General features: G+C 69.9%; 43 protein-coding genes, 2 tRNA genes and 2 pseudogenes. 38 read left to right on the top strand and 9 right to left on the bottom strand.

Annotated elements, in window-relative coordinates; all coding sequences use genetic code 11:
* A partial coding sequence (locus FJ108_06905) for a thiolase family protein (GenBank protein ID MBM4335625.1) occupies positions 1-777 on the top strand: 777 nt, incomplete at its 5' end.
* Entirely contained in the window at positions 777-1,619 is an 843-nt protein-coding gene (locus FJ108_06900; GenBank protein ID MBM4335624.1) for a 3-hydroxybutyryl-CoA dehydrogenase, read from the top strand. The genes FJ108_06905 and FJ108_06900, both read left to right, overlap by 1 nt.
* A 40-nt stretch (positions 1,620-1,659) precedes the next feature.
* Here the strand turns inward: FJ108_06900 and FJ108_06895 are convergent, their stop codons facing one another.
* Both FJ108_06895 and FJ108_06890 read right to left on the bottom strand, forming a co-directional pair.
* The gene (locus tag FJ108_06895) at positions 1,660-2,124 is read right to left on the bottom strand and encodes a cupin domain-containing protein (GenBank protein ID MBM4335623.1); all 465 of its coding nucleotides are present in this window, start codon (positions 2,122-2,124) and stop codon (positions 1,660-1,662) included.
* Positions 2,121-3,452, bottom strand: coding sequence for an MFS transporter (locus tag FJ108_06890; GenBank protein ID MBM4335622.1), 1,332 nt, complete (start codon positions 3,450-3,452; stop codon positions 2,121-2,123). The genes FJ108_06895 and FJ108_06890 overlap by 4 nt, the downstream gene beginning before the upstream one ends.
* 21 nt (positions 3,453-3,473) lie before the next feature.
* Between FJ108_06890 and FJ108_06885 the strand changes: the two genes are divergently transcribed.
* From FJ108_06885 to FJ108_06795, 19 genes and pseudogenes are all read left to right on the top strand, one after another.
* A complete protein-coding gene (locus tag FJ108_06885; GenBank protein MBM4335621.1) occupies positions 3,474-6,914 on the top strand; it encodes a methylmalonyl-CoA mutase in 3,441 nt (1,146 codons plus the stop codon).
* 14 nt (positions 6,915-6,928) lie between these two features.
* Entirely contained in the window at positions 6,929-9,082 is a 2,154-nt protein-coding gene (scpA, locus tag FJ108_06880; protein ID MBM4335620.1) for a methylmalonyl-CoA mutase, read from the top strand.
* Positions 9,079-10,077, top strand: coding sequence for a methylmalonyl Co-A mutase-associated GTPase MeaB (gene meaB, locus FJ108_06875; GenBank protein MBM4335619.1), 999 nt, complete (start codon positions 9,079-9,081; stop codon positions 10,075-10,077). The genes scpA and meaB overlap by 4 nt, the downstream gene beginning before the upstream one ends.
* A 66-nt stretch (positions 10,078-10,143) precedes the next feature.
* A complete protein-coding gene (locus tag FJ108_06870) occupies positions 10,144-10,812 on the top strand; it encodes a hypothetical protein (protein MBM4335618.1) in 669 nt (222 codons plus the stop codon).
* Between the two features lie 94 nt (positions 10,813-10,906).
* Complete coding sequence (locus FJ108_06865) at positions 10,907-12,172, top strand: bifunctional 3,4-dihydroxy-2-butanone-4-phosphate synthase/GTP cyclohydrolase II (protein MBM4335617.1); 1,266 nt, start codon at positions 10,907-10,909, stop codon at positions 12,170-12,172.
* Positions 12,173-12,176: 4 nt separating this feature from the next.
* On the top strand, positions 12,177-12,758 hold the full coding sequence (locus tag FJ108_06860; GenBank protein MBM4335616.1) for a PadR family transcriptional regulator: 582 nt from the start codon (positions 12,177-12,179) through the stop codon (positions 12,756-12,758).
* 17 nt (positions 12,759-12,775) lie between these two features.
* Complete coding sequence (locus FJ108_06855; protein ID MBM4335615.1) at positions 12,776-13,774, top strand: MoxR family ATPase; 999 nt, start codon at positions 12,776-12,778, stop codon at positions 13,772-13,774.
* 1 nt (position 13,775) lies between these two features.
* Positions 13,776-15,185 (top strand): VWA domain-containing protein, encoded by a 1,410-nt coding sequence (locus FJ108_06850; protein MBM4335614.1) that lies wholly within the window; start codon positions 13,776-13,778, stop codon positions 15,183-15,185.
* Positions 15,186-15,486: 301 nt separating this feature from the next.
* Positions 15,487-16,908 (top strand): tRNA (N6-isopentenyl adenosine(37)-C2)-methylthiotransferase MiaB, encoded by a 1,422-nt coding sequence (miaB, locus tag FJ108_06845; GenBank protein ID MBM4335613.1) that lies wholly within the window; start codon positions 15,487-15,489, stop codon positions 16,906-16,908.
* A 111-nt stretch (positions 16,909-17,019) separates the two neighbouring features.
* A complete protein-coding gene (locus tag FJ108_06840) occupies positions 17,020-18,816 on the top strand; it encodes a diguanylate cyclase (GenBank protein MBM4335612.1) in 1,797 nt (598 codons plus the stop codon).
* Positions 18,809-20,362, top strand: coding sequence for a DUF4388 domain-containing protein (locus FJ108_06835; protein ID MBM4335611.1), 1,554 nt, complete (start codon positions 18,809-18,811; stop codon positions 20,360-20,362). Before FJ108_06840 ends, FJ108_06835 begins: the two co-directional genes overlap by 8 nt.
* The gene (locus FJ108_06830) at positions 20,359-20,796 is read left to right on the top strand and encodes a cyclic nucleotide-binding domain-containing protein (GenBank protein ID MBM4335610.1); all 438 of its coding nucleotides are present in this window, start codon (positions 20,359-20,361) and stop codon (positions 20,794-20,796) included. Before FJ108_06835 ends, FJ108_06830 begins: the two co-directional genes overlap by 4 nt.
* Before the next feature lie 55 nt (positions 20,797-20,851).
* Positions 20,852-22,339: an IMP dehydrogenase gene (gene guaB / locus FJ108_06825; GenBank protein ID MBM4335609.1), complete on the top strand. Its 1,488-nt coding sequence runs from the start codon at positions 20,852-20,854 to the stop codon at positions 22,337-22,339.
* The gene (guaA, locus tag FJ108_06820; protein ID MBM4335608.1) at positions 22,336-23,901 is read left to right on the top strand and encodes a glutamine-hydrolyzing GMP synthase; all 1,566 of its coding nucleotides are present in this window, start codon (positions 22,336-22,338) and stop codon (positions 23,899-23,901) included. Before guaB ends, guaA begins: the two co-directional genes overlap by 4 nt.
* A 39-nt stretch (positions 23,902-23,940) precedes the next feature.
* Positions 23,941-27,423 carry a DNA polymerase III subunit alpha gene (gene dnaE / locus FJ108_06815; protein ID MBM4335607.1) on the top strand — a complete coding sequence of 1,161 codons (3,483 nt, stop codon included), beginning with the start codon at positions 23,941-23,943 and terminating at the stop codon, positions 27,421-27,423.
* The gene (locus tag FJ108_06810; protein ID MBM4335606.1) at positions 27,408-28,622 is read left to right on the top strand and encodes a hypothetical protein; all 1,215 of its coding nucleotides are present in this window, start codon (positions 27,408-27,410) and stop codon (positions 28,620-28,622) included. Before dnaE ends, FJ108_06810 begins: the two co-directional genes overlap by 16 nt.
* 20 nt (positions 28,623-28,642) lie before the next feature.
* Positions 28,643-28,717 (top strand) — tRNA-Val (locus FJ108_06805).
* A gap of 34 nt (positions 28,718-28,751) precedes the next feature.
* Positions 28,752-30,689, top strand: a complete 1,938-nt coding sequence (gene thrS / locus FJ108_06800; protein ID MBM4335605.1) for a threonine--tRNA ligase — start codon at positions 28,752-28,754, stop codon at positions 30,687-30,689.
* Positions 30,676-31,215, top strand: a pseudogene (locus FJ108_06795) (translation initiation factor IF-3). Before thrS ends, FJ108_06795 begins: the two are co-directional and overlap by 14 nt.
* An 83-nt stretch (positions 31,216-31,298) precedes the next feature.
* Here the strand turns inward: FJ108_06795 and FJ108_06790 are convergent.
* A pseudogene (locus FJ108_06790) lies at positions 31,299-31,409 on the bottom strand (base plate wedge protein).
* An 11-nt stretch (positions 31,410-31,420) separates the two neighbouring features.
* On the opposite strand from FJ108_06790, the gene rpmI reads away from it, so the two are divergent.
* The 9 genes from rpmI to FJ108_06745 all read left to right on the top strand — a co-directional run bounded on the left by rpmI (position 31,421) and on the right by FJ108_06745 (position 41,952).
* Positions 31,421-31,618, top strand: coding sequence for a 50S ribosomal protein L35 (gene rpmI / locus FJ108_06785; GenBank protein ID MBM4335604.1), 198 nt, complete (start codon positions 31,421-31,423; stop codon positions 31,616-31,618).
* Between the two features lie 13 nt (positions 31,619-31,631).
* Positions 31,632-31,982, top strand: a complete 351-nt coding sequence (gene rplT / locus FJ108_06780) for a 50S ribosomal protein L20 (GenBank protein ID MBM4335603.1) — start codon at positions 31,632-31,634, stop codon at positions 31,980-31,982.
* Between the two features lie 14 nt (positions 31,983-31,996).
* Complete coding sequence (gene pheS, locus FJ108_06775) at positions 31,997-32,989, top strand: phenylalanine--tRNA ligase subunit alpha (GenBank protein MBM4335602.1); 993 nt, start codon at positions 31,997-31,999, stop codon at positions 32,987-32,989.
* Complete coding sequence (locus FJ108_06770) at positions 32,986-35,391, top strand: phenylalanine--tRNA ligase subunit beta (protein MBM4335601.1); 2,406 nt, start codon at positions 32,986-32,988, stop codon at positions 35,389-35,391. The genes pheS and FJ108_06770 overlap by 4 nt, the downstream gene beginning before the upstream one ends.
* Positions 35,392-35,415: 24 nt before the next feature.
* The gene (locus tag FJ108_06765) at positions 35,416-35,733 is read left to right on the top strand and encodes an integration host factor subunit alpha (protein ID MBM4335600.1); all 318 of its coding nucleotides are present in this window, start codon (positions 35,416-35,418) and stop codon (positions 35,731-35,733) included.
* A 30-nt stretch (positions 35,734-35,763) separates the two neighbouring features.
* The gene (locus FJ108_06760) at positions 35,764-36,129 is read left to right on the top strand and encodes a MerR family transcriptional regulator (GenBank protein MBM4335599.1); all 366 of its coding nucleotides are present in this window, start codon (positions 35,764-35,766) and stop codon (positions 36,127-36,129) included.
* 393 nt (positions 36,130-36,522) lie between these two features.
* A complete protein-coding gene (locus FJ108_06755) occupies positions 36,523-38,991 on the top strand; it encodes a hypothetical protein (GenBank protein ID MBM4335598.1) in 2,469 nt (822 codons plus the stop codon).
* Complete coding sequence (locus FJ108_06750) at positions 38,991-41,255, top strand: carboxypeptidase regulatory-like domain-containing protein (GenBank protein ID MBM4335597.1); 2,265 nt, start codon at positions 38,991-38,993, stop codon at positions 41,253-41,255. Before FJ108_06755 ends, FJ108_06750 begins: the two co-directional genes overlap by 1 nt.
* The gene (locus tag FJ108_06745) at positions 41,140-41,952 is read left to right on the top strand and encodes a peptidyl-prolyl cis-trans isomerase (protein ID MBM4335596.1); all 813 of its coding nucleotides are present in this window, start codon (positions 41,140-41,142) and stop codon (positions 41,950-41,952) included. The genes FJ108_06750 and FJ108_06745 overlap by 116 nt, the downstream gene beginning before the upstream one ends.
* Before the next feature lie 238 nt (positions 41,953-42,190).
* On the opposite strand, the gene FJ108_06740 is transcribed toward FJ108_06745, so the two are convergent.
* Positions 42,191-43,042: a glucose 1-dehydrogenase gene (locus FJ108_06740; protein MBM4335595.1), complete on the bottom strand. Its 852-nt coding sequence runs from the start codon at positions 43,040-43,042 to the stop codon at positions 42,191-42,193.
* Here FJ108_06740 and FJ108_06735 point away from each other — a divergent pair.
* Complete coding sequence (locus FJ108_06735) at positions 42,909-44,087, top strand: hypothetical protein (protein ID MBM4335594.1); 1,179 nt, start codon at positions 42,909-42,911, stop codon at positions 44,085-44,087. The genes FJ108_06740 and FJ108_06735 overlap by 134 nt on opposite strands.
* Here FJ108_06735 and FJ108_06730 read toward each other — a convergent pair.
* A tRNA-Pro gene (locus FJ108_06730) sits at positions 44,066-44,142 on the bottom strand. The genes FJ108_06735 and FJ108_06730 overlap by 22 nt on opposite strands.
* A 76-nt stretch (positions 44,143-44,218) precedes the next feature.
* Here FJ108_06730 and FJ108_06725 point away from each other — a divergent pair.
* The 4 genes from FJ108_06725 to FJ108_06710 all read left to right on the top strand — a co-directional run bounded on the left by FJ108_06725 (position 44,219) and on the right by FJ108_06710 (position 48,026).
* Positions 44,219-44,833 carry a DedA family protein gene (locus FJ108_06725; protein ID MBM4335593.1) on the top strand — a complete coding sequence of 205 codons (615 nt, stop codon included), beginning with the start codon at positions 44,219-44,221 and terminating at the stop codon, positions 44,831-44,833.
* Between the two features lie 22 nt (positions 44,834-44,855).
* On the top strand, positions 44,856-45,590 hold the full coding sequence (locus tag FJ108_06720; GenBank protein MBM4335592.1) for a M23 family metallopeptidase: 735 nt from the start codon (positions 44,856-44,858) through the stop codon (positions 45,588-45,590).
* Positions 45,587-46,123 carry an adenine phosphoribosyltransferase gene (locus FJ108_06715; protein ID MBM4335591.1) on the top strand — a complete coding sequence of 179 codons (537 nt, stop codon included), beginning with the start codon at positions 45,587-45,589 and terminating at the stop codon, positions 46,121-46,123. Before FJ108_06720 ends, FJ108_06715 begins: the two co-directional genes overlap by 4 nt.
* 100 nt (positions 46,124-46,223) lie before the next feature.
* Complete coding sequence (locus tag FJ108_06710; protein ID MBM4335590.1) at positions 46,224-48,026, top strand: EAL domain-containing protein; 1,803 nt, start codon at positions 46,224-46,226, stop codon at positions 48,024-48,026.
* Positions 48,027-48,030: 4 nt separating this feature from the next.
* On the opposite strand, the gene FJ108_06705 is transcribed toward FJ108_06710, so the two are convergent.
* Together FJ108_06705 and FJ108_06700 are read right to left on the bottom strand one after the other, a co-directional pair.
* Complete coding sequence (locus tag FJ108_06705; GenBank protein MBM4335589.1) at positions 48,031-49,461, bottom strand: Gfo/Idh/MocA family oxidoreductase; 1,431 nt, start codon at positions 49,459-49,461, stop codon at positions 48,031-48,033.
* Positions 49,311-49,934: a lysoplasmalogenase gene (locus FJ108_06700; GenBank protein ID MBM4335588.1), complete on the bottom strand. Its 624-nt coding sequence runs from the start codon at positions 49,932-49,934 to the stop codon at positions 49,311-49,313. The genes FJ108_06705 and FJ108_06700 overlap by 151 nt, the downstream gene beginning before the upstream one ends.
* A gap of 24 nt (positions 49,935-49,958) precedes the next feature.
* On the opposite strand from FJ108_06700, the gene FJ108_06695 reads away from it, so the two are divergent.
* From FJ108_06695 to FJ108_06685, 3 genes are all read left to right on the top strand, one after another.
* On the top strand, positions 49,959-50,627 hold the full coding sequence (locus FJ108_06695; GenBank protein MBM4335587.1) for a glutathione S-transferase: 669 nt from the start codon (positions 49,959-49,961) through the stop codon (positions 50,625-50,627).
* A 96-nt stretch (positions 50,628-50,723) separates the two neighbouring features.
* Complete coding sequence (locus FJ108_06690) at positions 50,724-51,626, top strand: hypothetical protein (protein MBM4335586.1); 903 nt, start codon at positions 50,724-50,726, stop codon at positions 51,624-51,626.
* Between the two features lie 39 nt (positions 51,627-51,665).
* Positions 51,666-52,367, top strand: a complete 702-nt coding sequence (locus tag FJ108_06685; GenBank protein MBM4335585.1) for a hypothetical protein — start codon at positions 51,666-51,668, stop codon at positions 52,365-52,367.
* Here the strand turns inward: FJ108_06685 and FJ108_06680 are convergent.
* The gene (locus tag FJ108_06680; protein ID MBM4335584.1) at positions 52,364-53,665 is read right to left on the bottom strand and encodes an MFS transporter; all 1,302 of its coding nucleotides are present in this window, start codon (positions 53,663-53,665) and stop codon (positions 52,364-52,366) included. The genes FJ108_06685 and FJ108_06680 overlap by 4 nt on opposite strands.
* A 3-nt stretch (positions 53,666-53,668) precedes the next feature.
* On the bottom strand, positions 53,669-56,273 hold a 2,605-nt coding region (locus tag FJ108_06675; protein MBM4335583.1), incomplete at its 5' end, for an efflux RND transporter permease subunit.

The following is a 56,273-nucleotide window of genomic DNA, read 5'->3' as shown; positions in this document are numbered from 1 at the left end:
GGGGGCAACGGCCAGATCATCGACACGATGATCCACGACGGCCTCTGGGACCCGTACAAGAACTTCCACATGGGAAACTGCGGCGACATGGTCGCGGCCAAGTACGGCTTCAGCCGAGAGGACCAGGACGCGTTCGCCGCCGAGTCGTACCGCCGCGCGCGCGCCGCGCAGGCGAGCGGCAAGTTCAAGGCAGAGATCGTGCCGGTCGAGATCGCGGGAAAGAAGGGCTCGGTCGTCGTCGACCAGGACGAGGAGCCCGGCCGCGGCGACCCGTCGAAGTTCGCCGGCCTTCGCGCGGCTTTCTCGAAGGATGGAACCGTCACCGCGGCGAACGCCTCGTCGATCAACGACGGAGCGGCCGCGCTGGTCGTGACGAGCGCGGAGAAGGCGATCGAGCTCGGCCTGCCCAAGCTCGCGCGAATCGTCGCCGACGCGACCGCGGCGGTGGAGCCGGAGTGGTTCACGATCGCGCCGGTTCACGCGCTCGCGAAGCTCTACGCGAAAACGGGCACGAAGCCTGGCGACTGGGATCTCTACGAGATCAACGAGGCCTTCTCGGGCGTGACGATGGCGGCGGTGAAGGAGCACGGGATCGACCCGGAGACCGTGAACGTGCACGGCGGCGCGGTCGCGCTCGGACACCCGATCGGCTGCTCGGGCGCGCGCGTGCTGGTGACGCTCCTGCACGCGCTCCGCGACCGAGGCAAGCGGCGCGGCATAGCGACGCTCTGCATCGGCGGCGGCGAAGCGGTGGCGCTCGCGGTGGAGCTGATCTGATGAAGACCCTGGGCGTTCTCGGAACCGGAACGATGGGTGCGGGTCTGGCGCAGGTCGCGGCGCAGTCGGGCTTCTCGGTGCTGTTCTGGAATCGCAAGCAGGCCTCGGTCGACAAGGGCCTGGCGGCGATCAAGAAGGGCTTCGGGAGGCTGCTCGCCAAGGAGAAGATCTCGCAAGCCGACCACGACGCGGCGCTCGGCCGCGTCCGCGGCATCTCGGCGCTCGAGGATCTGAAGGCCGCCGACATCCTGCTCGAGGCGGTGCCCGAGGATCTCGACACCAAGCGCGAGCTGTACGAGAAGCTGCACGCGCTCTGCAACGAAGAGGTGATCTTCGCCACGAACACATCGTCGCTCTCCGTGACCGCGCTCTCGGCGCTCTCGGGCCGGCCGACGAAGTTCGTGGGCATGCACTTCTTCAATCCGGTTCCGGCGATGAAGCTGGTCGAGATCGTGCGCGGTCTCGAGACCAGCGATGCGACCGCGCAGGCCGTCACCGATCTCGCGGAGCGGCTCGACAAGGTGCCCGTTCCGGTGCGCGACATGCCGGGCTTCGTGGTGAACCGCGTGATCATGCCGATGATCAACGAGGCCGCCACCGCGCTACAGCAGGGCGTGGCGGACGCGCGCTCGATCGACGAGTGCATGAAGCTGGGTTGCAACCACCCGATGGGTCCGCTGGCGCTCGCGGATCTGGTCGGATTGGACGTCGTCTGGGCGATCCTCGACTCGCTGCACCGCGAGTTCGGCCAGTCCCACCACAAGCCCTGCCTCGAGATCACCAAGCGCGTCGAGGCGGGTCACCTGGGCACGAAGACCGGACGCGGCTTCTACACATACTGACGACGCGCGACATCGCGGGCAGTCCGGCCGGCCTGGCCGCTCAGTCGACCGGCACGCGGTCGCGGCCGTCGAAGGCCGGCGCGTAGATGGCGTAGGCCAACGCCGGCGCGCCGGACGCGTTGCGGAACGCGTGCGGCATTCCGCGCGGCACGTACAGGATCGACCCTTCGCCGACTGGCCGCTCCTCGTCGCCGAGCCGCATGGCGCCGTGCCCGCGCAGCATCACGACGAACAGGTCGTGCCGATCGTGGCGGTGCGGGATCTCGCGGTCGACGATCCAGACCGCGTGGTGGCTCGAGTGTTCGTCGCGTCCGATCTCGCTCACCTGGAAGTCCTTGCCCGGTGCGAGCGGGTAGCGGCTGGCGAGCGCCTCGAGCGGGAGCGTGAGTCGCCCGGTCGCGAACACCGCATCGAGCGCGGGCGCGGCGGGCTCGGCCGGCGCGGCGAGCGCGCTTGCGGCGATCGCGACGCTGCAGAGGGCCATTCGAGCTCGCGGGGCTCTCATCGTGAATCTCCTCCAGCGCTGATCTCCTCGAGCTCGCGGCGCGCGGTCTCGGGCAGGAGCAGAACGGCGAGCGCGGCGAACGCCGTCGCCAGCGAGACCAGGGGGATCACCACGCCCTGATCGCCGAGCCAGTCCATTCCGCGCGCGTAGGCGAAGAGCCCTGCGGCGACTCCGAGCGTCTCGAGCAGCGCGAGGCTCCCGCCGCCGGTGCCCCGAAGCGCGGTCGGGAAGAGCTCGGTCGCGAGCGCGCGCGTCGTGACCGAGCTCGCCATCGACAGGAACACCATCGCGGTCCAGGGCAGCGCCACGAGCGACGCCGGACCTGCGTAGAAGCCGAACGCGCAGAGCGGGAAGAGCACGAGCACGACGGCGGCGATCGCGCGTCTGCCGATGCGATCGCCGAGCCGGCCCGCAACCGGGTTTCCGACGATGCCGAACGCGCCAAACGAGATCGACAGCGCCGCGAACGTGCCGGGCGTCCAGCCGCGCTCGGTCTGCAGGAACTCGGAGATGAACTGGAACGCGACTCCGGTCCCGGCTGCAGAGAGCCCTCCGAGCAGCCCGAGCGCGAGCGCTCGCCGGGGGTGAAGTCGGTACAGCTCCGCGATCGGTGCGAAGGCGGCCGAGATCGCCTCGCCGACGCCGCGCGAAGCGACCAGCCCCTGGCTGTGCTCGTTCCAGCGCTTCGTCTCCACGATCCCGCGCCGCAGCGCCGGGAAGAGCAGGAGCGGCACGAGGCCGATCATGTACAGCGCGCGCCAGCCGAACGGAAGCGAGTCCACGAACGCGTAGACCAAGGCGCCAGCGCCGAAGCCGATCGCCGACACGCCGCCGAGCATGCCGATGCCCCAGCCGCGGTTCTCGGCCGGGAACTCCTCGGTCACGACGACGAACGTCACGACCGAGGCCGTCACGATGAACGTGCGCGTCAGGACCTGGAACAGCACGAACTGCAGGGCCGATTGGGAGAGCGCGGTGAGCCCCGAGCCGAGGCTCATTCCGACGACGCAGACCAGGAGAAGGCGCCGGCGGCCGAGGCGATCCGCGAGTGGCACCAGGAAGAACGCGGGCAGGGCGCCGAATCGCGTCGCTCCGGTGAAGTCGCCGAGCCCCGCCTTCGAGAGCCCGAAGCTCGCGCCGATCTGCGGCAGCGCATTGCCGAGCAACGACAGGTCGAAGTTCTCGAAGAACATCGCGAAGGTCAGAAAGCCGAGCAGGCGCAGCTGCGCGGGCGAGATGCCGTGGGGAATTCCGCCGAGGAAGGGAGGAATCCACCAGGGGTTCTCGCGTGGCGACCGATACGAGGGCGAGCCTGCGGAATCGTCCATTCGCGCGGCATACTACGTGAAATGAGTTCGCTGCCCCGCACCCCGGCTCGGAACGCCGCGCCGGACACCGAGCGCGGTCCCGTCCGCGCGGTCACCGCTGCGGCCCTGTTCGACGGGCACGACGCGTCGATCAACATCATGCGCCGGCTCCTGCAGGCGCAGGGCGCCGAGGTGATCCACCTGGGGCACGACCGCTCGGTGGACGACGTCGTCTGCGCCGCGCTTCAGGAGGACGCGGATCTGATCGCGGTCTCGTCCTACCAGGGCGGTCACCTCGAGTTCTTCCGCTACCTGATCGATCGCCTGCGCGAGGCGGGCGCCGGACACATCCGCGTCTACGGCGGCGGCGGCGGCGTGATCTCGCCCGACGAGGTGCGGCAGCTGCACGCGTTCGGCGTCACGCGCATCTTCCGGCCCGAGGACGGGCAGCGGATCGGGCTGGCCGGGATGATCGCGCAGGTGCTCGAGCCGGGCTTCTCTCGTCCGGAGCCGCGTCCGGAAGAGGAGCTGGCGCGGCTCGGCGTCGAGTCGACCACGGCGGTGGCGCGGCTGATGAGCTTCTTCGAGGCGCACGGCGGCGCGAACGAAGCGTCGCTCGATCCGTTGCGGCAGCGCCTCGCCGCGCGCAGGCGGGGCGCCGCAGCGCCGGTGATCGGCTTCACCGGAACCGGCGGCGCTGGAAAGTCGACCCTCCTCGACGAGCTGGTGCGCCGCTTCCAGCGCGCATATCCGCAGAAGAGCGTCGGAGTGATCTCCGTCGATCCGACCCGCCGCTCGAGCGGTGGAGCCCTGCTGGGAGACCGGCTGCGGATGAACGCGATCCGACCGCCGGGAGTCTTCGTGCGCTCGTTCGCGACGCGCCGTGCTCATCTCGCGGTCTCGTCGGCCGTATCCGATGGCGTGCGCGTGCTTCAGGCCGCGAACTTCGATCTGATCCTGGTCGAGACGGCCGGGATCGGCCAGAGCGATTCCGAGATCGTCGACCTGGTCGACCTCTCCGTCTACGTGATGACGCCGGAGTACGGCGCGCCATCGCAGCTCGAGAAGATCGACATGCTCGAGCTCGCCGACGCGATCGTGCTGAACAAGTTCGACCGGCGAGGCGGCGAGGACGCGCTTCGCGACGTGCGCAAGCAGTGGCGCAGGAACCATCCCGAGGCGCAGCGCGCGGATGACCGCGTGCCGGTGTTTCCGACCATCGCGAGCCGCTGGAGCGATGGCGGAACCGACCGCTTCTTCGCGGACCTGATCGCGCAGGTCGGCGAGCGCGGGTTCGAGGGCTTCGCGCAGGCGGAGCGACTGCCCGCCGTGCTGCCGAAGACCGCCCCGCTCGTGCCGGCCGGGCGTAGCCGATATCTGGCCGAGATCGCCGAGTCCGTTCGCGCGCATCGCGTGCGCGCCGACGCCGATGCGCAGCGGGCGCGAGCCGCGTGCGGACTCCGCGAAGCTCTGCGCGCGCTCGGGGACGAGGTGCCGGAGATGGCGCAGCCATTCCCCGCGGAGGCGCTCGCCGACGGCGCGGGTCCGGTCGAGCGCGTGCTGCTGCGTCGCCGCTACGACGAGCTGCTCCGCGCGCTCTCCGAGCCCGCCCGGCGCGAGCTCGCGGGCTGGCCGGAGCTTCGCGCGCGCTATCTCGACGAGAGCCAGAGCTACGAAGTTCGCGGCCGCGCGATCGTCGCTGCGAACCATGTTCGCAGCCTGTCCGGGCTCGCGGTCCCGCGCGTGGCGCTTCCCGACACGTCGGACTGGGGAGAACTCGCCCGCTTTGCGGTGCTGGAGAATCTGCCCGGGCGTTTCCCGTTCACCGCGGGCGTCTTTCCGTTCAAGCGCGTCGAGGAGGATCCCGCCCGGATGTTCGCGGGCGAGGGGCCCGCGGAGCGCACGAACCGCCGCTTCCACATGCTCGCGAAGGACCAGCCCGCCGTGCGACTCTCGACCGCGTTCGACAGCGTCACGCTCTACGGGCGCGATCCCGCCGAGCGTCCCGACATTTTCGGGAAGGTCGGCACCTCGGGCGTCTCCATCTCGACGGTCGACGACGCGGTGAAGCTGTATTCCGGCTTCGATCTGCTCGACCCGAAGACCTCGGTCTCGATGACGATCAACGGCCCGGCCCCCGTCGTGCTCGCGTTCTTCTTCAACGCGGTGATCGATCAGGCGGTGGAGCGGCACCTGCGCGAGACCGGGCAGGTCGAGCGCGTCCGCGCCGAGCTCGCCTCGCTCGGGCTGCCGCGCTACGACGGGCCGCTTCCGGAGAACCACGACGGTCGCGGGCTGCTTCTGCTCGGCGTCTCGGGCGACCGAGTCGTCGATCCCGAAACCTACGCGCGGATCCGCCGCGAGGCGCTCTCGAGCGTGCGAGGCACCGTGCAGGCCGACATCCTGAAGGAAGACCAAGCGCAGAACACCTGCATCTTCTCGTCGGAGTTTTCGCTCGGGCTGATGGGCGACGTGCAGGAGTACTTCTCGCGAAACCGTGTCGAGAACTTCTACTCGGTCTCGATCTCCGGCTATCACATCGCGGAAGCGGGCGCGAATCCGATCTCGCAGCTCGCGTTCACGCTCGCCAACGGCTTCACCTACTGCGAGTACTACCTGAGCCGCGGGCTCGCGATCGACGAGTTCGCGCCGAATTTCTCGTTCTTCTTCTCCAACGGCCTCGATCCGGAGTACGCGGTGATCGGGCGGGTCGCGCGCCGCATCTGGGCGATCGCGATGCGCGACCGATACGACGCAGCCGAGCGCAGCCAGAAGCTCAAGTACCACATCCAGACCTCGGGCCGATCGCTGCACGCGCAGGAGATGTCCTTCAACGACGTTCGCACCACCCTTCAGGCGCTTCTCGCGCTGCAGGACAACTGCAACAGCCTGCACACCAACGCCTACGACGAAGCGGTGACCACTCCGACCGAGGAGTCGGTGCGGCGGGCTCTGGCCATCCAGCTGGTGCTGAACCGCGAGTACGGCTGGCTCAAGAACGAGAACCCGATCCAAGGCTCCTACTACCTCGAGCAGCTCACCGACGCGGTCGAGGACGCCGTGCTCCAGGAGTTCGAGCGCATCTCGGCGCGCGGCGGCGTGCTCGGCGCGATGGAGACGATGTACCAGCGCGGCCGGATCCAGGACGAGAGCCTGCACTACGAATCGCTGAAGCACTCCGGAGAGCTCCCGATCGTGGGCGTGAACACGTTCCTGAACCCGAAGCCAGAGGCCGAGTCGAGCGCGCCGCGCGAGCTGATCCGCGCGTCCGAGGCCGAGAAGCAGGCGTGCCTCGCGAACCTGCGCGCGTTCCACGCGCGACACCGGGACGAGGCGCCCGCGGCGCTGGCGCGACTTCAGGAAGTCGCTCGCTCTGGCAAGAACGTCTTCGCCGAGCTGCTCGAGACGGTGAAGGTGGCGAGTCTGGGGCAGATATCCGAGGCACTCTTCGAGGTCGGCGGGCGCTACCGCCGCAGCATGTAATCACGGAGGAACGAGTGGAGAAGCGAGATCCGAAGACGAGCGCCGACGTCGCCGCGTGGCGCAAGCTCGCAAGCGAGGATCTGCGCGGCGAGAGCCCCGACACCTTGATCTGGAGCACACCCGAGGGCATCGCCGTGAAGCCGCTCTACACAGCGGCGGATCTCGAGGATCTCGCCGACACCGACTCGCTTCCCGGCGTCTTCCCGTTCGTGCGGGGACCGCGCGCGACGATGTACGCCTTCCGGCCCTGGACGGTGCGCCAGTACGCGGGCTTCTCCACCGCGGAGGAGTCGAACGCGTTCTTCCACGACAACCTGAAGGCCGGACAGATGGGCCTGTCCGTCGCGTTCGATCTCGCCACGCATCGCGGCTACGACTCGGACCACCCGCGCGTGGTCGGCGACGTCGGCAAGGCGGGCGTCGCGATCGACTCGGTCGAAGACATGAAGATCCTCTTCGACGGCATCCCGCTCGACAAGATGTCGGTCTCGATGACGATGAACGGCGCTGTGATCCCGACGCTCGCGAACTTCATCGTCGCGGCCGAGGAGCAGGGCGTTGCGGCCACGAAGCTCACCGGCACGATCCAGAACGACATCCTGAAGGAGTTCATGGTCCGCAACACGTACATCTATCCGCCCGAGCCCTCGATGCGGATCTGCGCGGACATCATCGCCTACACGGCTCGGAACATGCCGCGCTTCAACTCGATCTCGATCAGCGGCTATCACATGCAGGAAGCGGGCGCGACGGCCGTGCAGGAGCTCGCCTTCACGCTGGCCGACGGAGTCGAGTACGTGCGCGCGGCGCTCTCGCGCGGGCTCGCGGTCGACGAGTTCGCGCCGCGGCTCTCGTTCTTCTGGGCGATCGGCATGAACTTCTTCATGGAGATCGCGAAGATGCGCGCCGGGCGCATGCTCTGGGCGAAGCTGATGCGCCAGTTCGGACCCAGGGACGAGCGGTCGCTGGTGCTGCGCACGCACTCCCAGACTTCGGGCGCGAGCCTGACCGAGCAGGATCCGTACAACAACGTGGTCCGAACCACGATCGAGGCGATGGCCGCGGTGCTCGGGGGAACGCAGTCGCTGCACACCAACGGCTTCGACGAGGCCGTGACGCTCCCGACGCCGTTCTCCGCGCGGATCGCGCGGAACACCCAGCTGATCCTCGCCGAGGAGACCGGAATCACGCGCGTCGTCGACCCGCTCGGCGGCTCGTACTACGTCGAGAGCCTGACGGCATCGATCGCAAGCGAAGCCGAGAAGCTGATCGCCGAGGTCGAGGCGCTCGGCGGCATGACCCGTGCGATCGAGGCCGGAATGCCGAAGCTGCGCATCGAAGAGGCCGCGACCCGTCGCCAGGCGCGGATCGACCGCGGCGAGGACGTGGTGGTCGGCGTGAACAAGTATCGGACCGAGGAGCGGACGGAGGTCCAGCTGCTCGAGATCGACAACACGCAGGTGCGCGAGAAGCAGATCGCGAGCATCGCGCGGATCCGCGCAAGTCGTGACGACGCGCGCTGCAAGGCGGCGCTTGCCGCGCTCGAGGCGGGTGCGCGCGGGACGAGCGCGAACCTGCTGGAGCTCGCCATCGAGTGCGCGCGAGCGCGCGCCACGGTCGGCGAGATCTCCGACGCGATGGAGCGCGTCTTCGGCCGGCACCGCGCGCAGGTGCGCAGCATCTCGGGCGTGTACTCCTCGGCCTATCGCGGCGACCCGGAGTTCGAGGCGCTGCAGGCGGAGGTCCGCGCCTTCGCCGACGACGAGGGCCGCCGGCCGCGGATCCTGGTCGCGAAGCTCGGCCAGGACGGACACGACCGCGGCGCGAAGGTGATCGCGACGGCGTTCGCCGACCTCGGCTTCGACGTCGACGTCGGCCCGCTGTTCCAGACGCCGGACGAGGTCGCGCGCCAGGCGATCGAGAACGACGTGCACGCGGTGGGCGTCTCGACGCAGGCGGGCGGACACAAGACGCTCGTCCCCCAGCTGATCGCGGCGCTCGCCGCGCAGGGCGGCGGTGACGTCGTGGTCGTCTGCGGCGGCGTGATCCCGCAACAGGACTACGGCTTCCTGCGCGAGCACGGCGTCGCGAACGTGTTCGGTCCGGGCACGCAGGTGCCGCGCGCCGCGCGCGAGGTGCTGCGCTCGATTCGAGAGCGGCACGCATGACGAAGGTCCAGACCCCCGCGGACTACGTCGCGGGGGTTCGCGCCGGCGATCGACGCGTGATCGCGAAGACGATCACGCTGCTCGAGAGTCGGCGCGCCGATCACCGCGAGCTCGGGCAGACCGTGCTCGACGCGCTGATGCCAGCGACCGGTCGCGGCATTCGCGTCGGCATCAGCGGGCCACCGGGCGTGGGCAAGAGCTCCTTCATCGAGACGCTCGGTCTCGAGCTGGTCGCGGGGGGCACGGAGCTCGCCGTGCTCGCGATCGATCCATCGAGCCCCGTCTCGGGCGGCAGCATCCTCGGCGACAAGACGCGGATGGAACGGCTCGCGCGCGAGCCCCTCGCGTACATCCGACCGACACCGTCGGGCGGGATGCTCGGCGGCGTCGCGCACCGCACGCGCGAGGCGATCCTGGTCTGCGAGGCGGCCGGCTTCGACGTCGTGATCGTCGAGACCGTGGGCGTCGGGCAGTCGGAGGTCGAGGTCCATTCGATGGTCGACCTGTTCGCGGTCCTGCTCCAGCCGGGCGCGGGCGACGAGCTGCAGGGGATCAAGAAAGGCATCCTCGAGCTCGCCGACCTGCTGGTCGTGAACAAGGCCGACGGCGAGCAGAAGGCGGCCGCGGAGCGCACGCGCGCCGACCACGCTCACGCGCTCTCGCTGCTCTTGCCGGGGGCCGGCGGCTGGACTCCCGCGGTCCTCTGCGCCAGCGCACTCACCGGCGACGGGGTCGCCGAATTCTGGCGGCTCGTCCTCGCCCATCGCGAAACGCTCTCGAACAGCGGTGAGCTGTCGCGTCGCCGCCGCGCACAGGCGCGCGCCTGGCTCTGGCGGCTCCTCGACGACGGTCTCCAGGCAGCGTTCCGAGCGGACAAGCGTGTCGCTTCGCGCCTGTCCGAGCTCGAGGCGGAGGTCGACGCGAGCCGGATCTCGGCGCCGCGCGCGGCCCGCCTTCTGCTCGACCAGTTCACGCGCAAGCACGCGCCGCGCTAGCCGCTCGGCTCAATCGCTCCCGAGCGAGCGCCGATAGGCCAACCGTCCCCCCAAAAGGCGCCACGCATGCCGCAGCTCAATCTCGAGGCCCGGGAGATCTCGCTGAAGATCGTCTACTACGGGCCCGCGCTCTCGGGGAAGACCACGAACCTGCGGCAGATTCACGCCAAGCTCGCCGCGGGCATGCGCAGCGAGATGGTCACGCTCGACACCCAGGACGATCGCACGCTGTACTTCGACTTCCTGCCCGTCGAGTTCGGCGCCGACGGCGATTACAAGATCAAGCTGAAGCTCTTCACCGTCCCCGGCCAGGTGCTGCACCGCTCGACGCGGCGCGTGGTTCTCGCGGGCGCAGACGCGGTCGTCTTCGTGGCCGACTCGCAGCGGTCGGCATCCTCGGGGAACGCCTACTCCTACAAGGATCTCGAGGCGAATCTTCGCGCCAATGGTCTGGACATCCAGCAGATGCCCGTCGTGGTCCAGTTCAACAAGCGCGACCTCGAGGACATCAAGCCCCTCGACGAGATCCGCAAAGCGTGGGAGGGCACGGGAATCCCGACGATCCCCGGCTCGGCCGCGAAGGGCGAGGGCGTGATCGAGACGCTCGAGGCGCTGCTTCAGCGGCTGTTCCGTCACCTCGACCAGCGCCACGCCTTCGGCGCGAAGTTCGGGATGACCGAGGCGCAGTTCATGGCCGACGTGATGCGCCACTTCCAGGAGCACAAGGAAGCCTGACGCGCCCGGGCTCGTTTGACGCCCGTAGACTCGGCTGATACCGTCGCGGCGCGCGTACCTAGCTCCTAGGTAGCGATCGCCCGAGGCCGAGAAGATGAGCCGCGCCGAGGAGTTCCAAGCGCAGTCCGCGCTTCGAGAACTGGAAGACGTAATGGCACGCGTGCGCGCCGGTCTCGAGGACATGCGCGCCGGCAAGATGGTCATCCTCGCCGACGACGAGGATCGCGAGAACGAGGGCGACCTGTGCATGGCCGCCGAGAAGTGCACACCGGAAGCGGTGAACTTCATGGCGATGTACGGGCGCGGGCTGATCTGCCTTGCGGTCACGGGCGAGCGCGCGCGCCAGCTCGACCTGCCGATGATGGTGCGGGACTCGGAGAACGAGACCCCGTTCGGAACCGCCTTCACGGTCTCGATCGAGGCGCGAGTCGGCGTCACGACCGGCATCTCCGCTGCGGACCGCGCGCGAACGATTCAGGTCGCGATCGCGCCGGAGGCCCGGCCCACCGACCTCACGCGCCCCGGGCACGTGTTTCCGCTGGTGGCGAAGCCGGGGGGCGTGCTGCGGCGAACGGGGCAGACCGAGGGCGGCGTCGATCTGGCTCGCCTTGCCGGAATGCAACCGGCCGCCGTGATCTGCGAGATCATGAACGACGACGGCACCATGGCGCGAATTCCCGACCTGCGGATCTTCGCCGAGCGCCACGGGCTGCGGATCCTCACGGTCGCCGATCTGATCAAGTACCGGCTGCGCAACGAGCGCCACGTGACGCGCGCGGCCGAGGCGATCCTGCCATCGCAGTTCGGCGACTTCCGGTCGATCGTCTTCAAGAACGAGATCGACCACGTCGACCACGTCGCGTTCGTGCGCGGCGAGATCCGATCCGACGAGCCGACGCTGGTGCGGGTCCACAGCGAGTGCCTGACCGGCGACGCCTTCGGCTCGCTGCGCTGCGATTGCGGCGAGCAGCTGCAGACGGCGCTGAAGATGATCCAGGAAGAGGGCTCCGGAGTCCTGCTGTACATGCGGCAGGAGGGGCGCGGCATCGGACTGCTGAACAAGATCCGCGCGTACTCGCTCCAGGATCAGGAAGGGCTCGACACCGTCGAGGCGAACGAGCGGCTCGGGTTCCCGGCCGACGCTCGGGATTTCGGCGTGGGGGCGCAGATCCTCGTCGACCTCGGCGTCTCGAAGCTCCGACTGCTCACGAACAATCCGAAGAAGCGCGCTGGCCTGGAGGGATACGGGCTCGAGATCGTCGAGCAGGTCCCGCTGGAGATGAGGCCGAACGACAAGAACCTCGAGTACCTGCGCACCAAGCGAGAGAAGCTCGGCCACATCCTGAACTTGATGAGCTAGAAGTATGTCCGTCTCGCACACGCTCCTCGGCGTCCTGCTGGATGCGCCCGCGCACGGGTACTCGATCCGGAAACGCCTGGAGGAGATGCTCTCGAAGGATCTCGGCCTGAACGACGGGCAGCTCTACCCCGCGCTCGCCAAGCTCGAGGCGCGCGGCTGGATCACGAAAGAGGTCGTGGAGCAGCGAAGCCACCCGACCAAACACCTGTATCGCGTGACCGAGGCGGGCCGCGAGGTGTTCCAGCGCTGGCTCGAGGACGGCGCTCCCGACGAGGCGGGCGAGCGGCTGGGGTTCTTCTGGCGCGACGCGTTCCTGCAGCGCTGCAGCTTCTTTGGCAATCTCACGCCGGACGCCGCCGCGACGCAGGTGCGCGCGCGACTGGCGGAGACCTCGCGCCGCGCCGAACGCCTGGAACGGGTGCTCGCGGATCTCGAGCCGCGCCAGGCGGATCCGTACAGGCGTATGATTCTGGAGTACGGCGTGCGCCTGCAGCGTATGCGCGAGCAGTGGTTGGAAGAGCTTCTGGCAAGGGCCACGGAGCCGAGCATGGAGAAGAGGCCGATTCGCGCCGCGAACGCGCGCTAGCGGTCAAGGGAGACGGGATGTTCGATACCGTGGAAGAGGTCCAGAAGCGTCTGCTCGACCAGAACTACATCGCCGGAAAGAAGATCGCGACGGTGGTGTACCTGGCTTCGAAGCTGAACAAGCCCGTGCTCGTCGAGGGCCCCGCCGGCGTCGGCAAGACCGACCTCGCGAAGGTGGTCGCGGCAGCGGTCGGACGCAAGCTGATCCGGCTGCAGTGCTACGAAGGCCTGGACGAGTCCAAGGCGCTGTACGAGTGGGAGTACTCCAAGCAGCTGCTCTACACGCAGATGCTTCGCGACAAGATCGGCGAGGTGATCCAGGGGGCGAAGACCCTGAAGGACGCCTCCGAGCGGATCGCCGCCCAGGACGACGTGTTCTTCAGCGAGCGCTTCATCGTCGCGCGTCCGTTGCTGAAGGCGATCACCTCGGACGAGCCGGTTCTGCTGCTGATCGACGAGGTCGACAAGTCCGACCCGGAGTTCGAGGCGTTCCTCCTGGAGGTTCTGTCGGACTACACGGTCAGCGTCCCGGAGATCGGCACGATCCAGGCGAAGAACCTTCCCCTGGTCTTCCTGACCTCGAACGATGCGCGCGAGATGACCGACGCGCTGAAGCGCCGCTGTCTGCACCTGCACATCGACTTCCCGTCCACCGAGGAGGAGATCCGCATCCTCGAGTTGAAGGTGCCCGGGATCGGCGATCGCCTGGTCCAGGACATCGTCGAGCTGGTGCAGCGGATTCGGAAGCTGGACCTGAAGAAGACGCCGTCGATCTCGGAGACGCTCGACTGGGCGAGGGCGCTGATGGTCCTGAACGCGGACGCCCTCGACGCCGAGCTCGTGAACGAGACGATGAGCGTGATCCTGAAGCACCAGGGCGACATCGCGAAGGCGCAGAGCGAGCTGAACGCGCTGCTTCAGAAGAAGGCCGCCGAGAAGGCGGCCCAGAGCTCTCAACCCGCGCCGACCGCGCCGGCGCCCGCCGCCCCGGCCGCCAAGAAGAGCGTGCTGCACTGAGATGGAGAAGAAGATCGTCGAGTTCACGAACCTGCTGAGGAAGGCAGGCGTGCGCGTATCGGTGGCGGAGTCGCTCGACGCCTTCACCGCCATCGACGAGATGCCGCTCGAGGACCGCGAGCTGTTCAAGGACGCTCTGCGCGCCACGATGGTGAAACGCGGCGACGACATCGATACCTACGACCGGCTCTTCGACCTGTTCTGGTCCGGCTTCCACGACCAGCTGCAGAGCGAGCTGAAGCAGGCGCTCGGCGGCATGCCCGGGGACTTCGACCTCGAGCGGCTGCTCGAGCAGCTGCGCGAGATGCTCGAGAACATGGACATCGACCTGTCCGAGCTCGCCAAGGCGCTCCTCAGCATGGACGCGAACGCGCTCGAGCAGCTGATCCAGCAGGCCGGGGAGCAGTCCGAGGTCCAGAACATCCGGAACATGCTGCAGATCGGCTTCTTCTCGCGTCGGATGATCGAGCAGATGGACATGGAAGGGGCGGGCGGCGAGCTGAAGTCGCTGATCGAGCGTCTGCGCGAAGAGGGAATGGACGAGGCGCGCCTCGGCGAGCTCGAGGCGCTGCTGAAGGCGGTCCAGGAGGCCGCCCGTCGCGCGGTGCGGCAGTTCGCGGAGCGCGAGCTCGACAAGCAGAACCACGACTACATCGAGCGGTTCCGCCGCGAGAGCCTGCTCGAGAAGAGCTTCTACAACCTGACCGAGGACGACCTGCGCCGGCTCCGCGAGGTCGTCCAACGGCTGGCGCAGAAGCTCAAGAGCGTGATCACGATGCGCCGCAAGCGCGAGCGCCGCGGCAAGTTCGACCTGAAAACCACCATGCGGCGGAACATGGCGCACGGGGGCGTGCCGTTCGAGCTGGTCTTCAAGCAACGCAAGAAGGAAAAGCCCAAGCTGGTCGTGCTCTGCGACATTTCGAGCTCGGTGGCGAACGTCTCGCGCTTCTTCCTGCAGTTCATCTTCAGCCTGCAGGACTGCTTCACCAAGGTGCGCAGCTTCGTTTTCGTCGCGGAGCTCGGCGAGGTCAGCCAGCTCTTCCGCGACCACGACATCTTCGATGCGATCGACCTGGCGCTCGACGGCGGCGAAGTGATCAACCCCTACACGCGCTCCAATTTCGGCATGGCCTTCCACACCTTCTGGCGCGACTTCCTCTCCGCGATCGACAACCGGACCACCGTCGTCGTGATCGGGGACGCGCGAAACAACTACAACGATCCGCGCGCGTGGTGCCTGCGCGAAGTGCACTCGAAGGCGAAGAACGTGATCTGGATCAATCCGGAGGCGCCCGGGGCCTGGGGGTTCGGTGACAGCGTGATGGACAAGTATCTGCCGTACACCGACGTCGCCGAGGAGTGCCGGAACCTGAAGCAGCTCACGCGACTGGTCGACAAGCTCGTGCTCTGAGGCGCCGACCGCCAGAACGCGAACAGCCCCGGCAACCGTCAGGTTACCGGGGCTGTCGATGGGTCGGAGAGGGCGGTGGCGACTGTGGGGGGTGAGAGGTTGGACATTTCAAAGCCGAAATGTCGTCTCCACCGCCTTCTCCGTGAGAACTTCGTCGGATCCTGTCTCCTATCGATGGGTGCCCGACTGTGGACAGGTTATGCCGGGACGGTCGGCGATGTCAATCGTCTTTTCAAGCGTTCAAACCGGGCGGTGCCGGCCGCTCATGAGCATCCAATCGGACGATTGAGGAATCTCCGCCATGTCTTCGCCTGATCGCGACTTTTCCAGCGAGGTGCCGGCTCGACCAACGCTCGAAGCTCTCCCCTCGGGGCGATTCCACGTCCTCACCTTCGGCTGTCAGATGAACCAGCACGACGCCCAGAAGATGGCCAATCTTCTGCACCACGCGGGAATGACCGCGAGCGATCGATGCGAGGCCGCCGACGTCGTCGTGATCTACACCTGCTCGGTCCGCGAGAAGGCGGAGCACCGACTCTATACGGAGCTCGGCATCCTGCTCGCGCGCAAGCGCACCGAGCCGGGCCTGATCGTCGGCGTCGGAGGCTGCGTCGCGCAGCAGGAGGGCGAGGCTCTGCTGCGCCGCTTTCCACGGCTCGACTTCGCCTTCGGCCCGCAGAACCTGGTGCATCTGCCGGCGATGGTTCGCGCGGCTCGCGAGCGCGAGCGCAGCCTGCGGGTCGACTACGACGACCCGGCCGGGACCCGCTTCGACTTGCCCGGACGACACCCCGGATATGCCTCGCCCACGCCCGGGCGCGCCTTCGTCACCGTGATGGAGGGCTGCGACCTCTTCTGCTCCTACTGCGTCGTCCCCAGGACCCGCGGCCGCGAGGTGAGCCGCCCGAGCGCCCGGATCGTCGAGGAGATCCGGGTCCTGGCCGCGGCCGGAACCAGCGAGGTCACGCTTCTCGGCCAGACCGTGAACGCCTACGGCCGCGCCCGACCGGGACAGGTCGAGGGTGAGCTCGCGTTCGCCGACCTGATCCGACGGGTGGCCGAGATCCCTGGAATCCGGCGAATCCGCTTCACGAGCCCGCACCCTCGCTTCGTCACCCCTGAGCTGGTCCGCGCCTTCGCGGAGGTCCCCGAGCTGTGCCCGCATCTGCACCTGCCCGTGCAGAGCGGCTCGTCCCGGGTGCTCGAGGCCATGAGCCGCCGCTACGACCGAGAGACCTACCTCGAGGTCATCGAGCGGGTCCGGCAGGCGCGGCCCGGGATCGCGATCACGACCGATCTGATCGTCGGCTACCCGACCGAGACCGAGGCGGATTTCGAACAGACGCTCGCGCTGATGGACGAGGTCCGCTTCACCGACAGCTATTCGTTCAAGTACTCCGAGCGACCCGGCACCCCGGCAGAGCGCCATCGGCTCGGCGAGCTCGACGACGCCGTCGTGCAAGCTCGTCTGGAGCGCGTTCAAGATCTGCAGCGCCAGCTCACGCTCGATGCGCACGGCGCGCTTGTCGGCAGGCGGACGGAGGTGCTCGTCGAAGGCTCGAGCCGGCAGGGCTCGGGCCAGCTGACCGGTCGCAGTCCTGAGCACCGAATCGTGAACTTCCGCGCCACGGAGCCGATCGAGCTCGGGAGCTATCTCCAAGTGGACGTCACCGGGTGCACGCCGCACTCGCTGCTCGGCGTCGCCGCGCCCCGCGCGAGCTGAAAAAAACCCGCTCAGCGCCGACAAGGAAGAATCAGTAAGCTCGAGGCGCATTCGAGGAGACTCGTTCGCGCTCGAGCAGGGACCGCGTCGCGGCGCGGACCGAGGAGAGGATTGGCTCCCAAGGCGCGGATACTGGCGATCGACGATCAGCTCTACTTCCGGAGCTTCGTCGAAGGCGTGCTCTCCGAGGCGGGCCACGCGGTCCGCGCCGCCGAGTCCGAGGGCAAGCTCGCCAGCGCGCTGGGCGCCGGCGATGCCCCGGACCTGCTGATCTTCGATCCGCTGCAGGTCGGGCCCGACGTTCCCGGCGCGGTCGCCCGGATGCGGGCTCGCTGGCCGGCGGCGGCCCTGCTGGCGGTGAGCAGCTCGGTGGATCCCCGCTGGGGCGTCGCGGCGCTGCGCGCCGGGTCCGGCGACTGCCTGCAGAAGCCGGTCGAGCGCAAGGCGCTCCTGGACGCCGTCGCGCGGCTGCTGAAGCCGCTCCGTGCGGACGTCGCCGAGAGCGGCCTGATCGACGAGAACCTGCGGCTGATGGGGCGCATCTCCGTCCTCGAGCGGTCGGTCGCGCTCTTCGGCGAGCGATCGACCGAGGGCGTCGCGCGCCGGCTTGCCGAGCTGCTCGAGCTCGAGACTCGCGCACGAACGGTCGAGATCTGGGCCGAGCCGCGCCCCGAAGGCGAGCTCGGTCGCACGCTCGTCGTTGGCGAGCCGCCGGCCGTGGCCACGGCCGAGGTCCGCAAGGCGGAATCGGGCCCCCTCGCCGCGACGCTGCTCGAGGGTCGCCCCGTCGTCGAGCCGGGCGCCGGCGCCGGCTTGCCGTCCCTGCTGGTTCCGTTCACGCGCGAGGGACGTTTGATCGGGCTGGCGCGGCTCTCGGCACAGGGAGCGACGGGATTCGGGGCGCGCGAGCACGAGCTCGCGGCGCAGCTCGGCGAGGTCGCGTCGCTGGCCCTGGAGGTCGCACAGGAGCGCGTGCGGCTGGTCAGCTCGAGCTTCCGCGACGGCCGAACGGGGCTGCCGGGCCGCGAGTTTCTCGAAGAGGTCGGCCGGACCGAGGTGCACAAGGCGCACCGCTTCGGCCGTCGCCTGTCGCTGCTCTGCGTGGACCTCGAGAACTTCGACGCCGAGAGGGATTTCGCGATCCTGCCCGCGATCGTGACGGCCTTCCGGCGCACGCTGCGCACGACCGACGTGCTCGCGGCCGAGGAAGGGCGCCGCTTCTGGGTGCTGGTGACGGATACCGACTCGCTCGGTGGTGTCGTGCTGAAGCGACGGATCGCGCAGCGCCTGCGGGACGTGCTCGGCGAGGCCCGCCTCTCGGCGAGCCCGGCGCTTGGAGTGGCCAACTCCCCGACGGACGGCGAGACGCTCGAGGCGCTCGCGGCCGCCGCGCAGCGGCGTGTCCACGAGGAGCACCAGAGCGTCGTGCACGAGCTGGGAATCCAGCCCGAGACGCCGCTCTCGGCGATCGGCGCGCGCCTGCTCGACCGGGCTCAGTGGTTGCCGCGCGACTTCGCCGGCGAGGCGGCGGAGCTCCTGATCAACGATCTGGCTTCGCGGCCGCGCGACCGCGGTCTGCTCTTCCTGGCGCCCGGACCGGAGCGACCCCGCTTCCTGGCTCCGCTCGCCGCGCTCGGCGACACGGAGTCCGCGACCGAGATCTTCGTCGCCACCGATGGCGACACGATCCCCTCCGGGCCGGCGGTGACTGCGCTCTCGCTTCCGCCGAACGTGTCGACGGACACCTCGTGGATCGTTCGCTTCGGCGAGGGCCCGCCCTACGCGCTCGTGGCCGGCAAGCCGCGCTCGGACGGCGCTCGGCCGATCTACCACTCGAACGACCCGGTGCTGATCGAGCACATGACCTTCCGGCTGCGCGCCGAGACGGGCTTCGGGGTGCGTGGCTAGCATGCGCCTGCTGATCGCCGATCACGACCGCGGCCGCGCGAAGGCGGTCTCCGAAGCCTGCACCGGCCGCGGGCATCTGGTCGAGATCGCGCCCCACGGCGCGTCCGCGCTCGAGCTCGCGCTCGAACGGGTGCCCGAGGCGGTGATCTGCCCGATCGACCTAGCGGTGATCGACGGCGTCCGCCTGGCCGAGATCCTGCGTGGGAACCCGCGCACACGGACGGTCTCGTTCATCTTCCTGGTCAACGACGAGCTCGACGCGCCGATCTCGATGGATTCGCGCGACGCCACGGTGGTCGCGCCCTGGCTCGAGGCCGACGTGCTCGATCACCTCGACCTGATCCTCGAGCGCAGCGCGCGCTTCGGCGAGATCCGCTCCGACAAGGAGATCGAGGGCAAGCTCGCGCAGATCCCCGTCGCGGACCTGCTGCAGATCTTCCAGATGAATCAGCGCAGCGGAAGCGTGCGGATCGCGCAGGACGGCCTGCCGGCGTCGGCGACCATCTCGATCCGCGCGGGCCAGGTGATCGACGCGATGATCCCGCTCGTCGACGGCACGGCGGTCGTCGGCGAGAAGGCCCTCTATCGCATGCTCGGCTGGAAGGAAGGGCGTTTCGAGTTCATCCCGGGAGACGTGCGCGACGCGGCGCGCATCTCGAAGCCCCTGCGCATGCTGCTCCTCGAGGGGGTGCGGCAGAAGGACGAGTGGGACAAGCTGCGGCGCGACATGCCCGGCGCCGAGCTGCGGCTCGAGATGCGCGTGCCGCGCGAGAAGATCCCGGCGATCTCCCACCCGCTGACGCGCGAGGTGATCGACGCCCTGACGGCGTACCGCAAGATCGGCGAGATCATCGACCACTGTCCGTTTCCGGACTACCAGGTGCTCCGCGTCCTCTCCGACCTCTTCGCGCGGGACTTCCTCGGGCTCGAGCAGATCCGCACCACGCCGGAGGGCGGCTTTGCCGAGAGCGAGGCCGCGATCTTCTCGCCGCCGCAGGTCCGCAGACTGCGCGAGTGGGCGGCGACCCAGCGGCCCAAGGCGGGGCCGGTGCTGAAGCTCGTGATCGCCTCGCCGGAGCGCGCACTGGTGCGCGCATTCGTCGCGGCGCTGCGCGCGAGCACGCATTTCGTCATCGACGGGCGGATGGCGCGCGAGCCGCAGCGGCTCGGCGAGCTCGGCACCGTCGGACACGTTCCGCTCGGCGACGGCGTCGCGCTGCGCCTGATCTCTTTGCCCGCGGGCGAGGCGTACGCTCCGCTCTGGGACGTGGCCGCATACGGCATGCTCGGCGCGATCATCCTGCCGGCCGGTCCGTTCGGTGCGTCGCTCGAGGCGACCGAGGCGGTCTGGGCGCGCCTGCGGGCGCGCAGCAACCGTGCGATCGTGCATCTGCTCCTGCCCGACGCTCCGGGGCTGGCTCTCTCCGACTCGGCGCGCGGAACCCTGCCGCACCTCGAGGGCGGATCCTTCTTCGTGCTCCCGCCGCAGTCGAGCTTGGGAAGGCTCGAGGTGCTCCGGAGCGTCTTTGCGAGGCTCGTACCGTGAGTGAATCGCTGGATCGTCACCCGCTGCTTTCGGAGCTCACGGCCGGCGACCGCCGGATGCTCGAGGAGTACCTGGCGCCGCGCGAGGTCGAGGCCGGATCGACGCTGTTCCGGGCCACCGACGAGGCGGAGGAGCTGCTCTTCGTGAGCGATGGAGTGGTCTCGATCCGATCGGAGGGTCAGCCGATCGGCGAGCTCGGCCAGGGCGAGGTGATCGGCGCGCTCTGCCTCGTGAGCGCGGGCCTGCGCATGTGTGATGCGGTCGCGGCGGCGCCGTCGAGCCTGCTCTGCCTGTCGCGCGAGAGCTATGCGCGGCTGCGACTCGATCAGCCCGCGCTCGCGCTGCAGCTCGAGGAGGCGATCCTGCGCAGCTTCGCTTCACTCGTGCGCAGCGTTCTCGTCGATGCGCGCTCGTCGAGCGTCGCGATTTCTTGACACCCCGAAGCCACCCGACTAGAGTCCGCGACCAACTCCAGCCAGGGGAACGGCGTTGCACGAGCCCAGCGCCTCCGGGCGCGCAGTCATCCGGGACGGCCTGACCTTCGACGACGTCCTCCTTGTGCCCGGTCCTTCCTCCGTCCATCCCACCGACGTAGACCTCTCTGCGCAGCTCACGCCGGGCATCCGCATGAAGATGCCGCTCGTCGCTTCGCCGATGGACACGGTGACGGAGCACCGAACCGCGATCTGCATGGCGCAAGAGGGCGGCATCGGCTTCGTGCACAAGAATCTCTCGATCGAGGCGCAGGCCGCCGAGGTCGCCAAAGTCAAGCGCTTCGAGTCGGGGATGATCGTCGACCCGTTCACGCTCGGCCCGGACCAGCCGATCCAGGACGCGCTCGACATCATGCGCGAGCACCGCATCTCGGGTCTGCCCGTCGTGCGCGGCGAGAAGCTGGTCGGGATCGTGACGAATCGCGACCTGCGGTTCGTGCGCCGGCTCGACGTTCCCGTCTCGACGGTGATGACCTCCGAGGGCCTGATCACCGTTCGTGTCGGCGTCTCGATGGAGAAGGCCAAGGAGCTGCTCCACCAGAACCGCATCGAGAAGCTGCTCGTCATCGACGACAACGGCAATCTGCGCGGGCTGATCACGATCAAGGACATCGAGAAGCAGCAGCTCTATCCGAACGCCAACAAGGATGGCCTCGGCCGCCTTCGCGTCGGTGCAGCGGTGGGCGTGACCAAGGACGCGCTCGAGCGCGCGGACGCGCTGATCCGCGCCGGCGCCGACCTGCTACTCGTCGACAGCTCGCACGGCCATGCGGAAGCGGTGCTGAACGCGATCGCCGAGATGCACGCGGCGTTCCCGGACGTCGAGATCGTGGGCGGAAACGTTGCGACCGCCGAGGGCGCCGAGGCGCTGATCAAGGCGCACGTGTCGGCGGTGCGCTGCGGCGTGGGGCCCGCATCGATTTGCACCACGCGCATCATCGCGGGCGTCGGAGTTCCGCAGCTCACCGCGATCATGGACGCCGCGGAGGTCTGCCGCCGGCATGGAATTCCGCTGATCGCCGACGGCGGCGTGAAGTACTCCGGCGACATCGTGAAGGGCCTGGCGGCGGGCGCGGACACGATGATGATCGGCTCGCTCTTCGCCGGCACGGACGAGAGCCCGGGCGATCTGGTCCTGCATCAGGGCCGCTCCTACAAGGTCTATCGCGCGATGGGGTCGCTCTCGGCGATGCGCGACGGCTCACGCGATCGCTACTTCCAGACGGAGGTGCGAGCGCCGTCGAAGCTCGTGCCGGAAGGCGTCGAGGGCCGCGTGCCGCACCGAGGGCCGCTCTCGAACAGCCTGTACCAGCTGCTCGGGGGCGTGCGCTCGGGAATGGGGCTGATCGGCGCGCCCGACCTAGCGGCGCTTCGCGCGCGGGCCGAGTTCGTGCGGATCAGCGCCGCGGGTCTGCGCGAGTCGCACCCGCACGACGTGATCATCACCGAGGAGCCGCCGAACTACTGGCTCGAGAGCAAGTGACGTCCGCGGCGCATTCGGAGACCGTGGTCGTCGTCGACTACGGCTCGCAGTTCACGCAGCTGATCGCGCGCCGGATTCGCGAATTCCACGTCTACTGCGAGATCGTGCCGCCCTGGGTCGAGATCGAGCGTGTGCGTGCGCTGGCGCCGAAGGCGGTCGTGCTGTCGGGCGGGCCGGCGAGCGTCTTCGCGGCCGACGCGCCGAAGCTCAACGCCGCACTTCTCGAGCTCGGCGTGCCGGTGCTCGGCATCTGCTACGGGCTGCAGCTGCTGATGCAGGCGCTCGGAGGTCGCGTCGAGCCGGCGTCCCGCCACGAGGCAGGCCGCGAGTACGGCCGCGCGGAGCTCGTGCGTTCGGATCTGGCCGATCCGCTGCTCGACGGCGTGCCACGCTCGAGCACGGTCTGGATGAGCCACGGAGATCTGATCGCGAAGCTTGCGCCCGGCTTCGAGGTGATCGCGACGTCTGCGAGCTGCCCGTTCGCGGCGGTGCGCGATCCGAAGCGCGGGCTCTGGGGCATCCAGTTCCATCCGGAAGTCGCGCACACCGAGTTCGGAGCGCGTCTGCTCGAGAACTTCCTGCTGCACGTCGCGGGCCTCCACGGCAGCTGGACCATGGACGAGTTCATAAGCTCCCAGATCGCGAGCCTGCGGCAGCGGATCGGCGAGCGCAGCGTGGTCTGCGGAGTCTCCGGCGGGGTCGACTCCACCGTGGTGGCGGTGCTGCTCCATCGCGCGATCGGCGAGCGCCTGCACTGCATCTTCGTCGACAACGGCCTGCTCCGGGCCGGCGAGCGAGAAGAGGTCGAGCGATCGTTCGTTGGCGAGCTCGGGATCCCGCTGGTCACGCTGGACGAGACCGAGCGGTTCCTGCGCAACCTGCGTGGGATCGAAGATCCCGAGAAGAAGCGCGTCGTGATCGGTCACACCTTCGTGGCCGCGTTCGAGCGCGCCGCGAGCTCCATCCCCGACGCGCACTTTCTGGCCCAGGGCACGCTCTACCCCGACGTGATCGAGTCCGTCTCGGTGTTCGGCCCCTCGGCGACGATCAAGACCCACCACAACGTCGGTGGGCTGCCGGAGCGGATGAAGCTCGAGGTGGTCGAGCCGCTTCGCGAGCTCTTCAAGGACGAGGTCCGCGAGGTGGGCGACCGCCTCGGCGTGCCGCGCGCGCTCTCGCACCGACATCCGTTTCCGGGTCCCGGGCTCGCGATCCGCGTGCTTGGCGAAGTCACGCGCGAGCGACTCGCCATGTTGCGCGCCGCCGACCGGATCGTGACCGACGAGATCCGGGAGGCAGGCTGGTACGACAAGCTCTGGCAGGCGTTCGCGGTGTTCCTGCCGATCCGCTCGGTCGGTGTCATGGGCGACGGCCGCACGTACGATCACGCGATCGCGGTGCGCTGCGTGACCTCGCGCGACGCGATGACGGCGGACTGGGCGCACATGCCGCATGAACTCCTCGGCCGGATCTCGAGCCGGATCACAAACGAGGTCTCGGGAATCAACCGCGTCGTCTACGACATCTCGAGCAAGCCCCCTGCTACAATCGAATGGGAGTGAGGGGGGCCGCAGCTTGGAGCGCTCGGGCCGCGCTTTAGGATGATCGCGAAGGACGGCTTCGCGCATCTTCACCTGCACACGCAGTACTCGCTCCTCGACGGTGCGATCAAGCTCGCACCGCTCTTCGAGCAGGTGAAGGCGCTCGGCCAGCGCGCGGTCGGCATGAGCGATCACGGCAACCTGTTCGGCGCCGCCGAATTCCACGAGAAGGCGCGCGCGCAGGGCGTGAAGCCGATCATCGGCTGCGAGACCTACATCGCGACCGGTTCGCGCTTCGAGAAAGAGAAGCGCGCACAGGACAAATCCGGCTTCGACGCGATCAACCACCTGCTGCTGATCGCGCAGAACCGCGAGGGCTACAGGAACCTGATCCACCTGGTCTCGCGCGGTTACCTGGAGGGCTTCTATTACAAGCCGCGCATCGATCTCGAGCTGCTGCGCGCGCACAGCGAGGGGCTGATCGCGACTTCCGGGTGCTTGTCGTCGATGATCAACCGCGCGCTCGGCGCGGGCGAGACGCGGCGCGCCTGGGAGCTCGCGGAGGAGTTCGCGCGGATCTTTCCCGGGCGCTTCTACGTCGAGATCCAGCGCCACGGGATCCCGCTGCAGGATCGAGTGAACACCGAGCTGATCGCGATCGCGCGCGAGCTCTCGCTCCCGCTGCTCGCGACCAACGACGCGCACTACCTGCACGCCCACGATCACGGCCCGCACGAGGCCCTGCTCTGCGTTGGCACCGGAACGACGCTGGACGACCCCAACCGCTTCCGCTTCGACGGCTCGGGCTTCTACGTGAAGTCCGCAGCGGAGATGGCCGAGGTCTTCCACGATCTTCCGCAGGCGCTGTCGAACACCGTCGAGATCGCCGAGCGCTGTACGCTCGAAATCGAGACCGGCGTCTACCAGATGCCCCAGTTCCAGGTGCCCTCGCACACCACCCGCGAGGCCGTGCTGCGCGAGCAGGCCTGGGCGGGGCTGCGCTGGCGGCTCGGGCTCGACCCCGACGAGCCGCTCCGAGAGACGCAGACTCGCTACGGCGAACGGCTGCAGATGGAGCTCGACGTCATCTGCAAGATGGGATTCGAGGGTTACTTCCTGATCGTCGCCGACTTCATCGGCCGCGCGCGCGAGCAGTCGATCCCGGTCGGGCCGGGCCGCGGCTCCTCGGCCGGCAGCCTGGTCACGTTCTCGCTCGGAATCACCGGCGTCGATCCGATCGAGTACGACATCCTGTTCGAGCGCTTCCTCAACCCCGAGCGCATCTCGATGCCCGACATCGACGTCGACTTCTGCATGCGCGGCCGCGACTCGGTGATCGAGTACGTGCGCAGGAAGTACGACGGCGAGACCCTCGACCAGAAGCGCGTCGCGCAGATCATCACGTTCGGGAAGCTCCAGGCCCGAGCGGTGATCCGCGACGTGGGGCGCGCCTTCGGCCTCGCGTTCGGCGACGTGGACCGGATCGCCAAGCTCGTGCCCGAGATCCTCGGCATCACGTTGCAGGAGGCGATCGACCAGTCGCCCGAGCTTCGCGCGAAGGCGGCCGAGGATCCGCAGGTGAAGCGCCTGCTCGACACGGCGCTCGCGCTCGAAGGGCTGACGCGGCACGCCTCCACGCACGCGGCCGGGGTCGTGATCGGGAACCAGCCCCTGATCGACCTGGTGCCGCTGTACCGCGATCCGAAATCGGGCGAGATCGTCACCCAGTACGACATGAACATGGTCGAGCGGGTGGGGCTGGTGAAGTTCGACTTCCTCGGCCTGCGCACGCTCACGATCATCGCGGACGCGGAGCGGCTGGTGCGAAACAGCGGGCTCCCGTCGTTCTCGGTCGCGGCGATTCCGATGGACGACACGCGCACCTACGAGCTGCTCTCGCGCGGCGACACCGAGGGCGTGTTCCAGATGGAGTCCGCGGGCATGACCGAGCTCGTGATGAAGCTCAGGCCCAAGGTCTTCCGCGAGATCATTCCGCTGATCGCGCTCTACCGCACCGGTCCGCTCGAGTCGGGCGCGACACAGGAGTACGTAGACCGGAAGCTCGGCCTGGCCAGCGTCGAGTACTTCCTGCCCGCCTTCGAGGAGGTCACCTCCGAGACGCTCGGCGTGATCGTCTACCAGGATCAGGTCCTGCAGATCGCGAACCGCGTCTCCGGCTACTCGCTCGGCGAGGCGGACTTCCTGCGCCGCGCGATGGGCAAGAAGAAGCCCGAGGAGATGGAGAAGCAGCGCGCGCGCTTCGTCTCCGGGGCGCTCGCGAACGGCGTCGAGCAGCGGCGCGCCGAGGCGCTCTTCGAGATGATCGAGAAGTTCGCCGGCTACGCGTTCCCGAAGGCGCACTCGACCGCCTACGCGCTGATCACCTACCAGACCGCCTACCTGAAGGCGAACCACCCGCGCGAGTTCCTGGCCGCGCTGCTCACGATGGAGTCGGGCAACCACGACAAGCTCGGTCCCTACATCCAGCACGCGCGCGACCGCGGCATCGAGGGGCTCGCGCCGGAGCTGAACTCCTCGGAGCGCGATTTCGCGGTGGTTCCCGAGGGGATCCGATTCGGCTTCTCCGGCGTGAAGAACGTGGGCGAGGCCGCGATCGAGGCGATTCTCGAGACGCGCCGTGCGGGCGGCCCGTTCGAGAGCCTGTACGACTTCACCGGCCGGATCGATGCGAAGCGCGTCAACCGCCGCGTGATCGAGAGCCTGATCCGCGCGGGCGCATTCGACTTCACCAAGGCGACGCGGGCGTCGCTCTTCGCCGCGGTGCCCGCGGCGATCGAGCGCGCGCAGCGCGAGCAGCGTGACCGACTCCTCGGTCAGGAGTCACTCTTCGGTGTCGAGGCTCCGACCGCGGCGCCGGCGCTCGCCGAGGTCGAGGAGTGGCCGGAGGAGCAGCGGCTCGCGGGCGAGAAGGAGCTGCTCGGCTTCTACGTCACCGGGCATCCGCTGCGCGAGCACGCCCGGACGCTCGAGCTCTTCACCAGCTTCCGACTCGACCAGATCCCCGTCGATTCGGGCCGCCGCCGCGACGTCTGGGTGGGCGGGCTGCTCTCGGGCTTGCGGGTGCAGAACACGAAGAAGGGCGATCTGATGGCGCGGGCCAGCCTCGAGGATCTCGGCGGATCGATCGACATCGTCTTCTTTCCCAAGACCTATGCGAAGTTCTCGGCGCTGCTCCAGTCGGAGAGCCCGGTCCTGATCAAGGGCAACGTCGCGGGCGAGCCGACCCGCCCCGAGCTCCACGCCGACGAGATCATGCCTCTGCTGGACGCGTGGACGCGGCGGACCAGCCGCCTCTCGATCGTGGTCGCCGCGTGCGACGCCGGTGGGGAACGGCTCGCGAGCCTGCGCCGCGTGCTCGATCTGGTTCCGGGGCCGGTGCCGGTGCAGCTCGAGCTGCGGCTGGAGAGCGGCGCCGAGGCCGTCTTCGAGCTGCCGAGCCACAAGGTCCGGGTGACGCAGGAGCTGGTGCAGGACCTCGATCAGATCCTCGGCACGGGAGCCGCGCGATGCCGCGTCGCCTGAAATCGCTTCTCGCCGCGCTCGGCGCGGCCGCGCTGCTGCTCCTTGCATCTGCGCCCGCTCGTGCGCTCGAGCCGATGACGGTGACGAGCGAGGGGGTCGTGGCGGTGGGCGGCCCGTCGGAGGCGCCGCCACGCGACGCCGCCTTCCGTGCGGCCCTGATCGCGGCGGTGTTCCAGGTCGCGCGCGCGCTGCTGCCGGCCGAGCGCTTCGAACAGGATGCCGAGCGGCTGCGCGTCGGGCTCGAGCCGGTCGCGCAGAGCTTCGTGCTGACCTACCGCGTGGACGGAGCGCTGTCCCGCCGGAGCTCGGCGCTCGATCCGGCGGTGCAGGAATGGGTGCTGCCCGTCACCGCGCGCGTCGACGCCGTCCAGCTGCGCAGCTTCCTGGTGCGAGGCGGATTCCTGCGCGAGGCAGGCGAGCGGCCGTCCCTGGCGCTGCGGGTGCGCCCGGTGGGAGAGCTCGCGTCGGCGCCGCCGCTGGGCGCGCTCTCTCAGCTCGCCCGGAGCCTGCGCGGCAAGCTGGAGCAGCAGGAGTTCGTCCTGATCGAGGCGGCCCTGCGGCCGGACGAGGGGGGCGCACCGCGCAGCGCCCTCGAGCTCGCGCGCGGGGTCGGAGCCGACGTCGGACTCGATCTCGAGGTCGACTGGCGGCCGAATCTGCAGGCGGAGGGCGCGGGTGGAGGGGTCGCCGAGGTCCGCGCGCGCGCGCTCCGCTCCGACGACGGCAGCGAGCTCGCGATCGCGCGCTTCGAAGCCGCCGGCTACCACGCCGAGCGCGGCGAGGCGATCGCCCGGGCGCTCGCGGCGCTCGAGCCGCAGCTCGCCGCGAACCTGGGACTCCAGCTCGAGCGCAACTGGCTGGCCCAGACCCCCGGGGAGCGACCGGTCGAGATCGAGCTCGAGGCAGTCTCGGGTCTGGCCCAGGTGCAGTCCGTGCAGCGCGCCCTGGTCGGTACGCTCGCCGCGCGAAGCGCCGAGATCCGGTCGCTCCAGCCGGGCGGGGCCTCGCTTCAGGTCGTCTCCTCGCTGTCCGCGGGGGCGCTGCTCGAGCGGCTCGCAAGCGTGCACTTCGAGGGCTTTGCGCTGGTTCCGGTGGAAGCGGGGGCCGGCCGGGCGCGGCTCCGAGTCGAGGTCGCCCCCGGCGCAGCGGAACCGCTCGCGCCGGAGCGCGCGAAAATTGACGCCCCAGAGCGGAATTGATACCAAGATCGCTGGTTTAGAGGCACGTAGCTCAGGGGTAGAGCACTACCTTGACACGGTAGGGGTCGGCGGTTCGAAACCGCCCGTGCCTACCAAGATGCGCGACTCTGCCCCACGGACGATCGACACATGAGCGGCGCTATTGTGGAACTCGAGCTGCCGGATGGCACACGTATGAGCGTGCCCGGCGGGAGCACTGCGCTCGACGTCGCGCGCCGCATCGGCGCAGGCCTGGCGAAGGCGGCGCTCGCCGGGGAGATCGGGGGCGAGCTGATCGATCTGCGCGCGCCGCTTCCCGCGAGCGGCGGCCGGATTCGCATCATCACCGCGCGCGATCCGGAGGGCGGCCAGGTGATCCGGCACTCGGCCGAGCACGTGATGGCCGACGCGGTGAAGCGGCTCTGGCCGACGACACAGATCGATGTCGGGCGGAGCGACCACACCGAGAAGTTCCAGTACGACTTCGATCTGCCGGTGCGCATCACGCCCGACGAGCTGCCGAAGATCGAGGCCGAGATGCGAGCGATCGTCGCGGAGGACGCCGCCTTCGAGCGGATCGTGGTCGAGCGCGCCGAGGCGAAGCGGATCTTCGAGGAGCTGGGCGAGACGCTGAAGGTGTCGCGCCTCGACGACATCCCCGCCGGTCAGGACATCACGATCTTCCGGCACGCCGGCTTCGTGGATCTCTGCCGCGGCCCCCACGTGCAGCGAGCGGGGCAGATCGGCGCATGGCGCCTGACCGAGCTCGCGGGCTCCTACTGGCGCGGTGACGAGCAGAACAAGATGCTCCAGCGCGTCTACGGAATCGCGTTCAAGGACGAGAAGGAGCTCGGCGAGTACCTGGCCCGACTCGACGCCGCGCGCGAGCGCGACCACCGCAAGGTCGGTCACGACCTCGAGCTGTTCCAGTTCCACGAGTGGGCGCAGGGCTCGCCGTTCTACCTGCCCAAGGGCCTGACCCTGTACAACGGCCTCGTCGACTACATCCGCGAGCTCTACCGGAAGCACGGCTACGACGAGGTCATGTGCCCGCAGGTCTTCTCGGCGGAGCTCTACAAGACCTCCGGGCACTACCAGAACTTCCACGACGACTTCTTCCTCTTCCCCGGCTCCGAGGAGGGCGAGGAGCTCGGCATCAAGCCGATGAACTGCCCCGGACACTGTCTGGTGTTCCGCTGGAAGAAGCGCTCGTACCGCGAGCTGCCGCTGCGGATCGCCGAGTTCTCGCGCCTGCACCGCAACGAGCGCACCGGCTCGCTGCACGGACTGCACCGCGTGCGCTCGATGGCGCAGGACGACGCGCACATCTTCTGCGCCCAGGAGGACGTCGGCCGCGAGATCGACGCTTTCATGGCGATGACCGCCGAGGCCTGGCGCGACCTGGGCCTGTCGGGCGCGCAGATCTACGTCTCGACACGGCCCGACAAGTACATCGGCCGGCCCGAGGACTGGGAGCGAGCCGAGAGACTCCTGATCGAGGCCGTGGAGCGCAACGGATTCGAGTGCGGAATCAAGCCGCGCGAGGGCGCCTTCTACGCGCCCAAGATCGAGTGCCACTTCAAGGACGCGCTCGGCCGCGCCTGGCAGCTCTCGACGATCCAGGTCGACATGGCGATGCCGGGCCGCTTCGGCCTGCGCTTCATCGGCGCGGACGGCCAGGAGCACGAGCCGGCGATGCTGCACCGAGCGGTGCTCGGGTCGCTCGAGCGCTTCATCGCGATCTACGTCGAGCACACGGGCGGTGACTTCCCGCTCTTCCTGGCGCCGGTCCAGGTCGCGGTGCTTCCGGTCAGCGACCGGCAGACCGCGTACGCGAGCGACCTGGTCGGCCGGCTCGGCCAGACCGGCGTGCGTGCCTCGGCCGACCTGCGAAACGAGACCCTGAACTACCGCGTGCGCGCGGCGGAGACGCAGAAGGTCCCCTACGTGCTCGTGGTCGGCGAGCGCGAGCAGGAGGCCCAGGCGGTGAGCGTGCGCCGAAGACACGTCGCGGGCCAGTCCGTTCTACCATTCGAGAGGTTCCAGATGAACATCCAGGAGGAGATCAGAACGCGTGGGATTTCGTAGACGCCGTTGGCGAGACGTAGCGCCGGAGAAGGACAAGGTCCGAGTCAATCGGGCCATCCGGGTTCCGGAGGTCAGGGTGGTGAACGAGGAGGGGCAGCAGCTCGGCGTCATGCCGACCGATGCCGCCCGCGACATCGCGTCGCGCGTGGGGCTCGACCTGGTCGAGATCTCGCCGAACGGCACGCCGCCCGTGTGCAAGATCATGGATTACGGGCGCTACAAGTACGAGCTGAAGAAGAAGGCGGCGACCGCGAAGCGATCCCAGCACCAGAGTCAGCTGAAAGAGATCAAGCTCCGGCCCCAGATCGACGAGCACGACCTCGCCTTCAAGCTCCGCGCAGCCGAGCGCTTCCTGATCGAGGGTGACAAGGTGAAGGCGACCGTGACGTTTCGCGGCCGCGAGATCACCCACCAACAGGTCGGCCGCGACCTGCTCGATCGCGTCGTGAAGCGGCTCGCGGAGGTCGCGAAGGCGGAATCCTCGCCGCACATGGAAGGGCGAATGCTCTCGATGATCATTGCCCCCGACCGAGCCGCGATCAAGAAGATCCTGGCGCGGCGGCAGGCCGAGCGGGAGAAGGCGTCGCGCGCGGCGGCGGCGGCCGGCTTGCCGGAGCCGGTGGTCGAGCCCGAGCCCGAGCTGCCCGACGAGCCGGACGACGACGACGACGATGACGATGACGAGTACGACCAGGACGAGAGCGACGACGACGAGAACGAGGAGACGAGCGATGCCTAAGGTGAAGACGCGGCGTGCCGCCGCGAAGCGATTCAAGAAGACGGGCACCGGAAAGGTCACCCGGACCCAGGCAATGAAGCGGCACCGCCTGATCAATCGAACCAGCAAGCGGAAGCGCAATCTAGAGGGCACGGTCGTCGCATCCGACGCCGACCAGCCGCGCCTCAAGCGCATGATTCCGTACCTGTAGAGGGAGAACGAAGATGCGAGTCAAGCGCGGAGTCACCAAGCGCCGTCGCCACAAGAAGATACTCGAGCTCGCCAGCGGCTTCCGAGCCGCGCGCGGCAAGCTGATCCGACCGGCGCGCCTCGCGGTCGAGAAGAGCCTGATCTACGCCTACCGGGACCGGAAGCAGCGCAAGCGCCAGTTCCATCGGCTCTGGATCGCGCGGATCAACGCCGCGGCCCGCGAGCACGGCCTCTCGTACAGCCGCTTCATCGCGGGGCTCAAGCGCGCGGGCGTGGAGATGGACCGCAAGGTCCTCGCCGATCTCGCCGTGGCCGAGCCGAGGGCGTTCTCGGAGCTGGTGACGCTCGCCAAGAACGCCGCCTGAGCGGGCCGACCCGGATGGCCAGCGGCACCGGGCAGCTCGAGCAGCTCGAGCGCGAGGCGGGCGAGGCGATCTCGCGCGCCTCGTCGCTGCAGGACCTGCGCGAGGTTCGCGCGCGCTACCTCGGCCGCAAGGGCTCGCTTTCCGCGCTGCTGCGCGGCATCGGCGAGCTCGCGCCAGACGCTCGCGCCGGGGCCGGCGAGGCGCTGAACCGCGCCGCCGCGCGCGTCGAGGCGCTCGCCGCCGAGCGCCAGCAGGTGCTGGAGCGGGAGCAGGCCGAGCAGTCGCTTCGCGAGCACGCGCTCGACGTGACGCTGCCGGGGCTGCGCCCGCCGCGCGGCCACCTGCACCCGGTCACGTCGATCGAGCGCGAGATGGCGGAGTTCTTCCGCGGACTCGGCTTCTCGATCGAAGAGGGGCCCGAGGTCGAGACCGAGTGGAACAACTTCGACGCGCTGCGGATCGCGGCCGACCACCCGTCCCGCGACAGCCAGGACACGTTCTTCGTCGAGGGCGGTAACGTGCTGCGCACGCACACGTCTCCGGTGCAGATCCGCGCGATGACCGGCCGCACGCCGCCGTTCCGCTTCATCGCGCCGGGTCGCGTCTTCCGCGTCGATCACGACGCCACGCACTCGCCGTTCTTCCACCAGATCGAGGGCTTCATGGTCGACGAGCGCGTGAGCTTCGGCGACATGAAGGGCGTGCTCTACGCGTTCGCGCGCCACCTGATGGGGCCGGACGTTCGGCTGCGCTTCCGCGCGCACTTCTTTCCCTTCACCGAGCCCTCGGCGGAGTTCGATTTCTCCTGGCGCGACGGCTGGCTCGAGTGGGGCGGCTGCGGGATGATCCATCCGGGCGTGCTCGAGAACTGCGGGATCGACGCGCGGAAGTACCAGGGCTTCGCGTTCGGCATGACGATCGACCGCACCGCGATGCAGCGCTTCGGCATTCCCAACATCCATCTCATGTTCGAAGGCGACGTGCGGGTGCTGGAGCAGATCGGATGAAGGTCTCGCTCGACTGGCTTGCGAGCTTCGTCGACCTGCCGCCGCAAGCGGAGCTCGAGGAGCGGCTCACGCTCGCGGGGCTCGAGATCGAAGAGGTCCTGCGCACCGGGCCGGACCTGTCCGCGATCCGCGTCGGGCACGTGCTCGAGCGCCGGCCGCATCCGAACGCGGAGCGGCTCTCGGTCTGCAGCGTCGATCTGGGTGTGGCCGCGCCCGCCACCATCGTGTGTGGGGCGCCAAACGTCGCGGCGGGCCAGAAGGTCGCGGTCGCGGTTCCGGGGGTGACGCTTCCCGACGGGACCAAGCTCAAGAAGTCCAAGATCCGCGGAGAGGTGTCGGAGGGCATGATCTGCTCGTCGCGCGAGCTCGGGCTCGGCGACGACGCCGGCGGCATCCTCGTGCTCGATCCGGGCGCGGCGGTCGGCGCGGCGCTGCCCGACGTGCTCGCGGTCGGCGAGACGATCCTCGACGTCGAGATCACCCCCAACCGCGGCGACTGGGTCTCGATGCTCGGCATGGCGCGCGAGGTGAGCGCGCTCTTCGGCGGGCCGCTGCGAATGCCGCCGTCGGAGCCGGTCGAGGGCGAGCGGGACGCCGCGAAGGACGTGCGGATCTCGATCGAGGACGCGGAGGGCTGCCCCGCCTACGTCGCCCGCGTGGTGCACGGAGTGCGCGTCGGGCCGTCGCCCGCGTGGCTGGCCGCGCGGCTCGAGGCCGCGGGAATGCGCGCGATCAACGTGGTCGTCGACGTCACGAACTTCGTCCTGCTCGAGTACGGCCAGCCCCTGCACGCGTTCGACCTGGAGACGCTGCGCGGCGGCGAGGTCCGAGTGCGCCGCGCGCACGCCGGCGAGAAGATCGCGACGCTCGACGGCGAGACGCGTGCGCTCGTGCCCGAAGATCTGGTGATCGCCGACGCCGAGCGCGGGGTCGCGATCGCCGGCGTGATGGGCGGCGCCGAGACGGAGGTCCGCGCCACCACGCGCGACGTGCTGATCGAGAGCGCGGTGTTCGCGCCCGCGCGCGTGCGCCGCACCTCGAAGCGACTGGGGCTGCGCAGCGAGGCTTCGTACCGCTTCGAGCGCGGCGTCGATGCCGAGGGGATCGCCCGCGCGGCCGACCGAGCCGCGCGACTTCTCGCCGAGCTCGCGGGCGGCAGCGTCGCCCGCGGCCGCGTCGAGGCGCGCGGCTCCGGCGCGAGGGGTGTGGTCGAGATCGCGCTCGACCCGGCCCATCCCAATCGCCTGCTCGGCCTCGAGCTCTCGGCCGAGCAGATCGTCGCGCTGCTCTCGCGCGTCGGCGTGCAGGCGCGGCTCGACGCAAACGGTCTGCTCCGCTGCGCGGTGCCGAGCTGGCGAAACGACCTCGCGATCGCGCAGGACCTGATCGAGGAGATCGCGCGCATCCATGGCTACGACGCGATCGAGCCGACGCTGCCGCGCGCAACGCTCGAGCCGGTCTCGAAGCCGGCGTCGCTCGTGCTCGCCGATCGCGCGCGCGACGCGCTGAAGGCGGTCGGCCTCTCGGAGATCCGTCTGCTTCCCGCAGTGCTCCCCGAGGAGCTCGACTCGCTGCGCCTGCCGCCGGACCACGAGCTGCGGCGCGCGGTCCGGCTCGCGAACCCCATGCAGGGCATGGGCTCGCTGCTCTGCCCGTCGCTTCTGCCCGGGCTGCTGCGCACGGCGCGCCGCAACCTCTCGCGACAGGTCGGCTCGGTGCGGATCTTCGAGGTCGCGCGCGTGTTCCTCGCCCGCGGCCCCGGGGAGCTTCCCGAAGAGCCGCTGCGCGCGGCCGCGCTGCTGACGCGCGGCGAGCGCGCGTCCCTCTGGGAGTCGGTCACCCCCGCGCCGGTGTTCTTCGACGCGAAGGGCATCGCGGAGGCGCTCTTCGCCGAGCTCGGCATCAGCGCGGTCTTTCACTCCCGCTCGGAGGCCCCCTGGCTACACCCGGGCGCGTCGGGCGAGCTGCGGCGCGGGTCGCGCGTCCTGTGCCGGCTCGGCGAGCTTCACCCGGAGGTCGCGAGCCGCTTCGAGATCAGCCCGCCCTGTGCGGTGCTCGAGGTCGATCTCGCGGCGCTGCTCGAATCCCGTCCGGCGGTGGCGCAGGTCCGCGAGGTCTCGCTCTATCCGGCGGTCCGCCGCGACCTCGCGGTCCTGTTCAGCGCCTCGCAGCCGGCCGGCGACGTGCTCGACGCGATCCGCAAGACGGCAGGGAATTCGCTTGTATCCGCGGAGATCTTCGACCGATACGATGGCGTGGGGATTCCCGCGGGGAAGGTCAGCGTGGCGTTTCGACTGGTGTTCCAGCGTCCGGACCGGACGCTTCTGGACACGGAAGTCGCCAAGGCGACCGAGCGCGTGGTCGAGATGCTCGGCCAGCGATTCGGCGCGGAGCTTCGATAGGATGCAATCGGGGGAGGGCAGAGAATGACCAAGGCCGACATCGTCGAGACCATCTACGAGCGCGTGGGCTTCTCCAAGAAGGAATCCGCGGAGCTGGTCGAGACCGTCTTCGACGTGATCAAGGACGCGCTCGTCGGCGGTGAGAAGGTGAAGTTCTCGGGCTTCGGCAACTTCATCGTGCGCGAGAAGAACGCGCGCAAGGGCCGCAACCCGCAGACCGGCGAAGAGATCCAGCTCGAGGCGCGTCGCGTGCTCACCTTCAAGCCGAGCCTGGTGCTGAAGAACGCCCTGAACGAAGGGGGCGTGCTCGAGACCGGATCGGACGAGGACGACGACGAATAGCTCGCTAGAATCCGCTCGGGGGGTGATTCGATGATCGACGCGATCCAGGACCAGCTCGCCAGGATTCCCGACAAGACCTATTTCCGGATCGGCGAGGTCTCGAAGCTCGTGGGCGTGGAGCCGTACGTGCTGCGCTTCTGGGAGACCGAGTTCAAGACCATGGTCCCGCCGAAGTCGCGCTCCAAGCAGCGCATGTACCGGCGCAAGGACCTCGAGACCATCCTGGTGGTGAAGCACCTGCTCTACGCCGAGCGCTTCACGATCGAGGGCGCGCGCAAGCGCCTGCTCGAGCTGCAGCGCGGCCACAAGGCGGGCGCCGCCGAGCCGACGCCCGAGGGCGCCGCGCTCCTGCGCCAGCGCCTGCTCGAGCTGCGCAAACTCGTCGCGTCCGCCTAGATCCAGCAGGGCGCGCGGTCAGAGTTCGACGTCGGTCGACTCGTCGCAGCGGGCAGTGATTTCGGCCCCGAATGCGGCCGACGTGGGCTCGAGCTCACGGTAGGTGACACTCGCCGCGCTCGTGCAGATCGATACCGGAGCGCCGAAAGCGACGTCGCCCTCGTAGCGAGGCTGCGCGCAGTCCGCGCCTTCGGCCGAATCGCAGACCCGGACTCGAGTCAGACTCGGTTCCGCCTCGACCTTCACGAGCTGGCAGCACGCGGCGTCGACGACTCTGGGCATCGCGAAAAAGCACGTGATCAGAACGACTGACCGCATCTCAGAAACCCCCTCGTTGGTGAAGATATTCCTTCCCGCACTGCCGCGTCTCGGGATAGCGTACCCCGCGCCTGCATGAGTCACCCAGAAGTATTTCCACTGCCGCGGCTCTGGCTCTACTTGCTGCTGGCGCTTGGTGCGCTGTCTCCGAGGCCAGCAGTCGCCGTCGAGTATACGTTCGGCACGCCGATCGCTGGTGACTCGGTCCCCGTCACCCTGAGCCTGAGCGACGCGCCAGGAAACGTGGGCGTCGACGTGGTGGTTTCGATTCCGGCCGGGCAGGGTGACCTCCTCGGCCTGTTCGGGAACGTGGCGAATGAGGCGCTCGTTCCTCTGATGGTCATCTCCGACCCGTCGGGCATCGTGACGCAGTCGAGCTTCAACGCGAACAAGGTCTGGAAGGTCGGCGGCGGCAATGTGATGAACCCGGTCGGGAATTGGGACTGGGGCCTGCGCTTCGGCTGCAATGGCAGCGCGGGCGGCGCGGTGCAGAGCGCGAGTTTTCGGATCATCGGCCCGGGAGTCACGGTCAGCCAGCTCACGAGCGCAGCAAACCAGGGCTGGCTCTTCGGCGTTCGTATCCAGAGCACGCCCGGCCCTGCGGGCTCGGCGAAGGTCGGGCTCCTCGCGACTCAGCCACCGAATGGCCAGGCGCCGACGATCGCGATCAGCTCCCCCGCGGACGGGCTGCTCACAGCCGGAACCCCCATCGCGGTCTCGGGCACGCTCACAGGAACCGCACCGGTCTCGGTGACCGTGAACGGCGTCTCGGCGACGGTGACCGGGAGCTCGTACAGCGCGAGCGTCCCTCTCACGGAGGGGGCGAACACGCTGAGCGCGAACGCCACGAACTCGTCGGGGTTCGCCTCGACTGCCGTTTCGGTCACCCTGGACACGACGCCGCCTGTCGTGATTCTCAGTGCCCCCGCGGACGGGGGGGGCACAGGCGCCAGCTCGGTGAACGTGACGGGCACGGTTGCTGACGCGAGTGCGATTTCGAGCTTCACCGTGAACGGTACGGCGGCAACGCTGACCGACGGGGCGTATACGATGACGTTGGCGCTCGTGGTCGGCGAGAACCCGATCACCGCCACCGCCACCGACGCGGCAGGAAACACCGGGTCGGCAGCCATCTCCGTCACGCGCGCGACCCCACCCACGATCGCGATCGACGCGCCTGCCACCGGGCTCCTCACAGGTCAGAGTCCGATCGCGGTCACGGGAACCGTCTCCGGCACTGCGCCGCTCGTCGTGAACGTGAACGGTGTCGCCGCCGCGGTGACCGGCGCAAGCTTCAGCGCGAGCGTCCCGCTCGAGGAGGGCGCGAACGCGGTATTCGCCACTGCCACGAACATTGGCGGCTCCGACTCGGCCTCGGTCTCGGTCACGCTCGACACCATCCCGCCCGGCGTCACGATCGCGGCGCCGGCGAACGGCGCGGTCTTCTCGAGCACGCCTCAGGTCGTCGCGGGCACGGTGCTCGACGCGAGTCCGATCACTGCGCTGTCGATCGCGGGCAGCTCCGCACTTCCGGCGAACTCGTTCACGCGCGCGATCGACCTGCAATCCGGACTGAATCCGATCGCGGTGGAAGCCACCGACGCCGCGGGCAACACCGGCTTCGCGTCGCTCGTCGTGACGCTCCAGACCGCTGCGCCGCCGCTCGCGATCGCGATCCGGTCACCCCCCGACGGGGCGCGCGTGTCGACTCCCTTCCTCTCGGTGAGTGGCTCGCTCAGCGACCCGAACGCGAGCGTGGCGGTCGGCGGGGTCGCCGCCGAGTCGAGCCCCGACGGATTCGTAGCCCCGGTGGTCGTGCTGGCCGAGGGCGACAACCTGCTCGTCGCGACGGCGCGCCGCGGTTCGGAGACTGCGACCGACTCCGTCACCGTCCGCTACGAGAAGCCGCCGGCCATCTTCATCCTGCACCCGCGCAATGGCATGCGCCTGCGCCAGGCGGCGGCGGACGTATCGGGCTTCGTGGACGAGCCTGCGGCCGCGGTGGACGTGAACGGTGTGACCGCGACCGTTGACGAAACGGGCGGCTTTGTCGCGCGCAACGTTCCCCTTTCGCTCGGCGACAACCCGCTGGTCGCGCAAGCCGTCGATCTCGAGGGTGGCGTTGGCAGCGACACCGCGATCGTGAACCGCGACGACGCCCTCGCGCCGCTGCTGCGGCTGGTGCTCTACGACCCGGGGCGATTCGGCATCGGGTACGGAGCGTCCGTCGCGGACGGCTTCGCCGCCTTCCGCAGGCTTCTCTCCGAGCGAAGCCTCGCCCCGGAGCAGTTCTCCCCCCCAGTCGACCGGATCGTCGTCGGCCAGAGCGGACAGGTGTACCTCTACGTGTTCGCCGAGGAGGCCGGCACCGTCACGATTCCCGAGGTCGTAGAGTTCGAGACGGAGCCTACGCAGGAGCTCCGGCCGATCGAGGAGCTCCCGCTCGAGCTCGACCCGGCGACGGTCCTTCAGATTCTGCCGCTCGACTTCGAGCCGCGCTTCTTCGCGAGGTACTTCCTGCTCTTGCCAGAGGGCGAGAGCTGATGAAGCCGCGCGTGCCGAGACTCGCGTTGGCCCTTGCGATCGCGCTGCTCGGCGCAGCGTCAGCGGCCCGCTCCGACAACGCGGGCCCGTTCAGCTTCCACGCGGGCGCAGGCGCCGCGATCGACGATCTCGACCTGCTGGTAGACGCCACGCGACCCCAGGTGCAGTTCACGGCGCCGCTAGAGGGCTCGCTCCTCGGCGGGACGTCGACCACGATCACGGGCAACGTCGCGGATTTTTCCACGCACCCGTCCGACCCGCGCAACCTGCCCGGAAACGTTTTTCACACGCTCGACTGGTCCCTCATGGACGGCCGGTCCGGCCCGGAGGTCCTGTCGGGATCGGCGCCGGTCGTCGACGGGCACTTCGTGATCCCGGACCTGCCGCTTCTCGAGGGTGAGAACGCGCTGATCGTGTACGCGCGCGACGCAGCGGGTTGGTACGAAGGGACGACGCTCGTCTTCGACGTCGACCCGAACGCGCCCACAGCGGCGCTGGTCGGTGTCCTCGACGGCCAGGCGGTGCTATCGCAGAGCCTCTCGATCGACCTGAATTTCGCAGCCGCGACGACGGTGGTCTCGGTGAACGGTGTACCCGACGGGCGCAGCTTCCCCGCCGGGCTCGCGCCGGCCGCCTTCGCTCTGTCGCTCGCACTCGGCCCGAACACGTTCACGCTCGAGCTCGAGAGTGCAGGCGAAACCTCGAGCTTCTCGTTCACGTTCTACCGCGTCGCGTCTCGCGAGCCGATCGCGATCGTGCAGCCGTTCGACGGTGCGCTCGTGAACACGACTTCGGTCCCGGTGAGTGTCCGCGCGCCGCTCGGCACGCCGTTCGTCACCCTGAACGGCCGACCCGCCGTGCGCGGAGAGGACCTGCAGACCTTCACCGCCGACGTGCCGCTCAACGAGGGCTCGAACACGGTCTCCGCGATCGCGTACCCGTTCGGCCAGCGCGCGAGCGTGAGCATCACGCGCGACACGACGCCGCCGCGGGTGATCTCGATGGCGCCGGGCTCCGGTCGGACCCTGCTTGCCTCGGCGGCGACGATCCAGGGCGTCGTGTCGGAGCCCGCGTCGCTCGAGCTCGTGTCGCAGGTGGACTTTCGAGACGCGTACACGATCCCGATTCTCTCGGTCGTACCGGGGATCTTCGGAGACACGCTGCGCTACATCCACGCGTTCGAGTTCGCCGACTTCGCGCTCGATCCGGGTCTGAACGAGATCTACCTCGTGCTGCGCGATCGCGCAGGCAATTCCGCCGTGGTGCCGCTCGACCTGACGCGCAGCGACTCCGCGCTGCGCATCCTGGACCCCGAGGCGGGCAGCAGCGTCGCCGCGCTCGAGACGAGCTTGCGGCTCGAGGCGCTCGAGACGCTGGCGTTCCAGGCGCTATACGTGGGCGGGCGGCAGCTCACGTCCTTCAGGGGCCGAACGCTCACCGCGGGCATCGCGCAGCTCGACCACATCCCGCTCGCCCCGGGTCTGAACGACATCCGTGTCGTGTACCAGCGCTACGGCGGGGCGCAGGAAGTGCTCGTCACGAGCGTCACGTCGACGGCGCTTCCGATCGCGACGCTGCGCGGGCGGATCACCGATGCGGTCACGGGCGCACCGCTCGGCGGTGCGACGATCACGGTTGCTCCCGATGGCGCGGAGCCGATCGCGATCACCACGGCGAGCGACGGCCGGTACCAGACCGCGATCCCGACCGGCCCGTACGCGGTCACGGTGCCCCTGTCGGGCTTCCTGCCCGCGTCCGGGACCGACGTCGCGGGGCTCGGGGAGATCATCGAGACCGACCACGCGCTGCTGCGCTGGTCGACGGGAAGCCCCTCGGTGACGCCGACCGGGTCCGGAGCCGCGAGCAGCCATCTCGAGGGCGTGGTCACGCAGGTCGCGGGCGGGCAGCCGCTCGCCGGCGCGCAGGTGCGGGTGACCTCGGCCGCCGCGACGCTCACCGCGCTCTCGGGCGCGGACGGCGCGTTCGCGATCGACGGCATCCCCGTCGGTCCGTTCTCGGTCGCGGTCTCGAAGACCGGCTACTTCCCGCTCTCGTACACGATCGAAGACGCGGATTCCTCGATCGCCTTCGACACCAAATTCGGCAGGTCCGGGTGTCTCGGCTACGTTGGCACGGAGGGGAGGAGTGATGCTGCGACACCTCGCGTTTCTCGTCGCGGCTGCGCTTGCGGCTGGCTGCGGCTCCTCGGAGCCGCAGCGGCCGGAGCTCGAGGTCGTAGCCCGGGTGAATGGCGAGCCGATTGAGATCGCCGAGCCCGTGCAGGGCGCGGCGCACACGCCGGCCGCCGCGCTCGGACGTGTCGACGCGGCCGTGGCTCGGCACCTGACCGCCGGTGAGGCGACTCGCCGTGGCCTGTCCGCGGGTGCGGCCTCGGGGCCCCTCTCCGTTCGCGACGAGGAGAAGCTGCGCGACGCGCTCTTTGCGTCGATGCGCGACTCGCTCGAGCTGGGCGAGGACGAGCTGCGCGCTCACTACGAGAAGACGCGCGTGCGTTACGTGGCGCCCCAGGTGTCGCTCCGGCGGCAGGCGTTCGCGAGCGAGTCCGATGCTCGCGCCGAAGACCGTCGGCTCGGAGTCGACGGTCGCATCGCCGCCGAGGGGTCGGACAGGATTGGCCCGGCGCCCGTCGATGGGCTTCCGACGACCGTGATGCCGGAGGCTCTGACTCTCGCCGCCGCCGGACAGCGCGTGGTGCTGATGCGGGACGGGCGCTGGTGGCTCGTCGAGCTGGAAGAGAGTCACACGGCGGAGCCGCTTCCCTTCGAAGCGGTGCGACCTCGCGTCGAGCAGAGCCTTCGCATGCTCCGCGCTCAGGCCGACTTTCGCGCCGAGATCGCCCGACTGAGGAACGAGGCACAAATCGAGATCGAAGGATCGGCGCTCGCGAATACGACGCCGGCGCCCGACGCGTCGAAGCCGGTGTCCGGTCCCGACCACTAGCGCGAGAGCATCGCCATGCGGCGGCGCTGCAGCGCGGCCGCGATCGGGTCCTGCGCAACAGCTTCCGCCTTGGGTGACTTCGCGCGCGCGGCCGGCGTCGTCTTCGCGGTCGCTGCGCGCTTCGCGGTCTTCTTCTTCGTCGCCTTCTTCGCCATCTCACGTCCCCTCGTCGAATTCGGGCGCCCATCATAGGCCGCGATCCGCGCGGCCACCATGGCGCGGCGCTGCGGCCGCGCGTCTAGCTCGGGCGGTAGACGCGCAGCGGCCGGTGCGCGCGCAGCCATTCCGGCTGATCCGGCCAGGCGCGGCCCGCGCTGATGCCGCCGTCGACGACGAAGTGCTGCGCGGTTACGAAGCTCGAGGCGTCGCTGGCGAGAAAGAGCGCCATCTGCGCGATGTCCTCGGGCTCGCCCGCGCGCGGGATCGGCTGCGCGCTCGCCATGCCCGCGCTCTCCGCCGCGCGCGAGAGATCGGTCTGCCGCCGGCCGACGGTGTTCAGCGCGAGCGGCGTGGCGATGAACCCCGGGCAGATGCAGTTCACGCGCACGCGCTTGGGCGCGAGCTCGAGCGCGACCGAACGCGAGAGCTGGATCACCGCGGCCTTGGCCGCAGCATAGGCGTGGGGCGAGTAGCCGGCCACGAGCGCCGCGACGCTCGCGGTGTTGATCACGCTGCCGCCCTGGCGGGCGATCAGCGGCGAGGCGTGCTTCATGCCCAGGAACACGCCTCGCACGAGCACCGCGAAGGTCAGGTCGAATTCCTCGACGGGCGTGTCCGCGATCGGACCGAGCGCGCCGCCGAAGCCGGCGTTGTTGAAAATGCAGTCGAGCCGGCCGAAGGCCTGCTCGGCGCGCGCGACCAGCGCGCGAACGTCGTCCTCTCGGCTGACCTCGGTGCGCTGGAACAGCGCCGCGCCGCCGAGCTCGGCGGCGACCGCGCGGCCGAGCTCCTCCTGCATGTCGCCGATCACGACGCGCGCGCCGTTCTCGACGAAGAGCCGCGCGGTGCGCGCGCCGATCCCGCTCGCGCCCCCGGTGATGATCGCCACGCGTCCGTCGAGCGCGAGCTTGCCCGGGGCGCGTTCTGCCATCGGCCGCCTTTGTACGCTCCGGCTCGCGCGGCGGTCAAATCCGCGCTCGACGCAGGTGCGCGGATCTGCAAGCCTCGCGCGGATGGCGAGCGCGCGTCCCCCCGGCTCGGAGAGCGCGAGCCGCTTCGATCCTCCCGTGCGCGCGACGCGCTGGGTGGTGCTGGCGCGAACCCCGTGGAGCGAGTTCGTGACGGAGCTCGCCGCGCGCGCTCGGCTCGACGCCGAGTCCCTCGCGCGCGTGCTCCGACACGGCGGCATCTGGCTCGACCGCCGCCCGGTCGACCCGAACGCCCCGCCGCGTGAGGTCCGCGCGGGCTCACACGTCGCCGTGTACGCCTTCGATTGGGAGCCCGAGCTCGTGCCGTTGCCCGAGGACTGCGTCCTGCTCGACCGCGATGGCGTCGTGGCCGTGAACAAGCCCGCCTGGCTGCCGGTGCAGGGCACGCGCGCAAGCCAGCTCCAGTCGCTCGAGCGTGTGCTCGCGGTACGCCTCGGCTGCCGCGAGCTTCGCGCCGCGCACCGACTCGACCGCCAGACGAGCGGCGTGCTTCTGCTCGCCCGCGATTCGAAGCGCGCCGCCTACCTGGGCCGCGCGCTGCAGGACCGCCGCGTCGAGAAGACCTACCTCGCCTGGGTCTCGCCCCCGCCCGAGCGCGACGAGTGGACCGTGCGCGGCCCGCTCGGCCCGACGAAGACCGGCCGCCGCTACCGCTTCGAGCTGCGCGCCCAGCCCGCCTCAGACACCCGTGACAGCGAGACGCATTTCCGTGTCGTCTCGCTCGGCGGCGAGCGCGCACTCGTCGAGTGCCGCCCGCTCACCGGCCGCACGCACCAGCTCCGCGTGCACCTCGCTGCCTCGGGCTCGCCGATCGCAGGCGACGACCTGTACGGCCCCGACCGGAGCGAAGGCGCGGCCACGAGCGCCGATCGCGTCCAGCTGCACGCCGCCGCCCTGCGCCTTCGTCTCGCACCAAACAGCGCCGAGGTGGAGATCCGCGCGCCGCTCCCCGCGGACTTCCTCACTGGTCGGGGCGCCCGGATTTGAACCGGGGACCTTCTGAACCCCATTCAGACGCGCTACCAAACTGCGCTACGCCCCGACAGGCGGCGGGAGTATAGCGGGCCTTCGTCCGATGATAAGCGGGGACGGCCGGGCGGGAGAGGCGCGTGACGGAGATCCTGACGGGGGCGATCGACTGGGTGCTCGCGACGGTGCACGACTGGGGCTACACGGGCATCGTCGTGATGATGACGATCGAGTCGTCGTTCATCCCGTTCCCCAGCGAGGTCGCGATGATCCCGGCGGGCTATCTCGCGGCGCAGGGGCGCATGGACCCGTTCCTGGCCACGCTGGCCGGGATCGCCGGCAGCCTGATCGGCGCGCTGGTCAACTACGTGCTGGCGCTGTACCTGGGCCGGCCGGCCGTCGAGCGGATCGCGGGCTGGTTCTTCGTTGGGCCCGACAAGCTCGACTCGGCGGATCTCTTCTTCGCGCGCCACGGCGAGATCACCACCTTCGTGGGCAGGCTGATTCCGGTGATCCGACAGCTGATCTCGCTGCCGGCCGGATTCGCGCGCATGAACCTGGCGCGCTTCGCGCTCTACACCGGTCTGGGCGCGGGGCTGTGGAGCGCGGTGCTGGTCGCGATCGGCTACTGGGTCGGCGCGAACGAGGACCTCTGGCGGCCGATGCTCCAGAAGGTCACTCTGTGGCTGCTGGGGGGGATCGCGGTGCTCGTGATCGGGTACGTCACGTACCAGCGCCGTAGAGAGGTGCGGAGCTCTGGGTGAGCCGCTGCGCAAGCTCGGGCTCGTGACTGCGGGCTTGGCGCTGATCGGGCTCGTGGCCTGCGGCACACCCGCGGGGCCGAAGCCGAGCAGCGCGCCCTCGGGCGCGCGCAAGCACTCCGGCCGGCTTCCCTCCGAGGCGCCGGCGCGAGCCGCGGCCCCGAGCGCGGTCCACGTGGTCGCGAAGGGCGAGACGATCTACCGGATCTCGAAGCGCTACGGCTCGAGCGTGGACGCGATCGTCACGGCGAACGGCATCCGGGACGTGCACAGCATTCCGGTCGGCACGCGGCTCGTGGTTCCGACCGGATCGGCCGCGCCCGCGTCGCGCCGGCCGGTCGATGCCGGCACATTCGCGTCGCGCGACCCGCGCGGCCGCAGCTCGGGCAAGGCCGAGTTCGCCTGGCCGGTGCACGGAATCGTGATCAGCGAGTACGGGCTGCGGCGCGGGGCGCACCACGACGGGCTCGACATCAAGGCGCCCGCCGGCACGATCGTCCGCGCGGCGGAGTCGGGCCGCGTGATCCACGCGGACAATTCGCTGTCGGGCTACGGCAACCTGATCATCATCAAGCACGCGGACCGCTACTCCTCGGTGTACGCGCACAACCGCAAGATGCTGGTGCGCGTCGGGCAGTTCGTGGAGAAAGGCGACGCGATCGCCGAGGTCGGCAAGACCGGAAATGCGTCGGTTGCGCATCTGCACTTCGAGATCCGAAGCGACGGATCCCCGCGTGATCCGATGGAGCTGCTGCGATGACGCTGCTCTCGGGCCCCCGGCGCAAGATCGCGGCGCTGATCCGCGACGTCCCCGATTTTCCGCGGCCGGGAATCCTGTTCAAGGACATCACCCCGCTGCTCCGCGATCCCGAGGGGCTGCGGCTCACCTGCGAGCTGCTCGCGGCGCCGTTCCTCGAGCGCAAGGTGGATGTCGTCGTCGGTATCGAGTCGCGCGGGTTCATCTTCGCGGCGCCGGTCGCGCTCGCGCTCGGCGCGGGCTTCGCGGTGGCGCGCAAGGAGGGCAAGCTCCCCGGCGAGACGCTTCGCACCTCGTACGCGCTCGAGTACGGCGAGGCGACGATCGAGATGCAGCGCGACTCGATCGCCCCGGGCCAGCGCGTGCTCCTGATCGACGACGTGATCGCCACCGGCGGCACGGCCGCGGCGTCTGCGCGTCTGGTGCGCGACCTCGGCGGCGTCGTGGTCGGGGCGAGTTTCCTGATCGAGCTCGACTTCCTCGCGGGCCGCAAGGCGCTCGAGGCGATCCCCGTCGAGGCGCTGCTCCACTTCTGAGCCGCGTCGCGCGCCGCCGCGCGGAAGCTGCGCCTTCGCGTGCGCGCAGCTCGCGCGCAGCCTACATCGGCAAACGCGATTCGCCGAAGTTCTCTGCAGGATGGCCGCCGAAGCCCGAGTCCTGATCCTCGACGATTCCCGCGGCAGCGCCCGCTCGCTCGCGCCGGCCCTGCGCGCGGCCGGCCTCGAGGTGCAGGCCTCCGTCTGGTCCCAGGAGGCCGCGGCCGGCGCGGCCGCGGTCGCGGCCGACGTCGTGCTGCTCTGCATCGAGCCGGGCGCGGGCGGCGGCGCCGCGCGCTGCGCGCGACTTCGCGCAGAAGCCGCGCTGGACGGAGTGCCGCTCGTCGTGATCGCGACCGCGGCGGAGCAGGACGAGCTCGCGGGCTGTCTGGAGTTCGGCGCCGACGACGCGCTGATCGCGCCGGTGCACGAGCGCATCGCGGTCGCGCGGGTGAAGGGCCTGATCGAGGCGCGTCGCTCGCGGCGGATGCAGCTGGAGCTCGCGGGAATGCTCGAGCGCGGAAAGCAGGCGTTCGGCCGCAGCGTCGAAGCGCTGCAGCGCTCCGCCGAGGCCGCCGCCGACTCCGAGCGGCGCAAGCGCTATCTCGAGACCCACGACGGGCTCACCGGGCTCGCCAACCGCGGCTACTTCCGCGAAGCCGTGCGCCGCACGCTCGGCTACGCGCGGCGCTACGGGCAGAAGCTCGCGGTGCTGTCGATCAACCTCGACCACTTCGAGCGCGTGAACGAGAACCTCGGCCACGACGCGGGCGATCGGCTGCTCGAATCGGTGGCCGAGCGCGTGCGCGCGTGCGTTCGCGGCAGCGACATCGTGGCCCGGCTCGGAGCCGACGACTTCGCCGTGCTGCTCACGAGTCTCTCGAGCCGCGAGGGCGCGACGGTGGTGGCGCGAAAGATCCAGGAGAGCGTCGCCCGACCGCACGACGGCGAGAGCGGCCCGGTCTACGTCACGCCGAGCATCGGGGTCTCGGTCTTTCCCGACGACGGCGACACTCCGGACGCCGTGCTGCGCAGCGCCGACGTCGCGCTGCACCGCGTGAAGGAGCAGGGCCGCGGCCAGGTCCAGTTCTACTCCTCCGAGATGAAGGCCGGGTCGCTCGAGGGCATGCGGCTCGAGGTCCTGCTGCGCGACGCGCTCGAGCGGCACGAGTTCGTCCTATTCTACCAGCCGCAGATCGACGTCCAGAAGCGCGAGCTGATCGGCTGCGAGGCGCTGGTGCGCTGGATCCATCCCGAGCACGGCATGATCTCGCCCGGCGACTTCATCCCGATCGCGGAGGGCAACGGCGTGATCGTCTCGATCGGCGAGTGGGTGCTTCGCGAGGCGTGCGAGCAGAAGCGGCGCTGGGAGCGGGCGGGGCTGGGCGACTTCACGATGGCCGTGAACGTGTCGCGCCGGCAGTTCCGCGGCCCGGAGTTCGAGGCTCAGGTCGCCTCCGCGCTTCGCGACACCGGCCTTCGCCCCGATCGGCTCGAGATGGAGGTCACGGAGAACGCGCTCGTCGACGACGTGCAGCAGACGCTGCGCTCGCTGCTCTGCCTGCGCCGGATGGGGATCGGGCTCGCGATCGACGACTTCGGCACCGGCTACTCGAGCCTCTCGGTGCTCGCGCAGTTCCCCGCGAACCGGCTCAAGATCGACCAGGCCTTCGTGCGCGACATCGCGCGCGAGCCGCGGCGCGCGGCGATCACGCGCGCGGTGCTCGCGGTCGCAGGCGAGCTCGGGCTCGACGTCGTGGCGGAGGGCGTGGAGACCAGCGACGAGCGGGACTTCCTCGCCGAGCTCGGCTGCTCGCGGATGCAGGGCTACCTGTTCGGCCGCCCGGTGCCCGCCGAGGAGTTCGCGGCCACCTGGGCCGACGGCGGCGAGCTTCCGGACTGAGCGATCAGAGCCCGGCGCTCCGGCGCACCTCGTCCCGGAACGGCTCCATCTCGATCACCCTGCGCTCGGCGCGCGCGCGCTCGGCGGCGAAGCCGAGCAGGTGGCTCTCGAGTGCGACCCGGCCGCTCGCGCGCACGCGATCTGGCGCGCCGATCGCGACCACCTCGCAGAAGTGGTCGAGCAGCCCCTGATCGCCGCCGGAGTGCCCGAACGCGGAGCTCTCGATCCGGATCTCCTCGCGCCCGAGCGAGCCGTGGCGCGAGACCTCGATCACGCCGGTCTGGAGCACGCCGCGGAGCTCGCCCGCGCTGCCCGAGATGCGAACCGTGCGCCGCTCCTCCGACGCCGTTCCGTGTACGCCCAGCGTCGCGGTGAGGCCGGCGTCGAACTCCACGGCGACGACCTGATGGTCCGCGACGTCGTTGTCGCAGCGGAACACGCAGCGCCCGTAGTCGCTCGTCGCGAGCGCCGACTCGCGCGCCGCACGCGTCGGGTCCGCGCAGAGATCGGTCCACGGCCAGTGCCTCGCGAGTCGCTCGTCCGGGCCCAGGTAGAAGCGCGCGGCGTCCCAGGGGCAGCTGGCCTGCACGGAGCATGCGCTGCCGCAGCGCGCGGCGGCGCCCGGCGGGGCGAGCTCGGGCCGGTAGATTCCCAGCGATCCGAACGAGGCGAGCCGCGTCGCGCGGCCCTCGGCGAGCCAGGCGAGCAGGTCCAGATCGTGACAGCTCTTCGCGAGCAGAAACGGCGCGGCGAGCGCGCGGTTGCGGAACTTCCCGCGCACGTAGGAGTGCGCCATGTGCCAGTAGGCGACGTGCTCGCGCACGTCGATCATGGCCACGCGGCCGAGCCGCCCGCTCGCGACGATCTCGTGCACGCGGGCGTAGAACTCGGTGTAGCGGAGCACGTGGCCGATCTGCAGGATCCGGCCCGCGCGCTCGGCCGCCTCGGTGACGCGCAGGCAGTCGGCGGGCTGCGGCGCGATCGGCTTCTCGAGCAGCAGGTGGTAGCCGGCCGCGATCGCGGCGAGCGCCGGCTCGACGTGCTCGGTGTCGCCGGTGGCGACGATGGCGGCGTGGGCGTCCGGGCGCGCCCGCAGCAGCCCGCGCCAGTCCGTGAAGACCCGTTCCGGCGCGAGCCCGTGCTCCGCGGCGGTCGCCAGCCGCCGATCCCCGCGGGGCTCGGCGAGCGCGACGATCCGCATCCGCTCGGGATGCCGCAGCGCGTAGGCGCCGAAGACCGCGCGGCCGCGATTTCCCGCTCCGATCAGCGCGACGTCGATCCGGCTCACGGGCGCACCGTGCTCGCGAGCACGAGCTGCGCCGCGAAGTACAGCGGCAGACCCCAGGCGCGATTGGCGAAGGAACTCGAGACGAAGCGGTCGCGCGCGACCGCGAGGTCCGAGAGGTAGAACATCGCGGCGCCCGCGAATATCCACGCGGACGACGGCGACGCGCCGGCCGCCGCCACCAGCATGGCCGAGATCACCGCCACGTACCCGTACACCGCAAGCTTCATCTCGGCCGGAACGTGCGGCCGCAGCCAGTCCAGCAGACCGCGAAGCGCGAGCGACGCGAGGCCGGCGCAGATCGCCGCTCGCCCGGGGCTCTCGAAGCGCAGCGCGAACGCGGCCAGATAGGCGACGTGCCCGAGCCCGAAGGCGGCGATGCCGGCCTGGAAGACGCGCGGTCGGCCCTTCGGGATCAGCAGCACGTCTCCACAGAGCGAGAGCACCAGGCCCGCGAGCACGATCCGGCCGTAGCTCGTCTCGAGCGCGCCGAAGGAGAGCGCCGCGGCGACGAAGCAGAGCGCGGCGGCCGGCTTGGCGAGCCAGACGCCGACGCGCCATGCGCGGTACTCTGCAACCAGGAGCACCGCTACGCAGCCGGACATCGCGATGGCGAAGAACACCGGCGCACTCTAGCAGGAGGTCCCGTGATCGATCTCTACACCGCCGCGACCCCGAACGGATGGAAGGTCTCGATCGCGCTCGAGGAGCTCGGCCTGCCGTACCGCGTGCACGCGATCCGGCTCGAGAAGCTGGAGCAGAAGGAGCCCTGGTTCCTGGCGCTGAACCCCAACGGCCGGATCCCCGTGATCGTCGATCGCGCGAACTCGGACTTCGCGGTCTTCGAGTCCGGCGCGATCCTGCTCTACCTGGCCGAGAAGACCGGCCGCCTGCTGCCGGCCGAGCCCAAGGCGCGCTCGGTCGCGCTGCAGTGGCTGATGTTCCAGATGGGCGGCGTGGGCCCGATGCAGGGCCAGGCGAACGTGTTCTTCCGCTACGCGCCCGAGAAGATCCCGTACGCGATCGAGCGCTACCAGAAGGAGACCCGGCGTCTCTACACGGTGCTCGACGCGCGGCTGCGCGATCACGAGTACCTGGCGGGCGAGTACTCGATCGCCGACATCGCCACCTGGCCCTGGGTCTCGATCCACGCCTGGTCGGGCGTCGAGATCGCCGACCTGCCGGCGCTCGCGGGCTGGGTGGAGCGGATCGCCGCGCGCCCGGCCGTGCAGCGGGGGCGGGCGGTCCCGGCGACGGTGGAATCCGAGGCGCGCGCCGAGGAGCGCGAGAAGGCCGGCGCGAAGCTGCTGGTCTGATTCCGGCGCGATCTGCGCGCGATCTGCGCGCCTAAATTTCGCGACGCGCAGCGTCGAGAAGTAGGGCAGCGCTCCCCCCGCGCACGGAGCCCCCCCATGCCGCGACGCCTGCTCGCGGTGCTTGCGAGCACCGTGCTGCTCCCCGCGTGCGCGAACCACGTGCGCTACACGGGCGACGCCTACCGGACCTCCGAGCGCGACGTCGTGCACGCGGAGACGGTCGTCGAGCCGCAGTCCGTGCCGCTCGCGACCCCCGAGGTCGAGCTCGCACTTCTCGCGGACGAGACCGCCGTCGTGCGAAAGCTCCGCACACGGATTCGAATCGAGGAGTCCACGCCGTACAAGTCCGGCTACGAGCTCTGGGAGGTGCCGCTCGGGACGGTCTGCGTGCCCGTGCTTCTGGTGCTTCGCGTGGTCGACCTGGTCGGTTTCGGCATCCTGCCCGACGCGAGCCTGGACGCGTTCGCCGGCTTCACGTTCTCGGCGATGAACCCGCTGCTGAACGTGGAGTCGGAGTCGCGCGTGCGCCGGAAAGAGGTCTCGCGCGAGACCGAGGAGCTCGATCGCGAGGTGAGGCGCGAGCTCCGCCCCCTGGCGGGGGCGAAGCTGGTGCTGACGCTCGACGCGACCGCGCCGCAGACCCGGACCAGCGACGCGCGCGGGCGCGTGCGGGTCGGGCTGCTCGAGCTCGTGCCGGATCGGCTGCCGGGGCGGCCGCGGCTGCTTCGGCTCTCGATCGAAGGGGAGGGTGAGCGAGAGCGGCAGACGCTCGAGCTTCCGATCTCGCACTCGCTCGCGTCCCGGCTGGTCCGGGCGCTCGAGCTCCGCAGCCAGCTGCGGGCGCCGGGAGCGACCCCGGAGGCGATCGGCCGGACGCTTCTCGAGCTCGACGGGTTGGGCTTCTCTGCGGCGGCGCTGTCGCTCGAAACGGAGCTCCGCGCGCGCGAGAGCGCGAACCCGGTCTGGCTCGCTCGTCTGGACTCCACACTCCTGCATTGACCACGACCGCGGGCGCGCGCTCGTGGTAGAGATACGCATATGGATCCTGCGATTCTCGGCTGGCTCGGCTTCGCGCTCGCGGCGGCGGCGAGCGCGCTCCTGTTCCAGCGCCTGCGCGCCTCCGAGGCCGCGGTCGGCGCCGCGCGGGCGGAGCTCGAGGCCGTGCGCAGCGAGCGCGAGGCGATCGAGAAGCGGCTCGAGCAGGCGCGCGGTGAGCTTCGCGCGCGCGGCGAGGAGCTGGCGGAGCTGCGCAAGAAGCACGAGAAGCTGAAGAAGCGCGCGGGCGAGTCGCTCGAGGAGGAGAAGACGCTGCCCGCGCGAATCCGCGCGCTCGAGGCGGAGCTGCAGGCCGAGCGGGGAGACGCCCGCGCGGCGCGCGACGAGATCGTCCGGCTGCACGCCGACGCGGAGCGGCTCGGCGCCGAGCTCGCGCGCGAGCAGGCGCGCGCGGCCGAGCTCGTGCCGCCGGGCGACGATGCCGAGCTCGAAGGTCTGCGGCGACATGCCTCCGACGCAGAGACCCGCCGAGCAAAGCTCGAGACCGAGCTCGAGAGCGCACGGCGCGACGTCACGAAGTACAAGGGCCGCTGGGAGACGCTCGACAAGGCCTACGTGATCCTGCGCGGCGAGCTCGAGCTGAAGAAGGACGAGGCGCGCGCCCAGCGCGTCGAGCTCGAACGGCTGCGCACGCTCGAGGTCATCCTCGCGGCGCCCGAGACGGACGCCGCGCCGAAGAGCTAGCGGCTCCGGTCGATCCTCTGCCTGAGGCGCCGGAAGCCGAGCGCCGAGAGGCCCGACATGAGCGCGGAGATCAGCATCAAGAGGTCGCCCAGGCCCGACCAGGCCGGAAGCGTGAGTCCGGTGCCCGGAATCGGCCGGGCCGACCAGCCCAGATAGAGCGCCATTCCCAGGAACGGCGCGAACGCGCCGCGGATCCCGGTCAGCGTGACGTGCACGCCCATGTACGCGCCCGCCCGCTCGCTCGGCGCGAAGTCGTTGTGGCCGATGTTCCAGGCCAGCCCGCCGCCGCTTCGCGCGGCGCCCATCACCACGCGCGCAAGGCCGATCATGAACAGCGACTGCTGCAGCGCGCCGATCCAGAGCAGCAGCTGAGAAAGGCCGAACGTCCAGGAGTGCAGGGCGCGGAACGCGGCGACGTGAACGCGGTCGAGATACACCGCCCAGAACGGAATCGTCAGCACCGAGAGCGCGAACGGAATCACCATCGTGATTCCGATCGCCGCAGAGTAGCTCGCGCCCATCTCGCGCGAGACGAGATACAGAAGCGGCGCCTCGATCATCATGTTCGCGATCCCGAGCACCATCTGCCAGGTGAGGAACTGCAGGTAGTGCCGGTCGTCGCGCAGGATCGAGAGCCCGCTCGGGATCCCGGCCGGGCTGCTCGCGCGCAGGCGCTCCTGTGAGAGGTGCTCGGTCTCGCCCGAGAGCGGCACGCGCGAGAACGCGAAGGCACCTGCGGCCGCGAGACACGCGCCCGCGGCGTAGACGATCCGGAAGCTCTCGGGGCTCTGATCCAGTACCTGCGAGCCGAGCCAGGCGGTGGCCGCGGTGGACAGGGTCGAGATCGCGTGGAGTCGCGCGGTCACGCGGCCCCGGCCCTCGCGCGGGTAGTTCAGCGTCCAGACGATGCTCCGCGCCGTCACGATCCCGCCCAGGAGCAGCCGCGCTGCGATCAGCGCCGCGACCAGCAGTCCCGCGCCCACGGCGGCCTCGGGCACGAGCGCGACCAACGCGACGCAGGCCGAGAAGGCCGCCATCAGCGCGGTGGTGAACGGAACCCGACGGCGGCCGTGCGCGAGTCGCGCCCAGAACGCGCTCGACAGGTTTCCGAACATCGGCGCGGCAGTCACCAGCGCGAGCACGGCGGGGTGCACGTGAAAGAGCTTGTCGGCGATCACGCCGATGAAGCCGCCCTCCATCAGCGCAGGGCCGACGGTGAAGCAGGCGTCGGTCAGACGCTCGCGTCGATAGCCCGAGAGCGCGAGCTCCCCCAGGACCGGCCGCCGCAGGACGTTCAAGGCTCAGCGCGCATGTGCGATCGGGCCGGGCGCGGCTTTCCCGCGCCGGAGCCTGGCGCGAAGCCAGAGCACCGCGTCGTCGAGCGTGACGTAGAAGACCGGCACGATCAGAAGCGTGAGCAGCATCGACGAGAACATCCCCGCCCCGGTCGCGACCGCCATCGGCGCGCGGCTCTCCGAGCCCGGGCCGAATCCGATCGCCGCGGGAAGCACGCCGAAGATCATCGAGATGCCCGTCATCAGCACCGGTCGCATGCGCACGGGCGCGGCCTTCCGCATCGCCTCGAGCGTCTCCATTCCCTCCGCGCGAAGCTCGTTCGCGTAGTCCACGAGCAGGATCGAGTTCTTCGTCACCAGGCCCATCAGAAGGATGATCCCGATCACGCTGAACAGATTGATCGTCATGCCCATCACCCAGAGGCCGCCGAGCGCGCCGACCATCGCAAGCGGAAGCGCGAGCATCACGGTGAACGGGTGCAGCAGGCTCTCGAACTGTGCAGCCAGCACCATGTAGATGATCAGGATCGCGAGCCCGATCGCGAGGCCGAACTGGCGCAGGCTCTCGAGGAACGCCTCTGCGCTGCCGCCGAAGCGAAGCGTCGCGCCCTCGGGCAGGATCTCGGAGGCGATCTCGTTCACGATCGCGATCGCCTCGCCGGCGGGCAGCTCCTCGAGATTCGCCGCGACGATCACGCTGCGCTGGCGCTGGTCGCGGCTGATCGTCGAGGGCGCGGCGCCCGTCTCGATCCGGGCGATGTTGCGCAGCTCGACCACTCCGCCGTCCTTGGTGCGCACGAAGAGCGCGCCCACGGCCTCCGGGTCGGAGCGGAAGGCCTCCTCGAGCCGGATCCGCACGTCGTAGCGATGTCCGCCCGACTTGAACTTCGCGATGTCGAGCCCGCCGATTCCCGCCTGGACGATCTGGGACAGCGTGCGCGCATCGACGCCGAGCGCGGCGCACTTCTCGCGGTCCGGGATCACGCGGATCTCCGGCAGCCCGACCTTCAGGCTCTTGGAGATGTCGACGAAGCCCTTGCGCTCGGCGAGCTTCGCCATGAACTGGTCGGAGAGCCGATCGAGCTCGTCGATCTCGAGATTGCCTCGGATCGCGAACTCCAGCTCCCCGCGGCCGCCGCCGCCCATCATCGACGACATGTCGAAGACGCGCGCTTCGAGCCCGGGAATCGTGCCGAGCGCCTCGCGCGCCTCGCGCATCAGCTGGAGCGCGTGCTTCTTGCGTTCGTGCTGCGGGCGCAGGATCGCGACCATCACGCCGTTCGTCACGTTGCCGGGGCCGTCGGGCCCGGAGACGCCGACACCCGCGAACAGTCCCTTGATCTCGGGCTGAGCGAGCATGTACTGCTCCGCCTTCTTGACCCGCTCCAGGGTTCCCTCCAGCGCGGTGCCCGGCGGCGTGTCCATCATCACGAAGAGCCGGCCCTCGTCGGAGGGCGGGAAGAACTCGGCGCCCAGGCGCGAGCCGAGCAAGAGCGCGAATACGAACGAGGCCAGGGCAATGCCCAGCACCGTCGCGCGGTGGCCGAGCGCCCACTCGAGCAAGACCTTGTAGTTCGTCTCGAGCCAGACGAACGCGATCTCGAGGCGGTGGTAGAAGCCGCCGTGCTCGCGAACCGCGGGCGGCGGCATTCGCGCCGCCAGCATCGGGATCAGGGTGAGCGCGACGAAGAGCGAGAACATGACCGACGCGGCGACCGTCAGCCCGAACTCCTTCAGAAAGCTGCCGACGATCCCGCGCACGAACACGACCGGGAGGAACACGACCGCGATCGAGAGCGTCGCCGCGGTGGCGGCGAAGGCGATCTGGCTGGCGCCCTTCGAGGCCGCCTCGTAGGGCGGTTCGCCGAGCTCGCGGCGCCGCTCGATGTTCTCGAGCACGATGATCGCGTCGTCGATCACGACGCCGACGGCGAGCGCCAGCGCGAGCAGCGTCATCGTGTTGATCGTGAACCCGAAGAGCCAGATCGCGCCGAACGCGGCGATCAGCGAGAGGGGGATCGAGGTCGCGATCACGAGCGTGGGCCGGACGCGGCGCAGGAACAGCAGCACCGTGAGCGCCGCCAGGACCGCGCCGAAGACCAGCGCGAACTGCGTCTCGGCGACCGACTCGCGGATCGCGGTCGAGAAGTCGATCACGCTCTCGCGGTCGGGCAGGGTCATTCCGGCGGGAAGGAACTTGCGCAGCTCGTCCACGCGGTCGTGGGTTCGGTCGGCGATCTCGACCGTGTTCGCGCGGGACTGCTTCAGAATGCCGATGCCGCCGCCGGTGCCACCGTTGAAGCGCGCCATGTGGCGCGCGTCCTCGGCGCCGTCCTCCACGCGCGCCACGTCGCCGAGCCGGACCGGCGCGCCCGCGATGTCGGCCACGACCAGGTTGCTGAGCTCGTCCACGTTCTGGAACTCGGCCTCGGTCTTTAGCGAGTACTCCAGCGCGTGGCCCTCGACTCGGCCACCCGGCACGTCGATGTGCTCGCGCTGCACGGCCAGCATCAGGTCCATCACGGACATGCCGCGCGCGCGCAGCGCCTCGCCGTCGACCCAGATCCGGATCGCGCGCTCGCGCCGGCCGAAGAGCTCCGTCGAGGCGCGC

The organism is Deltaproteobacteria bacterium (assembly GCA_016875225.1).
Classification (GTDB): Bacteria; Myxococcota_A; UBA9160; order SZUA-336; family SZUA-336; genus VGRW01.
Note: the sequence above shows the minus strand (reverse complement) of the source record. Positions and strands in the feature narration are given on the sequence as shown.

What these genes read in the sequence shown, in the direction of transcription:
- FJ108_06900 (MBM4335624.1), top strand. Translation starts at nt 777, where the DNA reads ATGAAGACCCTGGGCGTTCTCGGAACCGGAACGATGGGTGCGGGTCTG.
- FJ108_06895 (MBM4335623.1), bottom strand. Translation starts at nt 2,124, where the DNA reads ATGAGAGCCCCGCGAGCTCGAATGGCCCTCTGCAGCGTCGCGATCGCC.
- FJ108_06890 (MBM4335622.1), bottom strand. Translation starts at nt 3,452, where the DNA reads ATGGACGATTCCGCAGGCTCGCCCTCGTATCGGTCGCCACGCGAGAAC.
- FJ108_06885 (MBM4335621.1), top strand. Translation starts at nt 3,474, where the DNA reads ATGAGTTCGCTGCCCCGCACCCCGGCTCGGAACGCCGCGCCGGACACC.
- meaB (MBM4335619.1), top strand. Translation starts at nt 9,079, where the DNA reads ATGACGAAGGTCCAGACCCCCGCGGACTACGTCGCGGGGGTTCGCGCC.
- FJ108_06870 (MBM4335618.1), top strand. Translation starts at nt 10,144, where the DNA reads ATGCCGCAGCTCAATCTCGAGGCCCGGGAGATCTCGCTGAAGATCGTC.
- FJ108_06865 (MBM4335617.1), top strand. Translation starts at nt 10,907, where the DNA reads ATGAGCCGCGCCGAGGAGTTCCAAGCGCAGTCCGCGCTTCGAGAACTG.
- FJ108_06860 (MBM4335616.1), top strand. Translation starts at nt 12,177, where the DNA reads ATGTCCGTCTCGCACACGCTCCTCGGCGTCCTGCTGGATGCGCCCGCG.
- FJ108_06855 (MBM4335615.1), top strand. Translation starts at nt 12,776, where the DNA reads ATGTTCGATACCGTGGAAGAGGTCCAGAAGCGTCTGCTCGACCAGAAC.
- FJ108_06850 (MBM4335614.1), top strand. Translation starts at nt 13,776, where the DNA reads ATGGAGAAGAAGATCGTCGAGTTCACGAACCTGCTGAGGAAGGCAGGC.
- miaB (MBM4335613.1), top strand. Translation starts at nt 15,487, where the DNA reads ATGTCTTCGCCTGATCGCGACTTTTCCAGCGAGGTGCCGGCTCGACCA.
- dnaE (MBM4335607.1), top strand. Translation starts at nt 23,941, where the DNA reads ATGATCGCGAAGGACGGCTTCGCGCATCTTCACCTGCACACGCAGTAC.
- FJ108_06810 (MBM4335606.1), top strand. Translation starts at nt 27,408, where the DNA reads ATGCCGCGTCGCCTGAAATCGCTTCTCGCCGCGCTCGGCGCGGCCGCG.
- thrS (MBM4335605.1), top strand. Translation starts at nt 28,752, where the DNA reads ATGAGCGGCGCTATTGTGGAACTCGAGCTGCCGGATGGCACACGTATG.
- rpmI (MBM4335604.1), top strand. Translation starts at nt 31,421, where the DNA reads ATGCCTAAGGTGAAGACGCGGCGTGCCGCCGCGAAGCGATTCAAGAAG.
- rplT (MBM4335603.1), top strand. Translation starts at nt 31,632, where the DNA reads ATGCGAGTCAAGCGCGGAGTCACCAAGCGCCGTCGCCACAAGAAGATA.
- pheS (MBM4335602.1), top strand. Translation starts at nt 31,997, where the DNA reads ATGGCCAGCGGCACCGGGCAGCTCGAGCAGCTCGAGCGCGAGGCGGGC.
- FJ108_06770 (MBM4335601.1), top strand. Translation starts at nt 32,986, where the DNA reads ATGAAGGTCTCGCTCGACTGGCTTGCGAGCTTCGTCGACCTGCCGCCG.
- FJ108_06765 (MBM4335600.1), top strand. Translation starts at nt 35,416, where the DNA reads ATGACCAAGGCCGACATCGTCGAGACCATCTACGAGCGCGTGGGCTTC.
- FJ108_06760 (MBM4335599.1), top strand. Translation starts at nt 35,764, where the DNA reads ATGATCGACGCGATCCAGGACCAGCTCGCCAGGATTCCCGACAAGACC.
- FJ108_06755 (MBM4335598.1), top strand. Translation starts at nt 36,523, where the DNA reads ATGAGTCACCCAGAAGTATTTCCACTGCCGCGGCTCTGGCTCTACTTG.
- FJ108_06750 (MBM4335597.1), top strand. Translation starts at nt 38,991, where the DNA reads ATGAAGCCGCGCGTGCCGAGACTCGCGTTGGCCCTTGCGATCGCGCTG.
- FJ108_06745 (MBM4335596.1), top strand. Translation starts at nt 41,140, where the DNA reads ATGCTGCGACACCTCGCGTTTCTCGTCGCGGCTGCGCTTGCGGCTGGC.
- FJ108_06735 (MBM4335594.1), top strand. Translation starts at nt 42,909, where the DNA reads ATGTCGCCGATCACGACGCGCGCGCCGTTCTCGACGAAGAGCCGCGCG.
- FJ108_06740 (MBM4335595.1), bottom strand. Translation starts at nt 43,042, where the DNA reads ATGGCAGAACGCGCCCCGGGCAAGCTCGCGCTCGACGGACGCGTGGCG.
- FJ108_06715 (MBM4335591.1), top strand. Translation starts at nt 45,587, where the DNA reads ATGACGCTGCTCTCGGGCCCCCGGCGCAAGATCGCGGCGCTGATCCGC.
- FJ108_06710 (MBM4335590.1), top strand. Translation starts at nt 46,224, where the DNA reads ATGGCCGCCGAAGCCCGAGTCCTGATCCTCGACGATTCCCGCGGCAGC.
- FJ108_06690 (MBM4335586.1), top strand. Translation starts at nt 50,724, where the DNA reads ATGCCGCGACGCCTGCTCGCGGTGCTTGCGAGCACCGTGCTGCTCCCC.
- FJ108_06685 (MBM4335585.1), top strand. Translation starts at nt 51,666, where the DNA reads ATGGATCCTGCGATTCTCGGCTGGCTCGGCTTCGCGCTCGCGGCGGCG.